We start from the raw sequence: 57,671 nt of genomic DNA on the forward strand, positions 1-57,671 counted from the left end.
TGATTGCTATACTTATATTTTGGGAAAAATTGGATTTGCTTTAGGCCTAAATGAAAATGATAAAAGAGTACAACTTCCAGAATATGATGAGTTAATTTTTGAAGGACCAGAAGGAGTCGAAATTATAATGACTATATCTAATAAAAATGGTTTAAATTTTCATTTTCCTGCAAATTCAAAGTTTGATAATTACAGAAATAATTTCCTTAATATATTCACGATTTTATGCAAGACTTTAAAGGAACAAATTGATAATGAGAATTTTGAAAAAGATAATCAAATCGTTACCACAGAATGGCTCGAAAGGCTTAAATCTGAAGTTATTGCTGATGAAAAGCTGAGTTTTATTAGCTTAATAAGAAGTGACTCTTTTCATCCAAATTTAAATTAAAAAAACTATTATAAACTATTTATTTGCCAAATGACAAATCCCCACTAAAAACTTATGCCTAACTTTCGCACATGAAAGAATTAGTAAATTTTATATTGCAATACGGCAATTTAAACCAACAGCAAATCGATTTAATTTTAGGAAAAGCAAAAGAAATAGAACTTCCTAAAGACGAATATTTCTCTGAAGCCGGAAAAATCTCCACTCAGGTAGGTTTTGTTTTAGAAGGTGTAATGCGTGTTTGCTATTACGACAACAAAGGCGAGGAAATCACTAAATATTTTATTGATGAAAATAATCTGGTGGTCGATTTAGAAAGTTTTCAAAATAGTATCTGTTCTTCGGCTTATGTTCAAGCGGTTACAGATTGTAAACTTATCGTATTCTCCAAACCTGATTGGGACGAGCTTCTTAATACCATTATAGTTTGGGATGCTATTGTGCACAAAATTATTGCGCGTTCTTTGATGCAGAAAATAGAAAGAAGAAGTCCATTGGTTTCAGAAGATGCTACAACGCGCTATTTGTCTTTTATGGAAAAATACCCGAAAATTCTCAATAGAATTCCGCTTTCGTATTTGGCTTCTTATTTGGGGATTACTCAATCTTCTTTAAGCCGAATTAGAAAAAATATTCGCTAAAATCGCTTTTTGCCAAATGGCAAATGATTTTGTTTTTTATCGACGCAACTTTGCATCAACAATTTAAAACAACAACAAATGAAATCAGTATTAATTACAGGAGCAAATAGGAGCATAGGTTTAGAAACAGCAAAACAACTTTCTCAAAAAGGATTTTTTGTTTATTTGGGCGCCCGCGATCTTGCAAAAGGTGAAGAAACAGTAAAAGAATTAACTCAAAACGGATTTAGCAATATCAAAGCCATTCAGATTGATGTTACAGATTCTGAAAGTATTTTGGCAGCCAAAAACATTGTAGAAAAGGAGCAAGGCAAATTAGATATTTTAATCAATAATGCCGGAGTTTTAGGTAATTTGCCACAAGATGCATCAACAGCAGATTTTCAGGACATTAAAAAGACATTTGACATTAACTTTTTCGGAGTAATCAATGTAACACAGACTTTTATAGAATTGCTTAAAAAATCTGAAAGTCCAAGAATCAGTAATATTACTTCTGGTCTGGGTTCGCTGACTTTACACAGCGATCCAAATTGGAAATATTATCCATTTAAAGCCGTTTCTTATGTTTCGTCCAAAGCAGCTCTAAATGCTTTTACGATTACATTGGCGTACGAATTGAGAGATTTACCATTTAAAGTAAATTCGATAGATCCTGGTTACACTGCAACAGATTTTAACAATTTTAGCGGTCCTGCAACTGTACAAACAGCAGCAAGTTTTATTGTAAAACACACTGATACAGACGAAAATGGCCCAACAGGAAAATTCTTTAGTCCAGATATTGAAAATGAAAGCGAAGAAAGTCCTTGGTAAAAAGAGGTATTTTGTAGATAAAATTCAAACCCGATAGATTGTAGAAACCTGTCGGGTTTTCTATTGTTAAAACATATTTTCTGTTTTCGTCAGGAAGTTTTCTACCGCTTCTTCAATATCAATATTCATTCTTTCAGCCAAAACAACCAGCCACCAAATAGATTCTCCTAGCTTGTGTTTGAGTTCTTCGTCTGTATTGGCTTTTGGCCATCTTCCTTGCTGTGACATCGTTAATCTTCCCACCAAACCGGCATCCGTCAGAAAAGCTAAAGCATCTTCTTCAACCGTCCATTTGCTGCCGTGGTGACTCAATTCTAATTCGTGATATTGTTTTCTGATTTCTAAAGAACGCTGTTTCAGTTCTTCAATATTTAATTTTGACATTGTTTTAATTTTTATGAAAAGATTGTTGAAACTCTATAGGCGTAGAATTTGTCTTTTTCTTGAATAATTTATTGAAAGACTGCGGATGTTCAAATCCTAATTTATAAGCAATTTCAGAAATCGAAAATGTTCCTTTCATGATATATTCTTTGGCTTTTTCGATCAATTTATCATGAATAAACTGTTGTGTATTTTGTCCGCATAAATTTCGCAGTAAATCACTTAAATACCTTGGCGAAAGATTTAATTCTTCTGCAACAAAAGCTACTGTTGGTATGCCATTTAATAATGCTTTTTCATCATTAAAATAAGTATTGAGCAGTATTTCTAATTTTGCCAAAACATCATTGTTTACGGCCTTTCGGGTAATAAACTGACGGTTGTAAAATCGGTTGCTGTAATTCAGTAAAAGCTCTATTTGAGAAATAATCACATCCTGACTAAAATTATCAATTCGTTCCTTTAATTCCTCCTGAATACTGGCGAAAACTCCCAAAATCGTTTCTTTCTCTTTTTCTGATAAATACAAACCTTCTGAAGCGGTATAATTGAAAAAACCGTATTGTTTTATATTCGCATTTAAAGAATATGGACGAATAAAATCGGGATGAATATTCAACGAAAGTCCACTGTAATCAGCTTCTTCTTCCTGCATTTTCAAAAGCTGGCCGGGCGAAACAAAAGACATGCCGCCTTCTTCAAAATCGTAAAAACCGTGTCCGTATTTTATTTTTCCGTTGAAATTGGTTTTAAAAGAAATCTTGTAAAAATCCAGCATAATTCCCTGTTCAAAATCTTTTGCATCAAAAACCGCTTCGCCATAATTGATAATACTAATAAGCGGATGAAACGGTTTTGGCTGTCCCATAGCTTTATGAAGCTCAGAAAGCGTATGGAATATTTTTGGCTGATTTTTCATAGCTGTAACTGCAGTTATTTTACAAATTTAAGAAATGTTCTATTGTGGCAATATTCCAGCTTACAGTACTCTGATCGATCATGTCGTGTACTAGAGAATCGCTTAGTTCGCTCATCAGTAAATGCATAGCATCAGTTCCGTCTTCGGTGCTGTCCCACAAAAGCATGTCATAAATAATTCCTTTTTTTAATTCGAAAATGGTTCTGGTACGAAAACCTTTCTGACGTTTTAGAAAAGCATCAATTTCTGTATTCGCATCTATAAATTGCTGTATGGTAAAACCTTTCAGCTTAAAGGTAGTAAGTTCTATCGCTAAATTTTTCATATTTCGAGAATTTAAAAAGTAAACATTGCTTTTATGTTTTCAACTTGTGCTTCGGCTCCCGATTTAATTCTTTCATTATATAAAGCATTCGCATCATTTCCGGCAACATAACGCATTTGGTTTTTATGATCAGTTGCGGCTTCGTAAACAATTTGAGCAACATCTTCGACTTTGGTATAGTTTGCCAGTTGTTCCGGACTGTAGCCTTTGCTAACTTCAGCCGTTAATTGCTGATAAGCATCGTGCTGCCCAACTTCCATAGAACGAATGGCAAAATCAGTCTGCATGCCGCCGGGAGCAATTACTTTAACCTGAATTCCGAATTGCACTAATTCTGACGCCAGACTTTCTGAAAAACCATCAACAGCAAATTTTGTCGCGCTGTAAACCGAACAAGTCGGAAATCCCATTAATCCAAATGTGGAAGTTATGTTTAAGAAAGTGCCGTTTCTTTTTTCACGAAAGTGCGGTGTAAAGGCTTTAGAAACTCTAATAACGCCCATTAAATTGGTTTCGATCTGGCGAAAAATCTGCTCGTCGCTCAAAGATTCTAATGCACCGATTAATCCGTAACCTGCATTGTTTAAAACCACATCTACCGAATATTTTTGAGTAACATTTTTTATAGTTTCGTTGATTTGATCTGCATTTGTTACGTCTAGCGGTAACAGAACCACATTTTCTAATTGATTTAATTCGGTTTCTTTTTCCGGATTGCGCATTGTAGCGATTACCTGCCAGCCATTTTGGTGAAATAATTTTGCTGATGCTTTTCCTAAACCTGTTGAAGCTCCTGTAATAAAGATTGTCTTTTGCATTTTTTTATTGTTTTAAAATTATAATGCAAAGTTGCCGCAAACAGGGAAGAGGGAAGTAGCCAATCTGGTAGTTGTATTAGCCAAAATGACGAAAGTATTTTTTTTCACCATATAAGTGATATAAGTTCATTTAAATACATGCTAAAATATATTAACTTAAATGATATAGTTCATTTAAAATAATACACTCAAAGTTTATATTAACTTATATCACTTATATGGTGAAAAATTTTTCTACTTAAAACAGTACTTGTTAATATGTTCTAAATTTCCTTACATTCGTCCTCGAATTTGCCTCACCAGCTAGTTTATTTTTTAAAATTTAACCCAAAAATCAAAACCAATGATCTTATACGGAGTAGCCAGTAAGGGTAACGCAAGGGAAATAGAATGTTTCTGCCCAAAATGCGACCAACGCGAGAAGCTTGTTTTTCAATCGCTTATTAAATCTTTTCATCTTTTTTGGCTGAAATGTTTTCCTTTATTCAAAGAAATTAATGTACAATGCACCAAATGTGCTACCAAATACAAAGGCAGTCAGTTTACGCCGGAAATGTTTAGTATTTCGTTGCGATTAAGAAATGAACTAAAATATTCGATTTGGAATTTTACAGGTTTGTTTGTTATTGCGGGGCTTATTATTTGGGCGAAATTGCCAGCAAGCGAAAGCGAACAAAAAAGAATTAAAGAGCTTAATGAGAAAGCATATAAAGAATTTGCAGGGAAACTAGCAGATCCTAAATATAATGATGTTTATTATCTGGATAAAAAAGATACTGTAATAGGCAGCGATACTTATGCACCAACAGCCTTTTTGATTGTAAAAAATGTAACGAAAGATTCCATACAATTTAGCGTGTGCAATTTTGAAGAATTGAGTAAAAAAAGTGGCCACACTATTATTAGAAGTGGTTTTAAGAAAGAATATTACGGCGATGCTTACCAAATGCCCAATAAAATTCAAATTGCCAAAAATCAGATTACAAAAGATACTTTGATTTTTAATTCTAAAATTTATCAAATCGACAGAGAAAAAATTTAATTTTTTAAACTTTTAAATACTTTAATCTGCTCCATCTGCTAAATCTGCGAGAAAATTTTTCTTTTGTTTTTGATGGATGAAGTTGATTCTTTTATATAAAAAAACTATCTTAGAGTATAACTTGATAATCCAAAAAGTATAAAAATGAAAATAACGACTATCGTACTATCTTTTCTATTATTAATAAGCTGTGCTTCAGAAAAACCGCCAGTTGATTTTGAAAAAATTATATTTTTTACATCGCCTTGTTTCGGAAATTGTCCGCTTTTAAATTTACAAGTAAATAAAGATAAAAGTATTTTGTTTTATAAAAAAAGCGGTTTGATTAATCCGAAAATGTATCCTGAAAAAATGGATGCTCAGGAAAATGAATATTATAAAGGAACTATTAACGACAAGCTTTACAATGAGTTATTGGTTGAAATTGCCAAAACCGATACGATAACTTACAAAGGTCAAAATTGCTGTGATGCTCCAATAATAACTATGATTTCTTATTATAACGGAAAACGAAAATACAACGAAACCATGTTTCCTCCAGAAGGCGCACAAAAGTTAATTGCTATTTTATATAAAATTACGGAGTCTAAAGATTTGGTTAAAACCACAAAATTTGAAATTGAAGAATCTGAACCTGAAAAGTCTGAAGGAAAATAAAAAAATCCCTCTAAAATAATTTTAGAGGGATTTTTTTTAATGTTTATAGTAATTAAACTCGTAGCAAACCACGAAATCCTCTGGCAGCATAATACGAATCTGCACCGTTATGATATACAAAAACAGTATTATAACGGAAATCTGAAAAAATAGCGCCGCCCAATTTTCTTATTTCGGCCGGAGTTTTTATCCATGTTGAAGTTTTGGTATCAAATTTTCCTATTTTTTGTAAATCACGATATTGTTCTTCATTTAGAATTTCAATTCCCATTTCTTCGGCCATATTTATGGCGCTATTTAGTGGTTTGTGTTCTTTTCTTTTTTCGAGTGCTTCATGATCGTAACACACGCTGCGACGGCCTTTTGGACTTTCTGCAACGCAATCTACAAAAAGATATTCGTCGGTTTTTTTGTCATAACCAATAACGTCTGGTTCGCCTTCCGTTCTTTCCATTTCATCAAGCGACCATAATTTGTTGGGATTTGCCTTTAGTTTTGCTTCAATTTTATTCCAGTCCAAATCTTTATGACGCTGCATGTTTTTCTCAAACCGAATTTCTAATACTTTTAGTAATTCTTCCTGCTGTTCTATTGTCAGTTCTTTTTTCATTTTGTTTGTTTTTTAATTAACAGAAACAACTTTTCTACTTTCGGGTCTAAAATACCAGGACAAAATAGTAAGTACTAATAATAATGTTGGTCCAAAAAACGTTATTCCAGCGTCTCCACAAGCCAAATGCGAGATTATAGCGCCAGACATTGCAAAGAAAAATCCCGCATACGCCCATTCTTTCAGCAATCCAAATTTAGGAATAAGTACGGCGATAACACCTAATAATTTCCAAACTCCCAAAAGAGGCAGAAAATAAAGCGGATAACGTAAATGGCTCATCATATCCACTTCTTCTTTCACTTGCAGCACTTGTACAATTCCTGTGGCAGTCATTCCCAGAGCTAGCCAAAGCGTGGCGCCCCAATAGATAATTTTGTTTCTTTTAGACATAGCGGTTTATTTTAAGTTTTTTATAATTTCTTCTAATCGGTTATGCGCCATATTAATACCTTGCGCAAACGGTAATTTAAGCATCTCATTTCTATCGTAAACCGATTTGTAAATGATATGCATGTTTAATTCGCTGGTATCTTCGGTTATTTTTTTAAATTCCAAAAACTCAAGCTGAATCGGGAAGGGCGTATTTTCCATTTCAAAAGTGCGGACAATTTTTTCATTTGGAATAAAATCATGAATAGTTCCGTTTGCTTTAAAAACCACATTTCCGTTGGCATCACTTGTTTCAAACTGCCAGCTGCCGTGCTTTTTGTTTTCAAGTTTAACTACTTTGGTATTCATCCATTGCGCAACAATTTCGGCATCTTCATAAGCTTTAAACAATAATTCTAACGGAAGATCAAATTCTCTTGTAATAAGCAAATCCTGTTTACCGTCTTCTGCTTTGATTTTAGTCTTTTTCTCCATGTTTTTATTTTTTATAATTTTTCATGATTGCTTCTAATTTATCAAATCGTTCGTCCCACATTTTTCTGAATGGTTCAATAAAATTGTCAATTTCTTTCATTTTTTGAGGATTTAAATGATAATAAATTTCACGCCCGTTTTGGGCTTGACTCAACAATTCGCATTCGTTAAGGATTTGAATATGTTTTGAAATCGTTTGTCTTGACGAATCAAAATTGGCGGCAATTGCCCCAGGCGTCATCGCTTGTATGGCAACTAAACTTAAAATAGCCCGACGGGTTGGATCGGCTATAGCTTGAAAAACATCTCTTCTAATTTCCATTGTGCAGTTATTTGACTGCAAATATAATGAAGTCATTTGACTGCGCAAAATATTTTAGCGTTTTTCTTATAAAATATAATAATAGGAGTATTTTTAAATTAGTGTATTTAAAAATATTCTGTGAATTATTGCTTACATTAGTAAAACAGAAGAAACTTTATAAAATGAAAATTACTTCAATACTTACGGGAATTTTAATTTTACTTATTAGTTGTAATTCTAAAACAACAGAGAAGGAAAACAGTAAAATTATCTCAAAGGAAACCATTAAGGAAAAAGAGTTGGTAAAAGATGCTGGCCAAAAAACAGATGCAGTAATAGAAATCTTTGAAGACAGCACCAAAATCGCTCAAAAGGGCAGCTATAAAATAAAAATAATTCAGGAAACGATTGACACCACTACAAATGTTAAGTTTGAGCTTTTTGAGAAACTTAAAAATAACTGGAAAAAAGTTCAATCTTATGCCTTACATAAAGATGCTTCCATTCCGTTGCTTACAGAAATAGAAGACTTTAATAATGATGGATACAATGATTTTACGATTCATTATTCTACAGCTGCCAGAGGGGCAAATGACATTAGAAAGCTGTTTATTTTTGCTAAGAAAGAAAATAAATTCATTGAAATTAAAAACTCAGATTATTACTCTAATTTGTCTTTTAATAAGAAATTAAACTGCATTAATTCATTAGAAGTGTATCGCGGTACTACAACCGGCTTTTTCAGAATTAAAAAAGACAGTTTAGTTGAATTTGCAAGAGTTGATTTTATAGACGATACTGTTCACAGTTATTTAATAAAAAACGGAAAAGAAATTAAATTGGAATCTAAACTGTATGATGGTGATAATGATGAAATGATAAGCTTTATCAATTATAAACCTATAGAAGAAGGATATAATAAGTAATAGTTAAACCTAAAAATAAAAAAACTGCATTGTAAAAAATGCAGTTTTTTATTAGAAATTAATATACTAAGAAAGCAGAATTGTCTTTTGAATATCAATCTGTTCTAAAAAATAATTATCGTGCGAAACCACAATTAAAGTTCCCTGATATTCATTAATCGCGGCCGTTACAATCTCAATATTCTGAATGTCCAGATTGTTTGTAGGCTCATCCAAAATAATTATATCCGGCGCTTCATTGTCGATCGTAAAACAGCAGAGTAGGAGACGCATTTTTTCGCCGCCACTCAGCGTATCACAAGGTTTATCCCAATAGTGTTGTGAAAACAAAAAGCGGTTTAACCTCATTTTTATTTCATGTTCTTCTAAACCAGAACTATTAAAAAGCTGTGCCTGTTCGTATACTTTTAGAGTTCCATTAATCAAAGAATAATCCTGATCAATATAAATGGATTTATGTGTCGATGAATAAATACTTCCTGTTTTCGGAGATAATTTTTGAAGGATAATTTTAATTAAAGTCGTTTTTCCTGAACCGTTTAAGCCTTTTAAAGCAATTCTTTCGCCACTGAGAATTTCAAAATTTAAATTTTCTTTCCAAAGTAAATCTTGATTAAAACCAAAATTGATTTCTTCTGCCTTAAAAAGTATTTTTCCTTTATGAAGTGACGCATTATCAAAACCAAATTTAATCTGATCAAAGTCTGGCAAAGCCGAACGCAGCTCTCGCAATTCTGATGAAATACTGCCGATCTTTTCGGCGTGAACACCTTTTAGTTTTGAACTGCTGTTTTCGGCGTTATTGCGTAAAGTATTCATCATAATTCTGGCAACTCCGGATTTTTCTTGCTTCTTTTTGCCGCGCGCATCCAGTTTCTGCTGGCGTTCCAGCGTTTCCCGTTCTTTTTCTTTGGCTTTTCGTAACGCTTTCTCTTTACTTTGCAGATCCTGGTCTAAAGCGTTATTTTCAATTTGTTTTTGTGTGGCATAAAAATCATAATTACCGCCGTAAACTGTAATTCCGTTTTTACTTAATTCGTAAACCGTATTTAAAAGATTAAGCAATTTTCTGTCGTGGCTCACAATGAGAATTGTACTTTGCGAGGCTTCAATAAAATGATATAACAATTGTCTTCCGGCATCGTCCAGATGATTGCTAGGTTCGTCAAGCAGGATTATTTCCGGCTGATGAATCGAAATTCCGGCGAGAAAAACTTTCGTTTTCTGGCCTCCGCTCAAGGTTTCCAGTTTTTGATTTAAGTCTAAATCCTGCAGCTGCCAATATTGCAGCGCATTTGTACAGCGATCTTCAATCGTCCAGTCGTCATTTAATGTATTTAGGTTTTCTTCGGTAACATTACCGTCTAAAATCTCTTTTAAAGCATTAATCTTTTCTGCAACGCGCAAAACCTCTGCAACAGTAAAATCATTGTACTGCCCAAAGATTTGAGGAATATAATAAGGTTTTGAAGAAGTAATGATTTCGCCGCTAAAAGCCTGTAATTCGCCAGCAATAACTTTAAGTAAAGTCGATTTTCCTATGCCGTTATTGCCAATTAAGGCTGTTTTTTCTTGATTGTTTACCGTAAAGCCGATGTGCTCCAATAAAAAACTCTTGTTATGGTGTTTATATGAAATGTTTTGTAAAATAAGCATAATTTCTTTCTCTATAAATGAATAAATTGAGCAGCCAGCAGATTGCTGGTTACTCTCTAAATTGCCTGAAAGAAATTATTTTTCACATAAACGATTAGTTCAATTTTATAAATACAAAGGTATAATTTTTAGTTTTATTTCAAATCCAAAAAAAATAAAAAACCATTCTTTACAGGGAGTAGAGAATGGTTTTATTGATATTATCTGGTTATGAATGCTTAATAAATTGTAAGTTTATATTTTGTCCAATGTTAACTTCATTTCTTTGATGTCCAAAATTAGTTTGTCGCTTGTTATTGTGCTTTCACACGGATAAGGCGTGCCAACTTCGTCTTTTATTATTAAATTTTTTCCACCATTGCTCAAAATATAAGTTCCATCTGTTATTTCATGAAGTAAAAAGCCTGTTACATGTCCGTCTGATGTAAACGTCAAAGTTCCGTTTTTTAAAATTTCACTTTTAGCAGAATCAGAAAGTGGCATTTTGGCTTCAACTGCGGTAATTTTCCACGAATTAACAAGTTTATTTCTCCCCTTATGACATGAAATCATTACTATTGTCAATAAGGTAACTCCGAAAATAAATAATTTAGATTTTCCCATGATTATATATGATTAAAAGTTAAACAGGAAAAGTTACAAAAAAAAGAAATACTAAATTATTACGTATCAAATATTTATTCACTTATTATTAAGAAAATATTTAGGAAAAAAGTTATGAATTAAGAGTTATGAGTTGTTAGTTATTAGTCCTTAGTCATAAGTGGTTGAAACCTGAAACCTGAAACCTGAAACCTGAAACTTGAAACCTCAAACTACAAACCTGAAACAAAAAACCTAATTAAGCGTCAAAGCTCCTAAGATTTCTTCATAGAGAAAAGGACCGCCGGGGTATTTGGCAGTATAATCAAGATTCATCCAGACTTGTCCGCGCTCGTCTATGTGGTAGTGGATTTTTTTACCGTAACTTTCTTTTTGAAATAGGACATTTTTAATCAGGTAATTTACTTTTTCAAGGTCTGCAGTAGAACCTATTAAAATTTCCGGATAAATATGTCCTTTTGTATGAATAAGACGCGGTGTACCGCCAATAGAACGAACTGCTGCGGCCATTAAAATAGAATGATCGTCGCAATCGCCAGAAAAATATTCTAAAGATTCGCTGGCTGTGGCAATATAATCGCCATCTTTTGGATCATTAACATAATTCCAGCGGCCGTTAATTTCTTTAAATACTGCAAAACACTGAATTATTGTTCTGTAGTTTGAATATCCTTTTATTCCTTTAAAGTTTTTGGTTGTTGCCATAATAGCAAAATTTCTAACTTTTGGATTCTGGTACTCTATAGCGCTTATAATCTTTGATTTATTTGGAAACGGAAGCAGTTTTGCCACAACAATATCCTGCGGAAAAGGATTGTCTGACATGGTGTAAATCATCGAGTTATAGTCTTCAGAAATTTCGCTGAAACCATAATTGCCGATTACACTTCCGTAAAATAAAACCAATAAATACAACGCGATACATAAAATGATGATCGTACGCAGTAACATTAAAAGAAAAAAAACAGCAGCAAAAACTAAAATAAATATAATAACGCGGTCTAAATTGAAAGCCCACTCTAAATCGATTAGGTTTTGATGCAGTATGATGAAAATCGGAATTGTAATTAAAAGACTCAACAGCATAATAATGATCCTGTCCCAAGGCGATTTTACCTGTAGTTTGGATTTTAATTGCGGAAAGTCAATTTTAGGGAATTTCATCATAAGAATCAAAAAGCAGTTTTTACAGCGCTTTTACCGTTTCTACAAAAGTACTTTTTTTATCGATAATTCCCAGATCGAATAATTGATTTTGAAGTTTTGCAAAGGCTTTTTCAGTAAGATTTTTCTGAGACCACTGTGTAAGCTTTAACCAGTCTTTAATATCTTCTCTTTTTTGGTTGAATAATTCTGCTAAAGTTTTATCAATATTAGGAATCTGAGCAAAATCATGCGTTGTTCCGTTGATGATTTCAAGGATTTTTTCAATTACTTTCGGATTTTTTTTAAGGAATTCATCGCGAACAGCAATTACAAAAGAAGGCCAGGGAGTAGGGCAGTCGCCAACACGTCTAAAAATACCTTGATCTACAAGTGGTTTTGTCATAAAACGTTCCCACATAAAATAATCAGCAGTTCCTTTTGTTAAGGCTTCTACAGCACCGTCGATTGTATTTATAATTTCAAATTCTAAATCGTCTGTTTCCCAGCCTTGCTCGCTGGCATTTACATACGCCATTAACTGAGAACCAGAACCTAATCTCGAGATCGCAACTTTTTTATTTTTAAGGTCTTTTACGGTGTGAAAATCTGATTTTTCAGCCACGTGAATTCCCCAGATTAAAGGAGACTGCACATAAATCTGAACAATTTTACTCGGATTTCCGGCTGCAATATCTTTTACAATTCCTTCTGTAAGGATAACAGCAATATCAGCTTCTCCATCACGAAGCATCTGACACATTTTACCTGTACCTTCAGGAATATTTTTCCATTGCAAATCAATGTTTTCAGCTTCAAATTCGCCATTTTCAATGCATAGATGCCATGGCAAATTGAAGTGTTCGGGAACACCTACAATTTTTACAGTTTTCATTATAGTTTAAGTTTAAGTTAAGTTTGGTATGCGTAATCTAGTTTGATATATCTAAGTTAAGTTAATTTTTCAATAAATCCGCCCTGTGTTTCTCAGAAAGACAAGGCTCTGCAAATTCAATAATTTCCTGAGCTTCATATTGGCTCAAAATGGTTTTTACATGCGAATAATCAACGCTGTTTAATACTTCAACAGCAAATAAAGTTTCATTTAAACCTTCTGATTCACAATTAATTGCTTTTAATTCTTCTCTGATTATTTCCTTATCAAAACCTTTTTCTAAAATTACAACCTGAAGAATCGAATTTCCAAAGCTTTCAATTGTTTTTCTGTAAACCAATTTTTCTTCAGCTTCATCATATTCAGCAAAAAAGATATCTTCGGTAGCAATCAAAGGCCCAAAAAACGGAATATTATCCAATTTAAAAAGTCCTTTTTCCAAATCAATAATTTCTGCCCACATGGTTTCTACAACCGTATCTTCTAGTAAATCACTATAATATCTAAATAATATTTTTTTATGTGTGTCACTCATTATTCAATCTCATTTATTTCTGCTTTCAACGGCGATATTACAATTCGATAACCATCAGGATCCTGAAACATTTTTCCATTTTCGTTCCAAAAAGGATTTTGCGCAGTTATTATTGAAATATTGTGATGCAAAACATTATTTATTAATTCATTATATTCTAAAATAGTTTTTGGATAAAGCACAATAACATCATCTTCATCAAAAATATGATTCGCTTTTATGTCGGATTCGGTAAATTCAAAATGCCAGTCTAAATTAGACTTCCCAATAAAAATACCATTATACTTATTATGGTTTTGAAAATTACCCAGAAGTTCAAATCTAAGAACATCGATATAGAAAGCTTCAATTTTTTCTAAATTATTAGTATGTCGCGCCACTCGTAAAAACATAATATTAAATTTTAAAAAATTATCAAATTGACTAACATACTAATGCTCTAAGCTGACTAATTACTTCTCAGCTAATTTATTTAATGTATAACCAATCAATTCATCTACAGCTTTGTACGGGTCTTCACTAAAAGTTCCGGATGCACGATTTGCAATGATCGCATTCAGCGATAAAGCGTTGTGTCCAAGAAGCGCAGAAAGCCCATAAATAGCTGCTGTTTCCATTTCTAAGTTAGTAATTCTATTGTCATTAAAATTAAAAATATCCATTTTATTATTTAATTCTTCATCCTGAATATTCAACCTTAAAACGCGTCCCTGCGGGCCATAAAAACCACCAGCAGTTGCTGTAATTCCTTTAAATATTTTATCCGATTCTATAATTTTTTCTAATTTTTCTGAACACGCAATTGCATAAGGTCTTCCTTTTCTAATATCCCAATTGGTATGCGCGATAAAAGCGTCTTCGATTGCAGGATGCGAAACTTCGTCAATCAAATAGGAGCGGAGCATATTGTCTAATCCTAAACCAAATTTAGACATTACAAAACTGTCAACCGGAATATCTGCCTGCAAAGATCCCGAAGTTCCAATTCTAATAATATTTAAAGAAGTCAGGGTTTCTTTTGGTTCGCGGGTTTTTAGATCAATATTGACTAAAGCATCTAATTCGTTTAAAACAATATCAATATTATCAGGGCCAATTCCTGTAGAAATTACAGAAATTCGTTTTCCTTTATAAATTCCGGTTTGTGTTTTAAACTCTCTTTTTTGAGTTGAATATTCTATAGAATCAAAAAACTGCGTAATTTTTTCTACTCGATTCTGATCGCCGACAAATATAATATCGTGCGCAATATGTTCTGGACGAAGGTTTAAGTGGTATACACTTCCGTCTGGGTTAAGTATTAATTCTGATGATTGGATCATTTTTTTTAAGGTGCTAAGTTACTAAGGTTCTGAGTTTTTTGTTTCGGGTTTCAGGTTTCAAGTTGCTATAGAGAACTTGAAACTTTAAACTTGAAACATGAAACTTTCTCACCCTCCAACTCGTTTTGTTTTAAAGCCTTTTTCTTTTAAGATTGCCATTATTTTGTCGCGATAATCTCCTTGTATGATAATAGAATCATCTTTGAAGGTACCGCCAACACTCAGTTTTGTTTTAATTTCTTTGGCCAGGATTTTAAAATCTTCGTCAGATCCTTCGTAGCCTTCGATTATTGTGGTTGCTTTCCCTTTTCGTTTTTCAAATTTGCAGATCATAGGTTCTTTTTGAACATAAAGTATATGTTCTTGTTCCTGAACTTCTTCTGGCTCGTTTGATTCGACATGATCGGGAAATAAGTTTTTTAGTTGATCTTGTAAATCCATAAAATTTTATTCTAAAATAAATTCCAATACTTTAAATTTTAAAAATTAAATTCCAAATCCCAAATTTAAATAGTTTTTGGAATTTGGAATTTATAAGAATTGAAACTTAAAAGTTTATTTTTTAATTAACCCTAAATCTACCAAGCGTTCGTATAGATAATCTCCCGCAGTAATGTCTTCGAATTTCTTAGGATTCTCAGCATCAATACAGTTTTCTAAACAATCTAAACGCATATCACTTACAGGATGCATAAAAAACGGAATAGAATAACGAGAAGTTCCCCATAATTCTCTTGGAGGATTTACTACCTGATGAATCGTTGATTTTAATTTGTTATTGGTATGTCTAGACAACATATCACCAACATTAATCACCAATTCGTCATCTTGTGCAATAGCGTCAATCCATTCTCCGTCATGGTTTTGCACCTGAAGTCCTTTACCTTGAGCACCCATCAAAAGAGTAATCAAATTGATATCACCGTGAGCAGCTGCACGAATTGCGTTTTCTGGCTCAGAAGTAATTGGCGGGTAATGAATTGGTCTTAAAATAGAGTTTCCTTCTTTTGCATAATTATCAAAATAAAACTCATCTAAACCTAAATGCAAAGCCAAAGCTCTTAAAACGTAAACACCAGTTTTTTCTAGTTTTTGATACGCTTCTTTACCTACAGCATTAAATCTTGGTAATTCTTTAACTTCAACATTGTCTGGATATTCCGAAGCATATTTTGAATCTTTGTCAACATACTGACCAAAATGCCAAAACTCTTTCAAATCGCCTTCTTTGCGTCCTTTAGCATGTTCTTTTCCAAAAGAAACATAACCTCTTTGACCGCCAATTCCGGGAATTTCATAATTATGCTTGGTTTCTACTGGCAAAGCGAAAAATTTTCGAATTTCGCTATAAAGTTCGTCTACCAATTGGTCGTCAAGAAAGTGACCTTTTAGGGCTACGAAGCCAATGTTTTCAAATGCACTGCCGATTTCATTTACAAATTTTTGTTTACGTTCCGGGTTGTCCGAAAGGAAATCACGTAAGTCTACACTAGGAATGTTTTGCATACTTTACATTTTTTATTAAAGAAAAAAGGTTTCATAAAAACCTTTGGATAACAAAGGTAGAGAATATTTTATATTTGAATTTTAAAAGTTATTATAAAATTGATTAATCTTACGTGATTTATACAATAAACTGCAAATTCTATTTTTGTGTCTGATTTAAATCTCAAAAAATTATTAAAAAACGCTATTTTAGAGGCTCAAAATATTTTATTAGAAATTTTATAAATAAATAAGAAATCTCTTATATCTTCGCCGAAATTTTGAATTCAAATTGGTTTGCACATATATTTTTATTTACATTTATTGAGTTAAAACCAAAAAACATTCTGATTTTATTTTTATAACAATTAATGTTAAAATTGTTATATTTTTATATATTTGAAAACAATAAAAAACAACCTAATGATCTTTTACAGACAAAACCTGACCGATGATAAATTACTGGATTTATACAAGAAAATTCTAAAACCCCGCCTGATCGAAGAGAAAATGCTTATTTTGATTCGACAGGGAAAAGTTTCTAAATGGTTCTCCGGAATCGGGCAGGAGGCTATTTCTGTAGGGGTTACAGCAGCTTTAGATGAATTTGAATACATCTTGCCAATGCATAGAAATCTGGGTGTTTTTACAACCAGACAAATTCCGTTGCACCGATTGTTTTCGCAATGGCAGGGAAAAGCAAGCGGTTTTACAAAAGGAAGAGACCGAAGTTTTCATTTTGGAACTCAAAAATATAATATTATCGGAATGATTTCGCATCTGGGTCCGCAATTAGGGATTGCAGACGGAATTGCTTTGGCTGATAAACTGAAAAATAACAGAAAAGTTACAGCAGTTTTTACCGGAGAAGGCGCAACGAGCGAAGGAGATTTTCACGAAGCATTAAATATAGCGGCGGTTTGGCAGTTACCTGTAATGTTTATTATAGAAAATAATGGTTACGGACTTTCTACCCCAACTAATGAACAATATTTATGCGAAAATTTAGCCGATAAAGGAATTGGTTACGGTATAGAAAGCTATATTTTGGATGGAAATAACATTCTTGAAGTTTATAATAAAATTGTGCAGCTAAAACAGCAGATGAAGGAAAATCCGCATCCGGTTTTGCTAGAATTTAAGACTTTTAGAATGCGTGGCCACGAAGAAGCCAGCGGTACAAAATATGTTCCGGAAGAATTAATGAAAGAATGGATTATTAAAGATCCTGTTGATAATTACAGAATGTTTTTGCTTAATGAAGGAATTCTAAGCGAAGATCACGATGCCGAATTAAGAGAGCAGATTAAACAGGAAATCGACGATAATTTACTCATTGCAAATGCGGAGCCTGAAATTGTTCCTACTTATAGCGGAGAATTAGACGATGTGTATAAACCATTTGAACATGAAGAAGTTAACCCAAGCGAAGAAGTTAAAAATATTCGTTTTATTGATGCTATTAGTGATGGTCTGAAACAATCTATGGAGCGTCATCAGAACCTTGTAATTATGGGACAGGATATTGCCGAATACGGCGGTGCTTTTAAAATTACAGACGGCTTTGTAAACTTGTTCGGAAAAGAGCGTGTACGCAATACACCAATCTGCGAAAGTGCGGTTGTTTCTGCCGGAATGGGATTATCTATAAACGGTTATAAAGCAATTGTAGAAATGCAATTTGCAGATTTTGTATCTACAGGTTTTAACCCGATTGTAAATTTATTGGCAAAATCTCATTATCGCTGGAGCGAAAAAGCCGATGTTGTTGTTCGTATGCCTTGTGGCGGCGGTACGCAGGCAGGGCCTTTTCACTCACAGACCAATGAAGCATGGTTTACTAAAACTCCGGGTTTAAAAGTAGTTTATCCTGCATTTCCTTACGATGCAAAAGGATTATTAAATACTTCGATTAATGACCCTAATCCGGTTTTATTTTTTGAGCACAAACAATTGTATCGCAGCGTTTATCAAGATGTTCCTGCAGATTATTATACAATTCCTTTAGGAAAAGCAGCTTTATTAAAAGAAGGAAACGCAATAACAATTATTGCTTTTGGAGCGGCTGTGCATTGGGCTTTGGAAACTTTGGGCAATAATCCTGAAATTGATGCTGACTTAATAGATTTGAGAACATTGCAGCCTCTTGATACCGAAACTATTTTTGCATCCGTTAGAAAAACCGGAAAAGCTATTATTTATCAAGAAGATACTTTGTTTGGCGGCATTGCCAGCGATATTTCGGCATTGATTATGGAAGAATGTTTTGAACATTTGGATGCTCCGGTAAAAAGAGTAGCAAGTTTAGATTCTCCAATTCCGTTTACAAAAGCGTTAGAAGATCAGTTTTTGCCTAAAAATCGCTTCGAGAGCGCTTTGCTAGATTTAATAAAGTATTAAATTTACCTGATAATCATAATACCCTAAATACCATAACAAATATGAAAAAACTGTTTATTTCCATTTGTACTGCCACATTGCTGTTTTCCTGCAATAAAAGCACTAAAACTCCGGAATCTTTAGACAAAAAATTTGAACAATATAAAGATGGTTTCGTGACTGCTTTATGGAAAGTTAACCCAGGCTGGGCTTCTGGTGCAGGTTATCATAAATTTGATGATGTCTTAGTAATTCCAGATGCTGCTGCAGATAAAATACAACTTGATTTTGTAAATGCGCAATTGGATTCTTTGAAACAATACAATATCGATGAATTATCAGATAAGAATAAAACTGATTTTCAGATGATAAAAAACCAACTGGAAAGTACTATTTTCAGTATTAAAGAATTAAAATCTGGAGAATGGAATCCTGCAGAATATAATGTTTGTGGTGCTTTCGCCGAAATTTTAAATGGAAATTACGACAGCTTAGAAGTTCGTTTACGCGCTTTTAATACCAAAATGAACGGTATTACTGCTTATTATGAAGCTGCAAAAAAGAATATCAAAAATCCAACTGTAGAACATACAGATCTTGCAATTGCTCAAAACTTAGGCGGATCTACAGTTTTTCAGGGTGATTTAACTACTGCATTAGAAAAAAGTAAATTAACTGATGCAGAGAAAAAAGAAATAACTGAAAAAGCTACAACTGCAGTAAAAGCAATTACAGCTTATGCAGACTGGCTTAAAAATTTACCAAACAAAACACCTCGTTCTTTTAGATTAGGAAGTGCTTTGTACGCTAAAAAATTCAATTTTGATATTCAGTCTGGTTATACGGCAGATGAAATCTACAAAATTGCAGTAGATCACAAAAAAGACTTACACGACAAAATGTTTGTTCTTGCTGATAAACTTTGGACAAAATACAAAGGAACTGAGCCGAAACCAGCTGATAAATTAGAATTGATCAAACAAGTTATTGATAAAATTTCGTTACAGCATACTACGCCGGAAAAGTTTCAATCTGAAATTGAAAAACAAATTCCGGAATTGACAGCGTATGTAAAAGCAAAAGACTTATTGTACATCGATCCGTCTAAACCGCTTGTAGTTCGTAAAGAACCTGCTTATATGGCAGGAGTTGCAGGAGCTTCTATTTCTGCGCCAGGACCTTACGATAAAAATGCAAACACGTATTATAACGTTGGAAGTATGGCTGGATGGACAGCAGAAAACTCAGAAAGTTATTTACGTGAATACAACGATTATATTCTTCAGATCTTAAACATTCACGAAGCAATTCCTGGACATTATACACAATTGGTGTACAGCAACCAATCGCCAAGTATTATTAAATCTATTTTAGGAAATGGTGCAATGGTAGAAGGATGGGCTGTTTATGCTGAAAAAATGATGTTGGAAAGCGGTTATAAAAATTCTGACGAAATGTGGTTGATGTATTACAAATGGAATTTAAGAACGACTTGCAACACGATTTTAGATATCAGCGTGCATACTAAAAATATGTCTAAAGAAGCAGCGTTGGATTTGCTTACAAAAGAAGCATTTCAACAACAAGCAGAAGCTGACGGAAAATGGAAACGCGTAACTTTATCTCAAGTTCAATTGTGTTCTTATTTTACAGGTTATACTGAAATCTATAATTTAAGAGAAGAACTTAAAAAGAAAGAAAGTAAGGACTTTGATTTGAAAAAGTTTCATGAAAAGTTCTTAAGTTTTGGCAGCGCTCCTGTAAAATATATTAAGGAGTTGATGTTGTCTAAAGAGTAGACTTTAAGATGATAAAATAAAAAGGGGTTTGATAAAATTAATTATCAAACCCCTTTTTATTTATCTTTTTTTGAAGTGTAATTTGGAGGATTCTAGCAATTTGTCATTTCGAGGAACGAGAAATCCCCACAAGTTGCTCGAGACAATCTAAATCAAACTTTACGGAGTTTCTTGCGAAGATTTCTCGTTTCTCGAAATGACAATACTTTGGTTGTATTTATTTATACTAAAAGTATATTTCATTACTTAGAATTTGATTCCAATTCAAACAATTGAATCTGACTTTTCAATCGTTCAATTAATAAATTCATCATTCTTTTGTTTAAGCTGGAAGAATTCTGAATATATGTATCGTATTCTTCGATAGTAAAAAGTGCAATGACCATTCCCTTTAATGAATTTCTGAATTTTATATCTTTCTGGATAGAATTTTCGATGGTCTGCATTTTCTTTTCAACCGTGTACGAATAAAAATCGGCTTTGCTTTTATTTACATAATTAACAAATACTGCAATAAACAGATCGTTTTGGAGTTTTAAAATTGGCCTAATTGTCTGATTTTGAAATAGCTCATCGGGAGAAGATTGAGCACTAACAGTTCCTAAAGTCTCGCCTCTGAATTCTTTTAAAAAAGTGTCTCTATCTTCCATGGGTTTTTATTTAAATTTAAGGAAAAATAAAACACTAAAAGTTTATTTTTGTTTTAATTAATTCAAAATTTATACACAATTAGATTTTCAATCGTTACTAAAGATCCAAATTTAAAACCTGTCTCATTTATGAATTTAAAATTTCTTCTTCCGATTCTTTTGATATTTGTATTAGTTGTTTCTTGTAATTCTAATAATTCTAAAGAAGATAAAAAAGTTTATAAACCCGTTTTTTATCGCGCCGTAAACGGAAAAGATACTGCCATTTTAGCTTTAAACATAAATGATAAACGTTTTTACGGACGTTATGAAATATTGTATCACAGAATAGGAAAAGATTCCGGAGACGTTAGGGGAGATCTAAGAGGTGATACTTTGAGAGGAGATTATCATTATATCTCTAACGGTGGCAGCTGGAAAAGAATACCATTAGCGTTATTAAAAAAAGATAATAATCTCTATTTAGGAAAAGGAGTTATAGGAACTATTTTTAATCTTCCGTGCTTTGTGCCAGAAGTTCCTATAGAATACAACAACTCAGATTTTATATTCGAAGAAGTTAAGGAGTAGTTTTTTTGTTTCAGGTTTCAGGTTTCAGGTTTCAGGTTTCAGGTTTCAGGTTTCAGGTTTCAAGTTTCAGGTTTCAGGTTTCAGGTTTCAGGTTTCAGGTTTCAGGTTTCAGGTTTCAGGTTTCAGGTTTCAGGTTTCACTGTGCGGGGCTTCGACTTCGCTCAGCCTGACAAAACGATTGTCATCCTGAGCGAAGTCGAAAGATAAGCTCATTTCAAACTTGAAACCTGAAACTTGAAACTTGAAACTTGAAACCTGAAACTTGAAACCTGAAACTTGAAACCTGAAACCTGAAACTTGAAACCTGAAACAAAAAACCTAACTCAATGGCCCAATCTGCGATGGCAATTCAAATATTTCAAGGTCGAAATAAATTACAGAAGCCATAACGTGATCAAAAATATCGGCCATAATATATTCGTAATTCGCCCAGCGTTTATCGCTCGAAAAAACATAAATCTCTAACGGAACTCCATGCGCTGTAGATTGCAGCTGACGGCACATAATGTGCATATTTTTATTCAAACCCGGATGATCCAGAAGATATTGTATAATGTATTTTCTAAACAAACCCAGATTGGTCATGTTTCTGCCGTTGAGCGCCAGACTTTTATCAATACCACGAAGATCATTGTATTTTTCAATTTCTGCTTGCCTGCTGTCTATATAATTACTTATAAGCTGTACGTTTTTCATGTGATTCAGATCATCATTATTCAGAAATCGAATACTGCTGCTCTTAATCAAAATATGTCTTTTTATACGGCGCCCATCTGATTTTTGCATGCCACGCCAGTTCTGAAACGAATCTGAACTCAAAGCATAAGTTGGAATTGTGGTAATGGTATTATCAAAATTTCGAACTTTTACAGTCGTTAAGTTAATTTCGATAACATCGCCATCGGCACCAAATTTGTCCATCGTAATCCAGTCTCCAATACGAACCATATCGTTTATCGCAACCTGAACACTGGAAACAAATCCTAAAATAGTATCCCTGAAAATCAAGATAATAATAGCAGAAAGTGTTCCTAAAATGGTTAATAGTTCGCCTTGTTTAATTCCAAATAATTTTGAAATGATAATGGCAACGCCAAAAATCCAAAGAATAATCATAATTACCTGAACAAAACTATCGATAGGTTTATCGCTGTATTCCGGCTTTTGTTTTAGATAATCGCGTAAAGAATTAAAAATAGTACGAACGATCCATAAACCTAACAAAACGATATAAACACCAACAATTTTTCCGAAAATCAATTCCCAGTATTCGTATTTATCTAAAATTATGGGAACTGCTTTATAAATAAAGAAAAACGGAATTAAATAAGCAGTATAACGAGTGGTTTTATTCTGAATTAAATAATCGTCAAATTTAGTTTTGGTACGCTGTGCAAAAACAGCTGTAACGGTAACTAAAAGAAATTTGGCAATGTAATAGATAACATACGCCAGTGCCACCATAATGGCAATATTAAAAACAAGACTGGTGTAAGACGCAAAGTTGCGGCTCATTCCCCAATCCCTAAAAATCGGATATAAAAAGTTAAATATTTTATACAAAAGCTTATGCATTAGTCTCTAAATATTTTTTCTCAATATAAAACGTTCCAAACGGAACAAGGGAAGCAATCAAAATGATTCCGAAAGTTTTTAAATCCCAGTTTTGCGGTTTTCTAAGCAAAAATGCCAATATAATGTATCCAATAAACAAAACTCCGTGCGCCATTCCTAACGGACGTAATAAAGTATGATAAAGTTCTGGATTGTTGGTTTTAATAATCAGCATGTTAGCAAATAATACTAAATACGAAATTCCTTCTAAAATTGCTGTAACTTTGAAAATCTTGAGCATGTATGTATTTTTTGAGTTTATACGAGCAAAATTAGGCATTATGGATTGATTTTTCGAATTTAAAAATTGAAAAATAAATTGTTTTTAAGTTGTCAGACTTATAAAGATTGCGTAATTTAAATTAAGCGTTTCAAAGACGTTTTTGTCATTTTGAAGATACATTGTGTCTTCAGCTTTGTCAAAGTTTTAAACTTTAACAAAGCTTGATTTTGATTGTAGAGCTTCTTACGGAGATTTCTCGTTCCTCGAAATGACAAAATTGAAGCAAACCATATTCAATTATGATTTGAATTTGGAATTTAAAATTTGAAATTTAACTGAAAGTTTATTTATGAGCAAAAGAGATTTAAAAAAATATTTAGGACAATTAACCAAAGAACAGCTCGAAGAACAAATTGTAGAACTCTACGAAAAATTTGCTCCTGTAAAAGTGTATTATGATTTTGTTTTTAATCCAAAAGAAGACAAATTACTGCAGGAATCGAAGGTTAAAATCTCTCACGAATACTTTCCGATAAAAAAGCCCAATGCAAAATGGCGTCCGAAAGCAAAAATGCGCCGTTCGGTTGCCCAGAAAATTATCAAACATTTTATAATGCTGGGTGTTGACTCTTTTGTAATTGCAGATATTATGCTTTATAATATTGAAATTGCCCAGACATTTTCTTCAAACAACTTCATAAAACAAGAATTATTCTATAAAAGTATTTTCAATTCTTTTGAGCAGGCAGTCAATTTTTCCATTTCAAATGGAATTTTTGCTGAATTTAAAGCAAGAATAATTGCAATTCAGGAAGAAACAGTACGTCAAAAATGGAAAAATAAGTACGATTTTGAAGCTATTTTAGACAAAATATAGCAATAAAGACATTTCCTATAAAAAATTTTATTTAAAAAAATCATTTATTTTACGTTAAAATAAGATGAATAACTGTTTTTTAGGTGTATTTTTGCAAAAATCCAAAAATAAACAATGTCTCAAAACACTTTAGAAATAGAAAGAGAAGAGAAGAAAGAACTTTATGCATACCAAAAAGGCGACATTGACGCCATTTTTGAACGTTTAGACAATGCTCCTCAAAAACATCATTTACTGTATCAACTGCCTACAGGGGGCGGTAAAACAGTAATTTTTTCTGAAATCGTTCGCCGTTATTTATCGAATAATGATAAAAAAGTGGTTGTTTTAACACACCGTATCGAACTTTGTAAACAAACTTCAAAAATGTTGAAAGGTTTTGGTGTAACAAACAAAATAATCAACAGTAAAGTAAAAGAATTGCCCGACCAGAATGAATATTCTTGTTTTGTGGCGATGGTTGAAACTTTAAAAAACCGTATCAATGATGAAAAATTACATCTTGATAATATTGGTTTGGTTATTATTGATGAGGCACATTACAATTCATTTAGAAAATTATTAAACTCATTTAAAAATGCTTTTATTCTTGGAGTAACAGCAACGCCTTTGAGTTCTAATATAAAACTGCCAATGCACCAAAGTTATGATGAATTAATCGTAGGAGACACTATTGGTTCGTTAATCGACAAAGGATTTTTGGCAAAAGCTACTACATATAGTTATGATGTTGGTTTAACTTCATTAAAAGTAGGTATTAACGGAGATTATACCGTAAAATCATCTGATGATTTGTATACCAACACGATAATGCAGGAAAAATTACTTCATGCTTACACAGAGCGTTCGTTAGGTAAAAAGACTTTGATTTTCAACAATGGTATTCATACTTCATTATATGTATATGAAACTTTTAGAGAAGCAGGTTACGACATCAGACACCTTGATAATACAAGCAGTTCTGAAGAACGTAAAGATATTTTGCAATGGTTTAAGAAAACTCCAGATGCGATTTTAACTTCGGTTGGAATTTTAACAACTGGTTTTGATGAGCCTACTGTTGAGACTATTATCTTAAACAGAGCAACTAAATCGTTGACTTTATACTACCAAATGATTGGTCGTGGTTCTCGTAAATTACCTGGTAAAGACGAGTTTACAGTAATCGATTTAGGAAATAATGCCGCGCGTTTCGGTTTATGGAGCGAGCCGGTAAACTGGCAGCATATCTTTAAATCTCCAGAATTTTACTTGGAAAATCTTCGTGATGATACCGAAATCGAAATGTTTTTTAAATACAGCATGCCGCCAGAATTGCGTGCTAAATTTGCTAAAACTGCTGATGTTACTTTTGATGTTGATGAAGAACATAAATTGATCATTAAACAAAATTTGCGTTCTAAAGTTGTATTAGACAAGTCATTAGAGCAACACGCTTCTATGTGTGTTGATAATACAGAGACATTGCAAGAAGCAAAATCTTTGGGCAAAGAACTAGACGACGACATCGAATGCCGTATCAAACGCTACGCTAAATGTTTGAGCCAATGCAGTAAAAACTACCGCGAATGGCTGGTTGAAGATTACAAAAAGAACATGACCTTATTAATAGGTAAAAAATATCGTGAGAAAATCATGAACGAACCGGATTGATTATAAAAGTTTAAATTTGTTTCAGGTTTCATGTTTCAAGTTGTTGAAATCTAAAACAATATTATTTAAAAGGAGAAATCGTATTTCAAGTAATTTAAATGTGATTTTCTCCTTTTAAACTTTTTAGTTTCCTCAGAAACTTGAAACCTTAAACTTAAAACTTGAAACAAAATTAAAATTTACAATATGTCTAAACCATTCTCAGAATTAGGGATTTCAGCGCCCATTTTAAAAGCTTTAAGCGAATTGAACATTGTTGAACCAACAGAAATTCAACAAAAAACGATTCCGCTTTTATTGGCTGAAAATCACGATTTAGTAGGTTTAGCAAAAACCGGAACAGGAAAAACTGCAGCATTTGGATTGCCTTTATTGCAATTGGTTGATACAAATTCTACTATTGTTCAAGCCGTTATTTTGGTTCCAACCAGAGAATTAGGACAGCAGATTTTTAGAAATTTAGAAGATTTTGGAAAACATATTCCAAATATCTCTATCGCTTCTACTTGTGGCGGAATCCCAATAAAACCTCAAATTGAGCGTCTTACGCAACCAACACATATTGTTGTAGCAACTCTGGGACGTTTAATAGATTTGATTCAGCGTAAAGCAATTGATTTAAAAGAAACTCAATATTTAGTTTTAGATGAAGCCGACGAAATGGTTTCTATTCTTAAAGAAAGTCTGGACGAAATTATTGCTGAACTTCCTAAAAAACACCGCACTTTATTGTTTTCTGCAACTTTACCGGGAACAATCAAACAACTGATTCAGAATTATTTAAATAAGAATGTAATACAAGTTAGCGCCAGCATGGAAACTGTTGGTAACCAAGGAATTGACCACGAATTTATTGTTGTTGATCCAATTGAAAAACTGGACGTTTTAATGCATTTTTTGAATTCTAAGGAAGGCGAACGCGGGATTATTTTCTGCAAAACAAAAGCTGCAGTAAATAAACTGGCTAAAAATCTGGCTATTAATCGTTTTTCTTCTGGAGCACTTCATGGAAGTTTGTCTCAGGGAATTCGTGACAGAATTATGGAGCAGTTTCGCGAAGGTCATATTAATATTCTTGTCGCTACAGATTTGGCAGCGAGAGGGATAGATGTAAAAGAAATTTCGTATGTGGTTAATTATCACTTACCAGACACGTACGAAAATTATGTACACAGAAGCGGTAGAACGGCAAGGGCAGGGGCAAAAGGGCTTTCTCTGACTGTTTTACAGCAAGAAGAAGTTGTTGAAATTGTAGATTTTGAAAAAGAATTAGGAATTAAATTTCATGAATTTAAAAAACCTTCTGCTGTTAGTTTAGAAGAAAATAATACGCTTTTATGGGCGAAACAAATCTTTAAAACGAAACCAAATCACGATATTTCTGCGGAATTAAAAACGAAAGTGAAAACCGTTTTTCATCACCTTACTAAAGATGAATTAATAGAAAAATTAATGGCGAATTATGTTTTGCAGAACAAAAACGATGTAGTTGAAAAACCTGTTAAAAAATTCAAAAAGTAAGCTGTACAGACTTTGTAACTGTTAAATTTTGTTGTACATTTAAGGTAATTTAAAAGATCAAATAATCTTATTCGTAAAACAACATATATGAAAATAGTCATTATTGGAGGTGGTTTTGCAGGTATAAATCTAGCAAAAGAACTTGTAAATCATCCTCAAATACAAGTTACACTTGTCGACAAGAATAATTATAATTTTTTCCCTCCACTTATATATCAGGTTGCAACCGCTTTTTTAGAACCATCGAGCATTAGTTATCCTTTCAGAAAATTTTTTGCAGGCAAAAAGAATCTTGAATTTCGTTTGGGCGAATTAGTTTCTGTAGTTCCAGCAGAAAATAAAATAATCCTAAATAATGGAGAATTAGAGTATGATAAATTGGTATTTGCCACAGGTGCAGAAACCAGTTATTTTGGTATGGAAAACGTTATGAAAAACGCCATTCCGATGAAAACCTTAAATGATGCCATCGAAATGAGAAATACGCTGCTAAAAAATCTTGAAAAAGCAGCCATTACCAAAGACATGCGCAAACGTCGTAAATTATTAACAATTGTTGTGGCCGGAGGAGGCCCAACAGGAGTTGAAGTTTCTGGAATGTTTGCCGAAATGCGTAAAAATATTTTATTAAAAGAATATCCGGAATTAGAAACCTCTGCCAGCAATGTTTATTTGGTTGATGGAGGAGATGCACTTCTGGCTCCTATGAGCAAAGAATCTCAACAAGATACTTTAAAAGCTTTAACAAATCTTGGTGTTGTTGTAAAGCTGCACACCCGAGTTACAGATTATGTTGATGATACGGTATATTTTGAAAACGGAGAAACCATCAAAACTAAAAACTTAATCTGGGCTGCCGGAGTTTCTGCTAAAATCTTTGACGGAATTCCGCAAGAAAGTTACGGACGCGGCCGACGTATGGCAACAGATCAATATAATAAGGTAAATGGTCTTGAAAATGTTTATGCCATTGGTGATACTGCAATTTTATCTGGTGATAAAAATTTCCCAGACGGACACCCGCAGGTTGCACAAGTAGCTATTCAGCAAGGAATTAACCTGGCTAAGAATTTCATGAAAATGGTAACAAACAAGCCATTAAAACCTTTTATGTATAATGATAAAGGTTCAATGGCAATTATCGGAAAAAATAAAGCTGTTGTGGATTTACCAAGTCCAAAATGGCATTTTAATGGATTTTTTGCCTGGATTATTTGGTTATTCATTCACTTGATTTCATTAATAACCTACAGAAACCGATTAAACACATTCTGGAACTGGATGGTTGCATATTTTGCTAGAGACCAATCTCTTAGAATGATTATTCGACCTGATAAAAGACAATAGTTTTTAAATAAATTTCAAATTTTTTAAATTCCAAATTCCAATAAAAAGCCAGAACATAACGTTTCTGGCTTTTTTTATTTTAGAATTTAGATTGTAGAGTTTAGATTGTCTTGGAATTTGGAATTTGGGATTTAAAAAATTGGAATTTAATCCTTTAATCCCTTAGTGTCCAACAATAACATCGTCATCTGCAGAAACTTCAACTTGTTGTTTTATAAAACGTTTGCCGATATTTAAAACAATAAAAGCAATAATTGTAGTGGATGTCATAATAAAAACCATTGGTGCGATAGAATCTTTAACAAAAATTCCAACAGCAAATGATGCCAAAGCTCCTAAACCTAACTGTATAGCGCCCATTAAAGCCGAGGCACTTCCTGCGTTTTTAGCAAAAGGCGCCATGGTAAGTCCTGCGGTATTTGGATTTGAAATTCCTAAACAACCTAAGAATAAAAACAACATTGCAATCGTTTCATACAATCCTAATAGATTATTTAGCGAAAGTAAGAGAAAAACAATACTGATTAAAGATTGCAGAATTAATGCCGCAAAAATCATTTGTTCGCTAGTGAATTTCTTCAATAAAACTGAATTTAACTGACTGGAACCGATAAAACTAACAGACATAAAGGCAAAAATCCATCCGTATGTTTTGGCATCAACATGATAAATATCCATAAAAATTATAGGAGAGGCCGCAACGTATGTAAATAAGCCCGAAAAAGCAATTGATCCGGTAAAAGCGTAGGTAAAGAATTGAGGTTCTTTAAGCACTTTTAAAAAGTTAGAAATAATTGGTTTTGGTTTTAAAGAAATCGAAGTATCTGGTTTATAACTATTTGGAAGACCTAATTGTGAAGCCGTTAAAATAGCAATTCCCATGCACATTAGAATTAAAAACACGGTATGCCAGCCAAAATCTTCGGTTACGTAACCTCCAATTGTAGGCGCCAGCATCGGCGAAAGCCCTAAAACTAGCATTAAAAGAGAAAATACCTTTGGAATATCTTTTACGGGAAACAAATCTCTAACCATCGCAACAGAAGCAACTGTTGCAGCACAACTTCCTACAGCTTGAATGAATCTTAAAAAAATAAATCCATCAATATCAGTTACATACACACAGCCTAAAGAAGCCAGAATATAAACCATTAAACCGATAAACAAAGGTTTTTTACGTCCGAAACGGTCTAATAATGGTCCATAAAGTAATTGTCCAGCAGAGATTCCGATAAAATAACTCGATAAACTCATCGAAACTTTTGCGACAGTAGTGTGCAGATCTTTTGCAATGCTTGAAAAACCAGGCAGATACATATCAATAGAAAAAGGCCCAAGAGCAGTTAAAGATCCTAAAATAAGGATGAGTTGAATATATTTTTTTGTTGTCATTTTCTTAAAATATGGCTTATAATTTTCAGCAAAGGTAAAGATTTCATACCTTGTTGTATAATCAAATGCATTCTTAAATAAAAAGATTGCTATTTATTAATCTAAATTTAAAAATTATGAAAAAGTATCTTTTACTATTATCTGTTTTATTTACGTCGTTTTCTTTTGCACAAAATATAGAATCTAAAAAAGAAGATGTCACTACAGCACAATATGAACTGCTGCAAAAAGTGAATCAATATTATCCTGATATCACGTTAAACAAATCTATTACCAATTTTTATGCTGGATCTACAATTATAGATTCTCAACAGGAATTTGATATTAAAGGAACAAAATTTTCAAGTTATAAAATCGGTATTGAACCAGATAACAAAAAATTAGTTTTTGAATATGTGTCAGACGAAACTGGAAAAGTTTATGGAGATGTTACGATTTTTAAAGGACACGCTTTAAGAACAACTTTTAATGAGAAGAACAATCAAATTGAAGTTTCACTTGACGGAAAATCCGTTTATTTGAAAAAAATAAAATAAATTTTCATTTAAAGGAAATATGAAGCATCACACACGTGATGCTTTTTTAGTTTATATTTGATAAAATTTACTTTTAATGAAAAAGATTATTGTTTTACTGTTTTTGATTTCTTTTCAGGGATACTCTCAAGCCAATCGATTTACAGGAACCTGGAGCAGCGAAAATTGCAAAGACTGCAAAAAAGATTATATTTTAACTTTAAATATAGCACAGTCAAATTCTAAGATTTACGGAACTGCAGAAGTTACGAGCAGTTTTGCAGAATTGAATTCTGGAGTTTTAGAAATTTCCGGTTACGTGTATACTATGGGCGAACGTGCACAGATTACTTTAAAAGGAAAAAATGGAATTGGTGCAAGCGCAGTACTTTTTGAACAAGATGGAAAATTACAGTTTAATAAACGTGGCGGGGACGATATTGTACCAAAAGAAGTGATTATGAGTAAAATAAACTAAAAGGCGCTATTTTTAGCGCTATACAATTTGACCTATAATTTATATTATGTAAAATAGAATATTTAGAAAATCACTCCTGTATATTCCTTATATAAATCACTTTTAGATATTAATACGATTTATATATACTCTGTATCAACAACTTACTTCTTTTAAAAAACAATAAGCAGAAAAATAAATAGTAAAAACCTGCGATAACTTAGATTATAAACTTAAAAAAAGATTTTAAAGCCTGTAAATCACAGATTATTAGCTTTTCCTTAAAATGACTAGATTATCACAAAGTTGCTTCATTGTAAGAGTTTATTTTATTATTTTTACATTCGATACTTTAAAGATAAATATCAACCGATGAATACAATTGCAGAGCATATTGCTGACTTTTTAAAAGAATATCCGCCATTTAATAATTTGACTTTTCAAGAATTGTCAGATATCGCTACGAATATTCGTGTCCTAAATTTAGAAAAACACGCAGTATTGTTTCAAAATAACGATCTGCTTCACGACAGCTTTTATGTTGTAGCTTCTGGTATCATAAATTTAACGACGATTGCAGATGCCGAAGAAACGATAATCAACAAATGCCACGAAGGTGATATTTTTGGTTTACGCCCGTTTTTTGCCAAAAATAACTATATGATGACGGCAAAAGCCCGTGAGGAAAGTATTATTTATGCTATTCCGATCGCGGTTTTTAGACCATTTGTTGCCAATAATTCAGACGTTTTAAACTTTTTATTAGAAAGTTTTGCTGTAAATTCAAGACATACGAAAGACAGCGTTAGCTCTAACGGAAAATTAATTTCTGAAAATGGCTATATCGATCAGCAGTCAGAAATGCAATACATACAATCGCTTACTTATAATACTTCACCCTTAAAAACGGAAAGTCATCATATTGTCAAAGATGTTGCAATTCTTATGACGGAAGCCATGGTTGATAATATTGTGGTATGCGAAAAAAATAATCCGATTGGTATTGTTACTGATGGAGATTTAGCTTCAAAAATTGCTACAGGCCGTTATCCTATCACAGAAACGATAGATAAGATTATGTCTTCGCCGGTTGTTACTGTAATTGAAAATGTGTCTTTAGCCGAAGCACAGTTGTTGATGCTAAAACATAACGTTTCGCACCTTTGCGTTACTAAAGACGGTACAAGTAAATCTGCTGTAAAAGGAATTATTTCTGAGCACGATCTTATTGTAGCACAAGCCAGTAACCCTGGTGTATTAATCAAAGAGATTAAGCGCTCGCAGTTACCAAAAGACTTAAAACAAATACGTGATCGTTTGTCTGATTTGATTCAAAACTCAATTCAGAAAAACATTCCAATCTCGCATATTAGTAATATTGCCAGCGAAATCAACTTGGCAATAATCAAACGTGCGGTAGAGCTTTCTATTTTAGATTTAGGCTCCCCTCCTGCACGTTTTGCATGGTTAAGCATTGGAAGTCAAGGTCGTAAAGAACAACTTTTACTAACTGATCAGGATAGTATTTTGATTTTTGAAGATGTTACGCCAGAAAAATACAGAGAAGTAAAAGATTACTTTTTGAGATTAGCTAAAAGAGCTACTGCTGTCTTAGAAAAAGTAGGTTATGAATATTGCCCAAACGGACATATGGGAAGTAATATGTTATGGTGTAAATCATTGACTGACTGGACAAAACAATACAACAGCTGGATGAATACTCCAGGTGAAAACAGCAACGATTTGAGTAGTATTTTCTTTGATTATGAAATTGTTTTTGGTGAAGCAAAAATTGAAGAAGTGATCGAAAATGTTATTTTCAAAAATGCTGTAAACAATACTTTATTCTTTGACTTTTTAGGAAATGATGCTTTAAAAAGAAATTCACCTTTAAGCTTTTTCAAAAAATTTATAGTTGAAGAAGAAGGTCCGCAAAAAGGAAAATTTGATATTAAAACCCGTGCTTTAATGCCTTTAATAGACTCTGCACGTTTATTAATTTTGAATGCCAATATTAAAGGAATTAAAAATACTTATTTAAGATTCAAACAATTAGCGATAACAGATTCTAAAAACGCCGAAATATATTTAAGCTGTGCCGAGGCTTTTCAGACGCTTTCAAAATTCAGAACCGTTGAAGGTTTAAAAAACGATGATTCTGGACAATACATCAATTTGAGAGAGATGTCTAAAACAGATAAGGAGAAGTTAAAAAATGCCCTAACCCCAATGAAAGACCTTGAGGAACTAATTAAGAGTAAATTTCAACTGACACAATTCTCGTAAAATATGCTAGACTGGCTTAAAAACATTAATAAAGATTATCCTGACTTCTGGAAGGATTACTTAATTAAATTCGAAACTAAACCCAACAGGTTTGTAGTTTTATCTACAGAAACTTCTGGGCTAAACCCGGATAAAGATGTTATTTTATCTGTGGGTGCTTTTTCTGTGGTTGACGATGGTATTGTTATTAAAGAAAGTTTTGAAACGGTTTTGCTTCAATATAAATTTTTGCAGGATAATGGTCTTTCAAATGAATTTATTATTGAAAGTAAAATGATAAAGATGCCGGAGCCAGAAGCTTTAGAAGCTCTTATCAATTTTATTGGCAATGCTGTTCTTGTGGGACATCATATCAATTTTGACATTGAAATGCTGAACGCGGCGCTGGAACGTCTGGATTGCGGCAGAATAAAAAATGAAGCTCTAGATGTTGATGTGATGTACAGAAAACTAACTGATATTAACGACAAACAATTTTCGCTTGACGATTTATGCGAAATTTATAAAATTCCAAAAAGTGATAGAAATTCTTCTTCTGAAGATGCTTATAAAATTGCTCTTGTATTTTTGAAATTAAAATCTCGATTGGGGATTAAGTAAAAATAAATTCCAAATTTTTAAAATTCCAAATTCCAATATACTTTGCTTTGACTTTGCTCAGCAGGACAAAAAAAAAACAAAAATGCCTCTTAATATTTTAAGAGGCATTTTTTTATTATTATAAATTTTAAAAATTTAGTTTTTGAAATCCAAATGCTGCGCTTCGACTTCGCTCAGCGTGACAACCTGAAACTTCAAACCTGAAACTTCAAACCTGAAACTTCAAACCTGAAACTTCAAACCTAAAACAAAAAACTTCTTTAAGAAATTCTTTCTTTCATAATTTCTTCTACAACTTCCGGATTTAATAATGTTGTTGTATCTCCAAAATTAGAAAAATCTCCTTCGGCTATTTTACGTAAAATTCTACGCATGATTTTTCCAGAACGTGTTTTTGGCAACCCAGACACAAACTGAATTTTATCTAGTTTTGCGATTGGTCCAATATGATCCGAAATATATTGATTGATTTCTTTAGATAAATTTTCTTTATTTCTATCTTCTCCAGTTTCTTTTAGAATTACGTAACCGTATAAAGCATTTCCTTTGATGTCATGCGGGAATCCAACAATAGCAGATTCTGCAACAGCTGGGTGCTCGTTGATAGCATCTTCTATAGGAGCAGTTCCTAAATTATGTCCAGAAACAATTACAACATCATCTACTCTACCTGTAATTCTGTAATATCCAACTTCATCTCTTAATGCACCGTCTCCTGTAAAATATTTTCCAGGGAAAGCAGAGAAATAAGTGTCTTTGTAACGATCATGATCTCCCCAGATAGTTCTCGCGATTCCAGGCCACGGGAATTTAATACACAAACTTCCAACAACTTGATTTCCTTCAATTTCGTTACGTTTTTCATCCATTAAAACAGGCTGAATTCCTGGTAATGGAAGTGTTGCGTAAGTTGGTTTTGTAGGCGTTACAAATGCAATTGGCGAAATCATGATTCCTCCAGTTTCTGTCTGCCACCAAGTATCTACAACTGGACATCTTTTATCTCCAACGTGGTCATTAAACCAGTGCCAAGCTTCTTCGTTGATTGGTTCTCCAACAGACCCAATAACTTTTAAAGATTTTAGAGGATATTTTTGAATATAATCTAAACTTTCTTTTGCAAGCGAACGAATTGCAGTTGGTGCTGTATAGAATTGTGTAATTTTATGTTTTTCAATAATGTCCCAGAAACGGCTAAAGTCTGGATAAGAAGGAACTCCTTCAAAAATTACTGTTGTTCCTCCATTTAATAAAGGTCCGTATAATATATAAGAGTGACCTGTAATCCAACCGATATCTGCTGTACACCAGAAAATATCATTTTCTTCGTGACTGAAAACATTTTTGAATGTATAAGCTGTATAAACCATGTAACCAGCAGTGGTATGAACCATTCCTTTTGGTTTTCCTGTTGATCCTGAAGTATATAAAATAAATAACGGATCTTCTGCATCCATAATTTCGGCTACGCTGTTATCTAATGCTTCGTCTAATAAAGGTTGTAAATAAACATCACGGCCTTCTTTCATTTTGATAGCGGTATTGGTTCTTTTTACAACCAAAACTTTAGAAACAGACGGGCAAGTATCTAATGCTTCGTCTACAATTCCTTTTAAATCAATTGTTTTGTTTCCTCTGTAACCTCCATCAGAAGTAATTACCATTTTACACTCACAGTCGTTGATTCTCGCAGAAACTGCAGAAGCAGAAAATCCAGCAAAAATAACAGAGTGAATAGCTCCAATTCTGGCACAAGCCAATACTGTAACAGCCAATTCCGGAATCATCGGAAGGTAGATACAAACTCTGTCTCCTTTGCGTACGCCTTGCTCACGCAAAACATTTGACATTTTAGAAACACGTTCGTATAATTCGTTATAAGTTATATGTAAAGCTTCTTCAGAAGGATCATTCGGTTCAAAAATGATAGCCGTTTTTTCTCCTCTTTTGCTTAAGTGTCTGTCGATACAGTTTTTGGTAATATTTACTTTTGCTTCTGTAAACCATTTTACTTCGGCGTCGGCCATATTAAAATCAACAACTTTGTCCCATTGCTGATACCACGTAAAATTCTCTTCCGCTATTTTTCCCCAAAATTTTCTTGGTTCTCTTATTGACTTATTGTAATGTTTAAAATATTGTTCTAAATTTTCAATTTTATAATAGCTCATAGTTCGTGGAAATTTTTTTTATAAATGTATTAAATATAGCCGTATTCTTAAAATTATTTAATCTATAAATTTTAACTAAAAAAAACATATATCAAAAAAAATATATCTTTTTTATGAATTAATTGTAAAAAAATAGTTTTTTACCGAAAATTGTAAATTGCAAAAAAGGCATAATACGTGAATATTATGCCTTTTTTATTTAACAAATTTCAATAACAATTAATTTTGTAATTCTGCATTGCTTATTTCTTTTATTCCGAAAATAGCAGCATCTGTATTAATTAAAACAGAATCTTAGCAAGTATATTTTACTATACCCCATTCAAGGGAATCGCTTCACTTAACTTACAATTTCCGAAGTTAAGTGAATGCAATTTGCATCTATATCCATTTTCTTAATAAGTGCTTACTAATTCAAAATATTATATAAAACAGTGATACAGTGCAGATCCCACAATCATACTCGCATGTGTGGTACTCCCAATTATATTATCCAATTTTTTTCATTGCAGTCATAGATTCTCTCAACCAAGCTCCTACTTCTTCGATAGGGTGCTGACGGATTTCTTTGTTTACTGCAATTAGAACTGCATTATCAACTGCATTTGATGTTGAAAATGGTTTTCCTATTATATTAGTTTCTACTTTTTTCATAAACTCAGTCAATAACGGTTTACAAGCATGGTCAAATAAATAACAACCATATTCTGCTGTATCCGAGATAACGCGGTTCATTTCAAATAATTTTTTTCTTGCAATTGTATTTGCGATCAATGGCAATTCGTGTAATGATTCGTAGTAAGCCGATTCTTCGATGATTCCAGCTTCTGTCATCGTTTCAAAAGCCAATTCTACACCAGCTTTTACCATAGCGATCATTAAAACTCCATTGTCAAAATATTCTTGTTCTGGAATTGCAGCTTCTTGTGGTGCTGTTTTCTCGAAGTTAGTTTCTCCTGTTGCAGCTCTCCATTTTAATAAGTTTACATCATTGTTAGCCCAGTCAATCATCATAGTTCTAGAGAATTCTCCAGAAATGATATCGTCTTGGTGTTTTTGGAATAACGGACGCATAATGTCTTTTAATTCTTCAGCAATTTCGTAAGCTTCGATTTTTGCAGGATTAGAAAGACGATCCATCATATTTGTAATACCACCGTGTTTCAAAGCTTCTGTGATAGTTTCCCATCCGTACTGAATTAATTTTGAAGCGTATGCAGCATCAATTCCTTTTTCTACCATTTTATCAAAACATAAAATAGATCCTGTTTGCAACAAACCACAAAGGATAGTTTGCTCTCCCATTAAATCTGATTTTACTTCGGCAACAAAAGATGATTTTAAAACTCCCGCTCTGTGTCCTCCAGTTCCTACTGCGTAAGCTTTTGCCTGATCTAAACCAAAACCGTTTGGATCGTTTTCTGGGTGAACAGCGATAAGTGTTGGTACACCAAATCCTCTTTTGTACTCTTCACGTACTTCAGATCCAGGACATTTTGGAGCACACATAATTACAGTGATATCTTTACGAATCTGCATTCCTTCTTCAACAATGTTGAATCCGTGAGAATATGCTAGAGTCGAATCTTTTTTCATTAATGGCATAATTGCAGTTACAACAGCTGTGTGCTGTTTGTCTGGTGTAAGATTACAAACTAAATCTGCAGTTGGAATTAATTCTTCATATGTACCAACAGTAAAACCATTTTCAGTAGCATTTTTATAAGAAGCTCTTTTCTCAGCGATTGCATCTGCACGTAATGCATATGAAATATCTAATCCAGAATCTCTCATGTTTAAACCTTGATTCAAACCTTGTGCACCACAACCTACAATAACAACTTTTTTTCCTGCTAATGCTGAAATTCCGTCTGCAAATTGAGATTGGTCCATAAATTCGCAAACTCCTAATTGCTCTAATTGTAATCTAAGTGGTAGTGTGTTGAAATAATTTGCCATTTTTTTTAAAAATATTTAATGAATGTGTAAACTTAATAATTGATTAATATATAACTATTTACAGCCTAAACTGCTTTGTAAAATGATACTATTCGAATGTTTCTAATAAGGAAGAAATTTCCATTTTTTCTTTAGAAACTGATATTCTGCCAGAACGTACAAACTGCATAATTCCGTAAGGTTTAAACTTTGCGTACAATTCTTCAATTTCAGAACGTCTTCCTGATTTTGAGATTACAAAGAAATCACGGGAAACCGTTACAATTGTAGACTGGCTTTCTTTGATGATATTCTGAATTTGTTTTTCATCGAATAACAAACTAGAAGCAATTTTAAACAAAGCATTTTCTAAGAAAATTGTTTCTTCGTCTGTATGATAAAATGCTTTTATAACTTCGATTTGTTTTTCAATCTGTCCAACAATATTCTGAACCCATTTCTCTGTAGTTTCTACTACAATAATAAATCTAGAAACATTCTCTATTTCTGATTCTGAAACGTTTAAACTTAATATATTAATGTGACGCTTTAAGAATATTCCTGATATTCTATTTAATAAGCCAACATTATTTTCTGAATATACCGATATGGTAAATGTTTTATCTTCCATTGTTTTTTAGTTTTTTTTTGTTTCAGGTTTCAGGTTTCAAGTTCTGTTGCGAACGTGAAACCTGAAACTTAAAACTTGAAACTTTTTTTTAGCTTAATCTAATTGCAGAAACACAGGCTCCTGTTGGAATCATTGGAAATACGTTATTTTCTTTTTCGACCATAACTTCTAAGAAATAAGAATCTTTTGATGCCATCATTTCGGCAACAGCAGCGTCTAAATCTTCGCGTTCTGTAACTCTCTTAGATTTAATATGATATCCTTCTGCAATTGCAACAAAATTTGGATTGATCATTTTTGTTGAAGCATATCTGTTGTCAAAAAACAATTCTTGCCACTGACGTACCATTCCTAAAAATTCATTGTTTAATACCACAATTTTTACCGGAACTTGAGTCTGAAAAATGGTTCCTAATTCCTGAATTGTCATCTGGAAACCTCCATCTCCAATAATCGCAACTACTTCGCGGTCCGGTCTTCCCATTTTGGCTCCAATTGCAGCCGGAAGAGCAAATCCCATAGTTCCTAATCCTCCAGAAGTAATATTACTTTTGGTTGAATTAAATTTAGCATAACGACAAGCAAACATTTGATGTTGTCCAACATCTGAAACCATAATCGCATCACCTTTTGAGTGCTTGTTGATCATTTCTATGGTTTCTCCCATCGAAATTCCTTTATTATTTGTTGGATTTAATTCTTCGCCAATAACCGAATCAAATTCAATTTTATATTTTTCTTTAAATTCATTGTGCCAAGCTTCATGCGCTTTTCCGTCGATTAAAGGCAACAAAGCAGTTAATGCTTCTTTTACATCACCTAAAACAGCAACTTCTGTTTTTACGTTTTTATCAACTTCAGCAGGATCAATTTCAAAATGAATCACTTTTGCCTGTTTTGCGTATGTTTTTAAATCTCCAGTTACACGGTCGTCAAAACGCATTCCTAATGCAATAAGAACATCACATTCATTAGTCAATAAATTTGGTCCGTAATTTCCGTGCATTCCAAGCATTCCTACGTTTAACGGATGAGAAGTTGGCAAAGCAGAAAGTCCTAAAATTGTCCATCCCGCAGGAATTCCAGATTTTTCGATAAACGCTTTCAATTGTTCTTCGGCTTGACCAAGAATAATTCCCTGACCAAAAACAATAAAAGGTTTTTTTGCACTATTGATTATCGCTGCAGCTTCGGCAACTTTGTCTAATTTTAATTTCGGAACCGGAACATAACTTCTAATTGCCGTACATTTTTCATAACTAAAATCAAACTCATCAAACTGAGCGTTTTTAGTAATATCAATCAATACAGGCCCTGGACGTCCAGAACGTGCAATATAAAATGCTTTTGCAATAATTTCAGGAATCTGAGAAGCTTCAGTAATTTGAAAATTCCATTTTGTTACCGGAGTCGAAATTCCGATAATATCTGTTTCCTGAAATGCATCAGAACCTAAAAGGTGTCTTCCTACTTGTCCTGTAATACAAACTAACGGCGTAGAATCGATCTGTGCATCTGCAATTCCCGTAACTAAATTTGTAGCTCCCGGTCCAGAAGTTGCAATCGCAACTCCAACTTTTCCTGTAGCTCTTGCGTACCCTTGAGCCGCATGTGTCGCACCTTGTTCGTGACGTACCAAAACGTGGTGTAACTGATCTTGAAATTTATATAATTCGTCGTAAACCGGCATTATCGCTCCACCTGGGTAACCATAAATTAAATCTACTCCTTCTGCTAACAAACATCTTATAACGGCTTCTGCCCCTGATATTCTCATAGTATATTTTTTTTATCAATGTCAATTTCAAAAATCAATATCAATGTCAATTGCAAAAATCAATTTCAAATTTCCCTGTATTGATATTGCAATTGTATTTTGTTATTATTTTTTTGATATTGTTATTGCCATTGATATTGATTTTTGATATTTAAAATTTATTTATCGGTAACGCATCCTGTAGAAGCGCTTGATACCGATCTTGCGTATTTAAGCAAAACTCCTCTGTCTACTTTTAAAGGAGGCTGAACCCAACTTGCTTTTCTTGCAGCAAATTCTTCGTCAGATATCTTCAGATCAATAGTGTTTTTTACTGCATCAATAGCAATTATATCGCCATCTTTAACCAGTGCAATTCCACCACCATCATAAGCCTCTGGTGTTACGTGTCCTACCACAAAGCCATGCGAACCTCCAGAGAATCTACCGTCTGTGATTAGGGCACAACTGCTTCCTAATCCAGCTCCAATAATAGCAGATGTAGGTTTCAGCATTTCAGGCATCCCTGGACCACCTTTTGGTCCGCAATACCTGATGACGACTACATTACCTGGTTTAATTTTTCCGGCTTGAAGACCTGGAATTACTTCAAATTCTCCTTCAAAAACTACAGCAGGACCTTCAAAATATTCTCCTTCTTTTCCGCTGATTTTTGCAACAGCTCCTTCAGAAGCAAGGTTTCCGTATAAAACCTGAATATTTCCTGTTGGTTTTAATGCTTTTTGTATTTCGTGGATTACTTCTTGTCCATCTTGTAAATCTGGAGTAGAAGCTAAATTTTCTGCTACTGTTTTTCCTGTTACTGTCAAACAATCTCCGTGGATCAATCCTACTTTCAATAAATATTTCATTACAGAAGGAATTCCTCCCACTTCATGAATATCTTCCATCATGTATTTTCCACTAGGTTTCATGTCGGCAAGAACTGGAGTTTTGTCGTTAATTGCCTGAAAATCATCTAAAGTGATTTCAATACCAACTGAATGCGCCATTGCGATTAAGTGCATAACTGCATTTGTAGAACCTCCTAAAACCGCTACAATTGTAATAGCGTTTTCAAAAGCCTTGCGTGTCATGATATCTCTCGGCTTAATATCTTTTTCTAATAAAATTTTGATTGCAGCTCCTGCAGCCAAACATTCGTCTCTTTTTTCCTGACTCAAAGCCGGGTTAGAAGAACTGTATGGCAAACTCATTCCTAATGCTTCAATTGCAGAAGACATTGTATTTGCTGTGTACATACCACCGCACGCACCAGCTCCCGGACAAGCATTTTGAATAACTCCTTTAAAATCTTCCGGAGTAATTTCGCCTTTTACTCTTTTTCCTAAAGCTTCAAAAGCAGAAACAATATTCAAAGATTCACCTTTCCATTTTCCAGAGTGAATAGATCCACCGTAAACCATCATCGATGGGCGGTTTAATCTTCCCATTGCGATTAAGGCTCCAGGCATATTTTTATCACAGCCGGGAATTGCAATAATACCATCGTAAAATTGTGCTCCAGCAACTGTTTCTATAGAATCTGCAATTACATCTCTGGAAACCAAAGAATAACGCATTCCTTCTGTACCGTTTGAAATTCCGTCACTAACACCAATGGTATTAAAAATAAGTCCGACCAGATCTACATCCCAAACACCTTTTTTAACATCTTTTGCTAAATCATTTAAGTGCATGTTGCAAGTGTTACCATCGTAACCCATGCTCACAATACCTACTTGTGCTTTTTTTAAATCTTCTTCAGTTAAACCAATCCCGTACAACATAGCTTGCGCCGCAGGTTGTGTTTGATCTTGAGTGATGGTTTTGCTGTACTTATTTAATTCCATTATGTATTATTTAATTTAATTTTTATTCAAAAAAAAACCTTCCAGTATTTGGAAGGTTTGTAATATAGTTTTTCAATTATATTTATACCATTCCCGATGCAGATGTGCTAAACACATTGACAACAACGACAGAAGTAATAATAATTGAGATTTGCATCTTTTCTATTTTTTAGTGTTACAAAAGTAAGCAAACTTATAGAACTAAAAAAATAAAATCTCAACATTTACAGTACTTCTTGTTATTTATTTCATTATTTTAATAAAAACTTTAAACTATTGTCGATTGTCCGATAGTAACGTTATCATTATTAAAATAAAGTAAATCGTCTTTACTAAAAATGAAGTTAGAAACAAACTCCCCTACTTCATTTGTACCAAATTTTGAATCTGGTTTTAAGTCAACCGTAACTACCTTGTGTTCAATTGCTTTTTTAACAGCCAGAAAAACTACATTCGCTTCTTTAGTTAATCCAAAATGCTCTAACAACATTCCTGCAGCTAAAATCGAAGCAATCGGATTGGCAATATTTTTTCCTTTTGCCTGCGGATAAGATCCGTGAATTGGTTCAAACAATGCATTTTTCTCTCCTAAAGATGCTGATGGCAACAAACCAATAGATCCTGTAATTACGCTGGCTTCATCCGATAAAATATCTCCGAACAAATTCTCAGTCAAAATCACATCAAATTGTTTTGGATTTAAAATCAATTGCATTGCTGCATTATCCACAAATAAAAAGTCTAACGCTACATCCTGATAATTTTCACTCACTTTCTGAACTACTTTTCTCCATAATCTAGACGTTTCCAAAACATTTGCTTTGTCTACAAGAGTTAACTTTTTACGACGATTTTGTGCCGATTTAAAAGCCAGATGTGCAATTCTTGTAATTTCTTCTTCTGAATATTCACATAAATCTGAAGCATGTGTTCCTTCTTCGTTTAATGTTTTAGTTCCAAAATAAGCTCCGCCCGTTAATTCTCTGAAAATTGTAAAATCTGCTCCTTCAATAATTTCTCTTTTTAATGGAGAAGAATCAATTAAAGCTTTGTAAGGTTTGATTGGACGAATATTGGCAAACAATCCTAATTCTTTTCGCAATTTTAATAAACCTTGCTCTGGACGAACTTTTGCATTAGGATTATTATCATATTTAGGATCTCCTATCGCGCCAAGCAAAACCGCGTCTGTATTCAGACAAAGATTTAAAGTTTGTTCCGGCAATGGACTTCCTGTTTTATCAATCGCAACAGCTCCCATGAGTGCGTCTTCAAAAACAAATTCATGATTATAAACCTCCGCAATAGCGTACAATGCTTTTTTAGCTTGTAAAATAACCTCAGGTCCAATTCCATCTCCCGGTAATACTGCAATTTTCAAATTCATAACGTCTCGTTCTTTATGTATTTAAATCCTTATTGTTCCTAATTTTTGTTTAATTAACTTCTAATTAAATCACCTTCAATTTTAGAAGCTTCAATAATTTGGTGAATATCTGCATCAACCACTTCTTTTTTGATATCTGCAAATTTCAAAAACTCAATATATACAATGTCTAATTGTACTTTTGTAAGTTCGTAACCCACTTTTTTAGCACGGTAAGCCAATGCTGCTCTTCCGCTTCTTGCTGTTAATATGATTGACGATTCATTTACACCCACATCAAGCGGATCCATGATTTCGTAAGTTGCTCTGTTTTTGATAACGCCATCCTGGTGAATTCCAGAACTATGAGCAAATGCATTTGCACCAACAATTGCTTTGTTTGGCTGCACGATCATTCCCATACTTTCAGAAACCAAACGGCTCATTTCGTTTAATTCTCTTGTATTGATATTAGTATCAAGATTTAAGTAAGGATGTTGTTTAAAGATCATTACCACTTCTTCAAGCGCTGTATTTCCAGCTCTTTCGCCAATACCATTAATAGTACATTCTATTTGTCTCGCTCCGTTTATAGCACCCGAAATTGAGTTTGCAGTTGCCATTCCTAAATCATTATGACAGTGACATGAAAGGATTACGTTTTCGATTCCTTTTACGTTTTCTTTTAAGTATTTAATTTTTGCACCATATTCTTCTGGCAAACAGTAGCCTGTAGTATCTGGAATATTAAGTACCGTTGCACCAGATTTAATAACCTCTTCGCAAACTCTAGCCAAGAAAGCATTATCTGTTCTACCAGCATCTTCTGCGTAAAACTCAACATCTTCTACATACGATTTTGCGTGAGCTACTGCAAATTTTGCTCTTGCAATAATATCTTCTGGTGTAGTTTGTAATTTATGGAGGATATGAGATTCTGAGGTTCCGATTCCGGTATGGATTCTAGGTTTTTTAGCATGCTTTAACGCAGCTGCCGCAACATCAATGTCGTTTTTTACGGCTCTTGTCAATCCGCAGACGGTTGCATTTTCTACAATTTTACAAATCTCAGAGACTGATAAAAAATCGCCCGGACTAGACACAGGAAAACCTGCTTCGATAATGTCAACTCCCATTTTGTCTAGTCGTTCTGCGATAACTAATTTTTGCTTAGTATCTAACTTACATCCTGGAACTTGTTCACCATCGCGCAAAGTGGTGTCAAAAATTTGAACTTTCTCTCTATTCATATTCATTTATTTAATGTAATTTCACATCTTGATAACAAATATATATTGTAGTTCTACAGTATGAAATTCATTTTAATGAAATTATACTGTTCATAAAACAATTTTAACGCTATTAAATTACTAAAAACCAATAAGTTACATTATTATATTTTACAATGGCTAACCATCAAAAAGATTTCTTATTTGTTCTGATCAAATCGCTTACAAAATCTGAAAAAAGGCAGTTTAAAATTTTTGCAAGCCGCTTAGAAACGAGTTCTAACACAAAATTTATCGAATTGTTTAATATTCTCGATAAATCCGAAAACTATGATGAAAAGCTTATTCTTAAAAGCGGCGTAATACAAAAAGTTCAGCTATCTAATTTAAAATCATATTTATACAAGCAAATATTAGTCAGCATTAGGTTGAATATTCCGAGCCAGAATATTCGTTATCAATTGCGCGAACAAATGGATTTTGCTGTTATTCTTTATAATAAAGGATTGTACAAACAGAGTTTAAAGATTTTAGACAAGACCAAACAACAAGCGCTGGAAAATGATGAAAAATATATGGCGTATGAGATTGTTGAGTTCGAAAAACTTATAGAATCGCAATATATTACACGAAGTATTCAGGGCCGCGCAGACGAATTGGTTGTTCAGGCCAAAGAATTAAATTACAGAAATACCATTTCGAGCAAATTATCTAATTTATCGCTGCAGTTGTACGGAATCATGCTGAAAACCGGTTACGTAAAAAGTGATGAAGAATATAAATATATAGACGATTATTTTAACCGTCATGTTGCCAAATTAGACGAAAGCAAATTTGGTTTCCGCGAAAAATATTGGTTTTACAATGCCAGTCTTTGGCGTAGTTTTCTGGTTCAGGACTTTTTGGCCAGTTATAAATTTGCGTACAAATGGGTAACGCTTTTTTATGATAATCCAAGCATGATTTATCTAAATCCGGTATTCTTTCTTAAAGGAAATCATTACTTTTTAGAATCGCTTTATATGTTAAAGTATAAATCTAATTTCAAAAAATACCTGACTCTTTTAGAAGAAACGATTGCAGATCCAAAATTTCCCGTCAATGATAACATTGCATCGCTATCATTTCTATACGTTTATAATAACAAACTGAATTTACACATTCTGGAAGGTACTTTTGCTGAAAGCGAATATCTTATTCCGGAAATTTTAAATAAATTGAAAGTTCACAGCGAGCATCTTGATGAACACCACGAAATGTTGTTCTTTTATAAAATTGCTTCTATTTATTTCGGAACCGAAAAATACAATGAATGTATTTTTTATTTAGATAAAATCATCAACAACAAGAACTTAACGATGCGCGAAGATTTAATGTGTTTTGCAAGACTTTTATCGTTGATTGCACATTATGAATTAGGAAAAGATTATTACTTAGAAAATCACCTTAAAAACACGTATAAGTTTTTATTGAAAATGAATGACTTACACGAAGTCCAAAAGGAAATTATTAAATTCCTGAAAAACCTGAATAACTTTTATCCTGCTGATATCAAAAAAGAATTCATTAAAATGCGCCTTCGTTTTATTGAATTAGAAAAGAACACTTACGAGAAAAGAGCTTTCCTTTATTTAGATATTATTTCGTGGCTTGAAAGTAAAATCGAAAACCGCAAAATTGCTGATATTATAAGAGAAAAAGCAAAATTGAATAGTCGATAAGTTTTAAATTTCAATTTTTTAAAATTTCAAATTCCAATCTATAAAAAACCCGACAAGTTTTAAAAACCTGTCGGGTTTGTGTTTTTTTGGTCATTTCGACCGAAATGACAAACTCTGAGAATAAAAAAATTCCAAATCCCAACAAAATTGGAATTTGGAATTTTTTAAAATATTGGAATTTTATAAACTCCTACTCTATAATATTAGAAGTCGTAACATAGAAGTTTTTGTCAACTTCTAAAGTTCTGTTTTCATTAGTTGTTTTTTCAGACTGCCATTCCGTAGTAGGTTTTAACCAAGTTTCAACACCATTTATTTTAACTTTAACCGGCATATCAAATTTAGTAACACAATTTGTCCAGTGATATCCTAAAGTTCCATTTTTAAACATATATTCAAAAACCGGAATCTGAGTTGTAGTCAAATATTGTGCGTAAACTCTATTAAAATTAACTCCAGATTGTTCGTTAATATAATCTTCAATTTGTTTAGAAGTAACCGTTTGATGGTAAAACGTTTTATTTAAACCGCGTAAAATCGATTTCCATTTTGCATCATCATTTACAATCTGACGAATTGTGTGCAGCATGTTTGCTCCTTTTGGATACATATCTCCTGATCCTTCATTATTTACATCATAATGGCCGATAATTGGTTTATCATTCTGAATCCCTTTTCTACATCCAATAACATATTCAGCACCAGCTTCTTTTCCATAATAATATTCCAAAAACAAACTCTCAGAATAATTGGTAAAACTCTCGTGAATCCACATATCTGCAATATCCTTATACGTAATATTGTTTGCAAACCATTCGTGCCCAGATTCGTGAATAATGATAAAATCAAATTTCAAACCCCAGCCTGTTCCGCTTAAATCACGTCCTAAATATCCTTTTTTATATTGATTTCCGTAAGTCACAGAACTTTGATGTTCCATTCCTAGATAAGGCACTTCTACTAATTTGTAACTGTCTTCGTAAAACGGATAAGGTCCAAACCATTCTTCAAAAGCTTTCAGCATTTTTGGAGCATCTTTAAAATGTTCTTTTGCCAAAGCCAAATTATCTTTCAAAACGTAATAATTACAATCTAAATCTCCTTTTTCACCTTTAAATACTTCAGAGAAATTCGCATAATCTCCGATATTAATGTTTACACCATAATTGTTAATTGGGTTTGCAACATACCAATTAAACGTTTTGGTTCCGTCTTTCTCTTTTTTAACGCTTTTTAATCTTCCGTTAGAAACTTCGGTCAAATCCCCGGGAACATTTACAGTGATCAGCATGTTTTCAACTTCATCGTACATGTGATCTTTGCAAGGCCACCAAACGCTCGCCCCTAAACCCTGACAAGAAGTAGCAATAAAATCTTTTCCGTTTTTATCTTTACTCCAGGAGAATCCGCCATCCCAGGGTGCTCTCACGGCTTCTTTAGGTTTACCTCCAAATGAAATTATAATTTCTTTATTATCACCAACTTTTTGTTTTTCATTTAAAGTAATAAAGAAAGCATTTCCGTCTCTTTCAAACTTCAAATCTTTACCATTTTGAGTGACTTTAGTAATATTCATAGGTTCCTGCAGATCAATCTGCATTTTATTACTTTCTGTCAGAACAGAATAACGAACCGTATTTGATCCCGTTATCGTTTTTTCTTTTGGATTTACTTTTACATCAAGGTGATAATATTTTAAATCCCACCAAACTCTTTCTTTTGTAATGCTGCCACGCAAAGAATCCTGATGTGTAAAGACTGTTTCTGATTTGTTTAAAAGTCCCTGCGCATTTGCAGTAAAGCCAACTAAAAAGGCAATTAAAACGCCGCCGAAGTATTTTTTCATTATTTAATAATTTGAAATAAATAGTGTATTTATACGAACTGAATCTATAACAAATGTAAACATTCGAATCAAATTTTTAATAATTTTATAAATTCTATTAAAAAGATTTAGTGTTAAAATTGAATATTCTTCTCTATTTTAGCTTTTTAAAAACATTCGTCTTTTTATGAAATTCAGTTCTCTTCTATATACCTTATTTTTAGCAGTTTCTATTACAGGTTATTCTCAATCCATTCCGATTTATAAAACAAATGAAAATATTATAATTGATGGCGATTTATCTGATTGGAAAACACCATTTTTAGGTCCTTTTGTAATACATAATTCTGGAGAAAAAGCCACACAAAACACCTTTGTTTCACTTTCGTGGAATGACAAAAACCTATATATCGCTTATCGCTCTGAAGATTCAAAAATTATTGGATCACAGCAAAAGAAAGATTCACCAATTTTCAACACAGACGATTTGGTAGAAATTTTTCTGGATCCCGACGGAAATGGACTGAATTATGCAGAAATTGGAGTAAATGCTTTTTCTACAAATTATGATATGCTGATTGAGTGTATTTCGCCAGTTTGTGGCGGCTGGAAAACCTCTAAAACATTTACTATTTTAGGAATGGAAACAATAAGTAAAATAACTCCAGAAGGTTTTTGCACCGAAATAAAAATCCCGTTTGCAAGTTTAGAAAGCATAAAAAATGACAATTTCATCAAACCAAAAACTGGAACAAAATGGAAAGGAAATACTTTTAGAATTGATTACGGTAACACAACCGAATATCTTGCATTACAACCTTATAAAAGCAAAAAATATGGTTTTCATCAACCAGAAGAGTTTGCTGTTTTTGAGTTTTTAGAATAGTTTGAGGTTTCGGGTTTCAAGTTTCAAGTTCTTTGTGTGGGCTTCGACTTCGCTCAGCCAGACAAAAATGACTATCATCCTGAGCGAAGTCGAAGGATAACCTCATTTCAAACTTGAAACTTGAAACTTGAAACTTGAAACTTGAAACAAAAAACCTTACTTCTGACGTTTCTTCAAAACATCAACAACATCATTCAGTTTAAAACCTTTTGCTTCTAATAAAATCAAATAGTGAAAAAGCAAATCAGCGCTTTCGCTAAGGAACAAATCGTCATTATCATCTTTTGCTTCAATAACTACTTCTACAGCTTCTTCACCTACTTTTTGCGCAATTTTATTAATTCCTTTTGCAAATAAAGATGCTACATAACTTTGCTCAGAATCTGCATTGTCTCTGCGGGTTTTAATCGTATTTCCTAAAGTAGACAGAAAACCATAACTTTCTTTGTTTTCTTCCTGCCAGCAGGTGTCAGCGCCTGTGTGACAAGTTGGCCCAGACGGTCTTGCCTGAATTAAAAAAGTATCGCCGTCACAGTCGTTTTTAATATCAATTAAATTCAAAAAATGACCGCTTTCCTCGCCTTTTGTCCAAAGCCTTTGTTTTGAACGGCTGAAAAAAGTTACTTTTTGAGTTTCTAATGTTTTTTGAAGCGCTTCTTCGTTCATATATCCCAACATCAGAACGTTTTTAGTTTCTGAATCCTGAATTATCGCCGGAATTAATCCGTGTGCGCTTTTTGTAAAATCTGCAGTCATTGTATATTTTAGATTTTAGAGTTCAGATATTAGAGTTCTGAAATCTTGTTATTTTTTATTTTAGATTCGAAAATTGTTATTTTGATTGAAATTGACTTTTGATATTGGAATTTGGAATTTAAAAAATTGAAAATTAAATCCTTACTTCAATATCGTTATTCTTAAGTTCTTGTTTCAACGCTTTGATTTCAATTTCTTTAAAGTGAAAAACGCTTGCTGCCAAAGCCGCATCCGCTTTTCCTTCTTTAAACGAATCTACGAAATGTTGTATATTTCCCGCGCCGCCAGAAGCAATTATCGGAATATTGATTAAAGTTGATAATTTAGCCAAAGCTTCGTTTGCGAATCCGTTTTTAGTTCCGTCGTTGTCCATTGACGTGAAAAGAATTTCTCCCGCGCCGCGTTCTGCAACTTCTACAGCCCAATCGAAAAGATTTAATTCAGTTGGAACTTTTCCACCAACCAAATGTACAATCCATTGTCCGTCAATTTGTTTCGCATCAATTGCTACGACAACACATTGACTTCCGAATTTCTGCGCCAAATCATTGATTAACTGTGGATTTTTTACTGCTGATGAATTAATAGAAACTTTGTCTGCGCCATTATTTAAAAGGATTTCAACATCTTCTACAGACGAAATCCCACCGCCAACCGTAAACGGAATATTGATTTTTTCCGCAACACTTCGCACCATATTTACCAGCGTTTTTCTGCGTTCTTCCGTTGCCGAAATATCCAGAAAAACCAATTCGTCTGCACCCTCAGCCGAATATATTGCCGCCAATTCCACAGGATCTCCCGCATCACGTAAATCTACAAAATTTACGCCTTTTACAGTTCTTCCGTTTTTTATATCTAAACAAGGTATGATTCTTTTTGCTAACATCTTTTTAATGTGTTAATTGAGATAATTAGTTAATTAGATAATTTTCTGCATTTGCTAAATAATTATCTAATTTTCCAATTGACAAATTATCTAATTATAAAGTTTTCTAGTTGTTTTAGGGAAATTCTTCCTTCGTAAATTGCTTTTCCTATAATTGTTCCTTCACAACCTAATTCCGCTAATTTTGGTAATTCATCGAAAATTGAAATTCCACCCGAAGCAATAAGTTTTATGCCGCCCGCTTCCGCTAAAATCTTCGCATACAAATCAAAACTTGGACCTTCTAACATTCCATCTTTGGCAATATCAGTACAGATAACATATTGAATTCCTTTACTTTGATAATCCTGAATAAACGGAACTAAATCTTCATTTGAATCTTCTAACCAGCCTGAAACAGCCACTTTTTCATCTTTCGCGTCAGCGCCTAAAATAATTTTATCTGAACCGTATTCTGAAATCCATTTCTGGAAAATTTCTCTGTTTTTTACCGCAATACTACCGCCAGTTATTTGATTTGCACCGCTTTCAAAAGCAATTTTTAAATCAGAATCTGCTTTTAAGCCTCCGCCGAAATCAATTTTTAAACTCGTTTGCGTCGCAATTTGTTCTAAGATCTTATAATTGACAATTTTACTCGATTTTGCACCGTCTAAATCTACTAAATGTAAATATTCAATTCCGTGCGCTTCAAAAGATTTTGCCACTTCAAGCGGATTTTCGTTGTAAATTATTTTAGTATCGTAATCTCCTTTTGATAAACGAACGCATTTTCCGTCAATGATATCTATGGCTGGTATTATTCTCATGTTTTTTATTTTAGATTTTAGAGTTAAGATTTTAGATTTCTTGTAACTTTAAAATTGATATTTTGATTGTAATTGATTTTTGATATTGAATTGGAATTTGGAATTTAAAAATTTGGAATTTTTAAAAAATTACCCAAGATCTTTTCCCCAACATCCCCGCTTTTTTCCGGGTGAAATTGTGTTCCGTAAAAATTATTTTTATGCAAAGCCGAAGCATATTCAACGTCGTAATTGGTTGTCGCAATAGATTCTTCGCAATTTGGCGCGTAAAAACTGTGTACCAAATACATAAATTCATTTTCGGCAATTCCATTAAACAAATCCGATTTTAAATCATAAATCTGATTCCAGCCCATTTGTGGCACTTTTACGTTTTGAGTAAATTTAATTACATCAACATCAAAAATTCCTAAACCTTTTGTATTTCCTTCTTCAGACGATTTACACATCAATTGCATTCCGAGACAGATTCCTAAAACGGGTTGTTTTAGCGTTGGAATCAAACTATCTAAACCGCTTTCTATCAGTTTTTCCATTGCCGAACTTGCTTCGCCAACGCCAGGAAAAATCACTTTATCTGCCGATTGAATTTCTTCTGGATTATTACTCAAAACGGCTTTAAAACCCAGTCTTTCAATAGCAAACATAATGCTTTGAATATTTCCTGCGCCGTAATTTATGATAACTATTTTCATTTATTTTTTTGTTTGTTTTATTTTGTTTCAAGTTTCAGGTTTCAAGTTGCTGTAGAGAACTTGAAACCTGAAACCTGAAACTTGAAACAATTTCATAGATCCGTATAATGAGCAATCATTTTATTTACCAATCCGTTTTCGTTAAAAAACATCACTTCAACTGCTTTTTTATCCATGATCGATTTGTAATATAACGCTACAGAATTTACGCCCGAAGTCACATCGATTAATTCAAACTTCAAATCTGGAAATTTTGCTAATGCTTTTGCCCAATATTCTTTCACATTTTCTTTACCAGAAAGTGAACCGCTTTCAATTCCACCCGCTAATTTTATCATGGGCGTTGTAATTTCAAGATCATCAGTATAATGCTTCATGACATCTTCTAAATCATGCGAATTCCATGATTTTATCCATTCTTCTGCAAATTTATTGGCGTTCATAGATTTTTGTTTTTTTGTTTCAGATTTAAAGTTTTAAGTTTCAGGTAATACCAAATTCAATATAATATATCTGAATTTGAATTCAATAGTTGAATAAATTCCTCGAAAGTATTACAAATTTTATCCGATGTAATATCCATAATAATACCTTCTCCACTTTTCACATATCCAAATGTATAACAGCTTATTAAATAATCGCAAAATGGTACATAATCCTTGTTCTCTGCAATTAAATACTCCTTAGTGATTCTTTCTATTGGCCATAAAGAAAACATATCTTTATTCCACTCTCCTTCAACAAAACCATTAACCTTTTGATAAAAAGCTTTAAAATTTTCTGGAAATTTAAAATCTAACTTACTCTCAAATTCAGAAATTAAAGCTAAAGATATTCCTTCTTGTAGTTTTACATTTGTTTGAGACCAAATTGCAATAGTCAAATCATATAAATCCTCCATATTAATTTTATTTCAGGTTTCAAGTTTCAGGTTTCACGTTCTGTTGAGCAACTTGAAACTTGAAACCTGAAACTTGAAACTATTTTTTTTTAAAGCATTCCCTTCGTTGACGGTAAAATCATTTTTTCTGTATCACGTTTTACCGCTACTTTTATTGCTTTCGCGAAAGCTTTAAAAATTGCTTCAATTTTGTGATGCTCGTTTGTACCTTCTGCTTTTATGTTGATATTGGCTTTTGCACCGTCTGAGAAAGATTTAAAGAAGTGATAAAACATTTCTGTTGGCATTTTACCCACCATTTCACGTTTAAATTCCGTTTCCCAAACCAGCCAGTTTCTGCCGCCGAAATCAATCGCAACTTGCGCCAGACAATCGTCCATTGGAAGACAGAAACCGTAACGTTCGATTCCTAGTTTATTTCCTAACGCTTTCGCGAAAACTTCTCCAAGAGCAATCGCCGTGTCTTCGATTGTGTGGTGTTCATCGACTTCAAGATCACCTTTCACCAAAATTTCCAAATCCATTTGACCGTGACGTGAAATTTGATCTAACATATGATCAAAAAAGGCAATTCCAGTTTCAATTTTACTTTTTCCGGTTCCGTCAAGATTTAAATCGATGAAAATATCTGTTTCATTTGTTTTTCTTGTGATTGATGCCGAACGTGCTTCTAATTTTAAAAACTCATAAATCTCTTTCCAATCCATTGATTGTAAAATGATTGTTTCGTTTAATTCTTCTCTTTTAGACGAAATTTCATTACTCCCAATTCCGTCTGTATTGTTCATGAAAATGGCTTTTGCACCAAGATTTTTCGCCAACTCAACATCAGTTAAACGATCGCCTAAAACAAAAGAATTCTCCAAATCATATTCTGGATTGTTTAGATATTTAGTCAGCATTCCGGTTCTTGGTTTGCGTGTTGGCGCGTTATCTTCTGGAAAAGAACGGTCTACAAAAATATCATCAAACAAAACACCTTCATTTTCAAAAGCTCTTAAAATGAAATTTTGCGTTGGCCAAAACGTATCTTCCGGAAAACTATCTGTTCCTAAACCGTCCTGATTGGTTACCATTGCCAATTCGTAATCTAATTCTTTGGCAATTTTGGCCAAATATTGAAATGCTTTAGGATAAAACTCTAATTTATCTAAGCTGTCTAATTGATATCCTTCTGGTTCTAAAACAATCGTTCCGTCACGATCGATAAAAAGTACTTTTTTCATAATTTATCTTTTCTGCCACAGTTTTTTTGCCACGAATTTCACGAATTACACTAATTTTTTAAATCTGCTTAATCTGCAAAATCTGCGTGCTAAAAACTTGGCGGTCTTATATTTTTATTTTAATAACTTCAATTCTTTAATCAAAGCTGCATTTTCTTCTGGAATTCCAATAGTAAAACGAAGACAGTTTTCACATAAAGGCTGTGTTGTTCTGTTTCTGATTACGATTCCTTTTGCAATTAATTCATCATATCTTTTGTTAGCGTCATCTACTTTTACCAAAACAAAATTGGCTTCTGTTGGATAAATTTTCTCCACAAAAGGCACTTCTAGTAAAACTTTAAGTAATTCTTCTCTTTGTTCAATAATAGAAGCTATTTCTTGTTTTATTTTATCCGAATCTTTTAAACGTTCGATTGCTCTTAGCTGTGTTAATTCATTAACATTATAAGGCGGTTTAATTTTATTTAAAACCGAAATCACTGCTTCTGAACCGTAACAAATTCCTAATCGAATTCCGGCTAAACCATACGCTTTAGAAAGTGTTTGTGTAATCACCAAATTCGGATATTCATCAATTTCTGTCAGCCAGCTTTCTTTGTCTGAAAAGTCAATATAAGCTTCATCAATTACAACCAAACCTTTAAAATTTTGAAGCAATTTCACCACGCTTTCATCCGTAAAAGAATTTCCGGTTGGGTTATTTGGCGAGCATAAAAAGATGATTTTGGTATTATCGTCAACAGCATCTAAAATCTTCTCGACTTGTGGCTGAAAATCTGTAGAAAGCAAAATTTCTCTGTTTTCTACCGCGTTTATATTCGCTAAAACGCCGTACATTCCGTACGTTGGCGGTAACGAAATAATGTTATCTGTTTTTGGTTCGCAAAAAGCTCTAAAAAGTAAATCTAAAACTTCGTCACTTCCATTTCCTAATAAAATCTGACTTGATTTTACTTTATTATTTTTAGCCAAAATAGCTTTCACAGAACTTTGCTGTGGATCTGGATAACGATTTACACCGTTCTGAAACGGATTTTCATTGGCATCCAAAAAAATCATATTGGCAGTATTAAAATCTTCAAACTCATCGCGCGCAGACGAATATGGTTTTAACGATTTTACGTTTTCTCTGGTTATTGTATTTATATCGAAATTATTCATTTTCTTGTTTTTTTTTAGAATATAGAAAATAGAGTAAAGAGAATAGACTTTCATCTTGTTCTAAATCTATGTTCTATATTCTATTTTCTTTAATCTATACTCCTTAATCTAAGCGTTACAGCGTTTTTATGAGCTTGTAAACCTTCGGCTTCAGCCATAACTTCGATTGCTTTTCCGATGTTTTGAATTCCTTTTTCTGAAATTTTCTGAAATGTCATTGATTTCATAAAACTATCTAAGTTTACACCGCTGTAATTTTTAGCGTAACCGTTTGTTGGCAAAGTGTGATTGGTTCCAGAAGCATAATCTCCAGCGCTTTCCGGCGTATAATTTCCGATGAAAACAGAACCTGCGTTTAGAACTCCGTTACAGTAAAAATCATCATATTCAGAACAGATTATAAAGTGTTCCGGACCGTAATCGTTGATTAAATCTAACGCAATCTGATCATTTTCTACAAAAATCAATTTTGAATTTTCGATTGCTTTTTTTGCAATTTCTTTTCTCGGCAATTCTTCGATTTGTGTTTGAACTTCTTTTTCAACAGCATCGATTAATCTTTTTGAAGTCGAAACCAAAATCACCTGACTGTCTGTTCCGTGCTCTGCCTGTGACAATAAATCTGAAGCGACAAAAGCAGGAACTGCTGTATCATCGGCTACAATTAATAATTCTGAAGGTCCGGCCGGCATATCAATTGCCACTCCAAACTGCGTTGCTAATTGTTTTGCAACCGTTACAAATTGATTTCCAGGGCCGAAAATCTTATATACTTTTGGGATAGATTGTGTTCCGAATGTCATTCCGGCAATTGCCTGGATGCCGCCTACTTTTAATATTTTGGTTACACCGCAAAGATTTGCCGCGTACAAAATTGCTGGATTTATTTTTCCTGTTTTATCTGGTGGCGAACATAAAACAATTTCTTTACAGCCTGCAATTTCTGCGGGAACAGCGAGCATTAATACGGTTGAAAACAAAGGCGCTGTTCCGCCTGGAATGTACAATCCAATTTTCTGAATTGGTCTTTTTTCCTGCCAGCAGTTTACACCTTCTATCGTTTCTATCGAAATTCTCTCTGTTTTTTGAGCGCTGTGAAACTTATAAATATTGTCTTTTGCTAACTGAATAGCTTCTTTTAATTCACTTGAAATCAAACCAATTGCTTCCTGAATTTCTTCTTTAGTAACTTCGTAATTATCTAAAGCAATTCCGTCAAAGATTGAAGTGTATTTTGCTACGGCTTCGTCGCCTTTTTTCTGTACTTCTTTGAAGATTTCCTTAACCGTAACTTCAATATCGTCTATCGTTTTGGTTGGTCTTTTTAATATTTCAGACCAAGTATCTTGTTTTGGATTATCTATTTTATTCATAATATTTTATATTAAATTCCAAATTTTTTAAATTCCAAATTCCAATGTTTGGCTTAAAATTTTACCGCAAAGAGAGCTAAGTTTTTTATTCTCTTACTTTAAAAACGCAAAGTTCGCAAAGCTGTTGTTGAAGTTTGGAATTTGGAATTTTTTAATTGGAATTTCTTTTTTACAACACCATTTTCTCAATCGGACAAACTAAAATCCCTTCTGCTCCTACTTCTTTTAACTGATCGATTACGTCCCAAAAAGTATCTTTA

The 57,671-nt window shown here is 33.1% G+C and carries 58 protein-coding genes (2 of these 58 running past the window's edge); 19 read left to right on the forward strand and 39 right to left on the reverse strand.

Translation table 11 applies throughout. From position 1 onward, the window contains the following. From EV144_RS00540 to EV144_RS00550, 3 genes are all read left to right on the forward strand, one after another. Nucleotides 1–391, forward strand: the final stretch of a protein-coding gene (locus EV144_RS00540; protein WP_134145127.1) for a hypothetical protein. The gene continues 752 nt to the left of window position 1, outside the view; only the last 391 of its 1,143 coding nucleotides appear in the window; the start codon falls outside the window, past its left edge; the stop codon is at nucleotides 389–391. A 71-nt stretch (nucleotides 392–462) separates the two neighbouring features. Beyond that, a complete protein-coding gene (locus EV144_RS00545) occupies nucleotides 463–1,032 on the forward strand; it encodes a Crp/Fnr family transcriptional regulator (RefSeq protein ID WP_134145129.1) in 570 nt (189 codons plus the stop codon). 78 nt (nucleotides 1,033–1,110) lie between these two features. After that, nucleotides 1,111–1,848 (forward strand): SDR family oxidoreductase, encoded by a 738-nt coding sequence (locus tag EV144_RS00550; protein ID WP_134145131.1) that lies wholly within the window; start codon nucleotides 1,111–1,113, stop codon nucleotides 1,846–1,848. A gap of 66 nt (nucleotides 1,849–1,914) precedes the next feature. Here the strand turns inward: EV144_RS00550 and EV144_RS00555 are convergent, their stop codons facing one another. From EV144_RS00555 to EV144_RS00570, 4 genes are read right to left on the reverse strand one after another with little or no spacing between them, the layout of a single operon-like run. Continuing rightward, nucleotides 1,915–2,232 carry a MazG-like protein gene (locus EV144_RS00555; protein WP_134145132.1) on the reverse strand — a complete coding sequence of 106 codons (318 nt, stop codon included), beginning with the start codon at nucleotides 2,230–2,232 and terminating at the stop codon, nucleotides 1,915–1,917. 4 nt (nucleotides 2,233–2,236) lie between these two features. Continuing rightward, complete coding sequence (locus EV144_RS00560) at nucleotides 2,237–3,151, reverse strand: helix-turn-helix domain-containing protein (RefSeq protein WP_134145134.1); 915 nt, start codon at nucleotides 3,149–3,151, stop codon at nucleotides 2,237–2,239. Between the two features lie 19 nt (nucleotides 3,152–3,170). Then, complete coding sequence (locus EV144_RS00565; protein WP_134145136.1) at nucleotides 3,171–3,476, reverse strand: hypothetical protein; 306 nt, start codon at nucleotides 3,474–3,476, stop codon at nucleotides 3,171–3,173. A gap of 11 nt (nucleotides 3,477–3,487) precedes the next feature. Next, complete coding sequence (locus tag EV144_RS00570) at nucleotides 3,488–4,294, reverse strand: SDR family oxidoreductase (protein WP_134145138.1); 807 nt, start codon at nucleotides 4,292–4,294, stop codon at nucleotides 3,488–3,490. Nucleotides 4,295–4,637: 343 nt separating this feature from the next. On the opposite strand from EV144_RS00570, the gene EV144_RS00575 reads away from it, so the two are divergent. Both EV144_RS00575 and EV144_RS00580 read left to right on the forward strand, forming a co-directional pair. Next, nucleotides 4,638–5,336, forward strand: a complete 699-nt coding sequence (locus EV144_RS00575; RefSeq protein ID WP_134145139.1) for a hypothetical protein — start codon at nucleotides 4,638–4,640, stop codon at nucleotides 5,334–5,336. 144 nt (nucleotides 5,337–5,480) lie between these two features. Continuing rightward, nucleotides 5,481–5,993: a DUF6438 domain-containing protein gene (locus EV144_RS00580; protein WP_134145141.1), complete on the forward strand. Its 513-nt coding sequence runs from the start codon at nucleotides 5,481–5,483 to the stop codon at nucleotides 5,991–5,993. Nucleotides 5,994–6,045: 52 nt separating this feature from the next. Here EV144_RS00580 and EV144_RS00585 read toward each other — a convergent pair whose 3' ends face one another. Genes EV144_RS00585 through EV144_RS00600 form a run of 4 tightly spaced genes read right to left on the reverse strand, consistent with a single transcriptional unit; the run spans nucleotide 6,046 to nucleotide 7,792 of the window. Continuing rightward, nucleotides 6,046–6,603: a DUF4256 domain-containing protein gene (locus EV144_RS00585; protein ID WP_134145143.1), complete on the reverse strand. Its 558-nt coding sequence runs from the start codon at nucleotides 6,601–6,603 to the stop codon at nucleotides 6,046–6,048. A 12-nt stretch (nucleotides 6,604–6,615) separates the two neighbouring features. Further along, entirely contained in the window at nucleotides 6,616–6,996 is a 381-nt protein-coding gene (locus tag EV144_RS00590) for a DoxX family protein (protein ID WP_134145145.1), read from the reverse strand. Nucleotides 6,997–7,002: 6 nt separating this feature from the next. Beyond that, a complete protein-coding gene (locus tag EV144_RS00595; RefSeq protein WP_134145147.1) occupies nucleotides 7,003–7,470 on the reverse strand; it encodes an SRPBCC domain-containing protein in 468 nt (155 codons plus the stop codon). 4 nt (nucleotides 7,471–7,474) lie between these two features. Beyond that, nucleotides 7,475–7,792, reverse strand: coding sequence for an ArsR/SmtB family transcription factor (locus EV144_RS00600; RefSeq protein WP_134145149.1), 318 nt, complete (start codon nucleotides 7,790–7,792; stop codon nucleotides 7,475–7,477). Between the two features lie 164 nt (nucleotides 7,793–7,956). Between EV144_RS00600 and EV144_RS00605 the strand changes: the two genes are divergently transcribed. Beyond that, nucleotides 7,957–8,700: an XAC2610-related protein gene (locus tag EV144_RS00605; protein ID WP_134145151.1), complete on the forward strand. Its 744-nt coding sequence runs from the start codon at nucleotides 7,957–7,959 to the stop codon at nucleotides 8,698–8,700. A gap of 66 nt (nucleotides 8,701–8,766) precedes the next feature. On the opposite strand, the gene EV144_RS00610 is transcribed toward EV144_RS00605, so the two are convergent. From EV144_RS00610 to EV144_RS00650, 9 genes are all read right to left on the reverse strand, one after another. Next, nucleotides 8,767–10,356: an ABC-F family ATP-binding cassette domain-containing protein gene (locus EV144_RS00610; protein ID WP_134145153.1), complete on the reverse strand. Its 1,590-nt coding sequence runs from the start codon at nucleotides 10,354–10,356 to the stop codon at nucleotides 8,767–8,769. Between the two features lie 234 nt (nucleotides 10,357–10,590). Then, complete coding sequence (locus EV144_RS00615; protein ID WP_134145155.1) at nucleotides 10,591–10,959, reverse strand: hypothetical protein; 369 nt, start codon at nucleotides 10,957–10,959, stop codon at nucleotides 10,591–10,593. A 234-nt stretch (nucleotides 10,960–11,193) separates the two neighbouring features. Beyond that, complete coding sequence (locus EV144_RS00620; protein WP_134145156.1) at nucleotides 11,194–12,126, reverse strand: transglutaminase; 933 nt, start codon at nucleotides 12,124–12,126, stop codon at nucleotides 11,194–11,196. A 19-nt stretch (nucleotides 12,127–12,145) separates the two neighbouring features. Further along, complete coding sequence (locus EV144_RS00625) at nucleotides 12,146–12,997, reverse strand: substrate-binding domain-containing protein (RefSeq protein ID WP_134145158.1); 852 nt, start codon at nucleotides 12,995–12,997, stop codon at nucleotides 12,146–12,148. A gap of 61 nt (nucleotides 12,998–13,058) precedes the next feature. Beyond that, entirely contained in the window at nucleotides 13,059–13,532 is a 474-nt protein-coding gene (locus EV144_RS00630) for a DUF4265 domain-containing protein (protein ID WP_134145160.1), read from the reverse strand. Beyond that, complete coding sequence (locus tag EV144_RS00635; RefSeq protein WP_134145162.1) at nucleotides 13,532–13,924, reverse strand: VOC family protein; 393 nt, start codon at nucleotides 13,922–13,924, stop codon at nucleotides 13,532–13,534. The genes EV144_RS00630 and EV144_RS00635 overlap by 1 nt, the downstream gene beginning before the upstream one ends. A 60-nt stretch (nucleotides 13,925–13,984) precedes the next feature. After that, a complete protein-coding gene (locus EV144_RS00640) occupies nucleotides 13,985–14,854 on the reverse strand; it encodes a nucleoside phosphorylase (RefSeq protein WP_134145164.1) in 870 nt (289 codons plus the stop codon). A 108-nt stretch (nucleotides 14,855–14,962) separates the two neighbouring features. After that, nucleotides 14,963–15,295: a translation initiation factor gene (locus EV144_RS00645; RefSeq protein WP_007809227.1), complete on the reverse strand. Its 333-nt coding sequence runs from the start codon at nucleotides 15,293–15,295 to the stop codon at nucleotides 14,963–14,965. Nucleotides 15,296–15,409: 114 nt separating this feature from the next. Further along, the gene (locus tag EV144_RS00650) at nucleotides 15,410–16,360 is read right to left on the reverse strand and encodes an isopenicillin N synthase family dioxygenase (protein ID WP_134145166.1); all 951 of its coding nucleotides are present in this window, start codon (nucleotides 16,358–16,360) and stop codon (nucleotides 15,410–15,412) included. Between the two features lie 402 nt (nucleotides 16,361–16,762). On the opposite strand from EV144_RS00650, the gene EV144_RS00655 reads away from it, so the two are divergent. Together EV144_RS00655 and EV144_RS00660 are read left to right on the forward strand one after the other, a co-directional pair. Then, entirely contained in the window at nucleotides 16,763–18,739 is a 1,977-nt protein-coding gene (locus EV144_RS00655; RefSeq protein WP_134145168.1) for a thiamine pyrophosphate-dependent enzyme, read from the forward strand. Nucleotides 18,740–18,780: 41 nt separating this feature from the next. Continuing rightward, nucleotides 18,781–20,517, forward strand: coding sequence for a DUF885 domain-containing protein (locus EV144_RS00660; RefSeq protein ID WP_134145170.1), 1,737 nt, complete (start codon nucleotides 18,781–18,783; stop codon nucleotides 20,515–20,517). Between the two features lie 242 nt (nucleotides 20,518–20,759). Here EV144_RS00660 and EV144_RS00665 read toward each other — a convergent pair whose 3' ends face one another. Further along, on the reverse strand, nucleotides 20,760–21,167 hold the full coding sequence (locus tag EV144_RS00665; RefSeq protein ID WP_134145172.1) for a glyoxalase: 408 nt from the start codon (nucleotides 21,165–21,167) through the stop codon (nucleotides 20,760–20,762). 129 nt (nucleotides 21,168–21,296) lie between these two features. Here EV144_RS00665 and EV144_RS00670 point away from each other — a divergent pair, with 129 nt between their 5' ends. Beyond that, nucleotides 21,297–21,737, forward strand: coding sequence for a hypothetical protein (locus tag EV144_RS00670; protein ID WP_134145174.1), 441 nt, complete (start codon nucleotides 21,297–21,299; stop codon nucleotides 21,735–21,737). A gap of 318 nt (nucleotides 21,738–22,055) precedes the next feature. Here EV144_RS00670 and EV144_RS00675 read toward each other — a convergent pair whose 3' ends face one another. Both EV144_RS00675 and EV144_RS00680 read right to left on the reverse strand, forming a co-directional pair. Continuing rightward, nucleotides 22,056–23,312 (reverse strand): mechanosensitive ion channel family protein, encoded by a 1,257-nt coding sequence (locus EV144_RS00675; RefSeq protein WP_134145176.1) that lies wholly within the window; start codon nucleotides 23,310–23,312, stop codon nucleotides 22,056–22,058. Then, nucleotides 23,305–23,592 (reverse strand): DUF3817 domain-containing protein, encoded by a 288-nt coding sequence (locus EV144_RS00680; RefSeq protein WP_134145177.1) that lies wholly within the window; start codon nucleotides 23,590–23,592, stop codon nucleotides 23,305–23,307. Before EV144_RS00680 ends, EV144_RS00675 begins: the two co-directional genes overlap by 8 nt. A 331-nt stretch (nucleotides 23,593–23,923) precedes the next feature. On the opposite strand from EV144_RS00680, the gene EV144_RS00685 reads away from it, so the two are divergent. The 4 genes from EV144_RS00685 (at nucleotide 23,924) to EV144_RS00700 (ending at nucleotide 28,972) form a co-directional block, all read left to right on the forward strand. Further along, on the forward strand, nucleotides 23,924–24,451 hold the full coding sequence (locus EV144_RS00685) for a DUF6155 family protein (RefSeq protein WP_134145179.1): 528 nt from the start codon (nucleotides 23,924–23,926) through the stop codon (nucleotides 24,449–24,451). Between the two features lie 114 nt (nucleotides 24,452–24,565). Next, nucleotides 24,566–26,104 carry a DEAD/DEAH box helicase gene (locus EV144_RS00690; protein WP_134145181.1) on the forward strand — a complete coding sequence of 513 codons (1,539 nt, stop codon included), beginning with the start codon at nucleotides 24,566–24,568 and terminating at the stop codon, nucleotides 26,102–26,104. 186 nt (nucleotides 26,105–26,290) lie between these two features. Further along, a complete protein-coding gene (locus EV144_RS00695) occupies nucleotides 26,291–27,625 on the forward strand; it encodes a DEAD/DEAH box helicase (RefSeq protein ID WP_134145183.1) in 1,335 nt (444 codons plus the stop codon). 87 nt (nucleotides 27,626–27,712) lie between these two features. Continuing rightward, nucleotides 27,713–28,972 (forward strand): NAD(P)/FAD-dependent oxidoreductase, encoded by a 1,260-nt coding sequence (locus EV144_RS00700; protein WP_134145185.1) that lies wholly within the window; start codon nucleotides 27,713–27,715, stop codon nucleotides 28,970–28,972. 162 nt (nucleotides 28,973–29,134) lie between these two features. On the opposite strand, the gene EV144_RS00705 is transcribed toward EV144_RS00700, so the two are convergent. After that, the gene (locus tag EV144_RS00705) at nucleotides 29,135–30,364 is read right to left on the reverse strand and encodes a multidrug effflux MFS transporter (RefSeq protein WP_134145187.1); all 1,230 of its coding nucleotides are present in this window, start codon (nucleotides 30,362–30,364) and stop codon (nucleotides 29,135–29,137) included. A gap of 116 nt (nucleotides 30,365–30,480) precedes the next feature. On the opposite strand from EV144_RS00705, the gene EV144_RS00710 reads away from it, so the two are divergent. From EV144_RS00710 to EV144_RS00725, 4 genes are all read left to right on the forward strand, one after another. Then, complete coding sequence (locus EV144_RS00710; RefSeq protein ID WP_134145189.1) at nucleotides 30,481–30,900, forward strand: hypothetical protein; 420 nt, start codon at nucleotides 30,481–30,483, stop codon at nucleotides 30,898–30,900. A 76-nt stretch (nucleotides 30,901–30,976) separates the two neighbouring features. Beyond that, nucleotides 30,977–31,357, forward strand: coding sequence for a hypothetical protein (locus tag EV144_RS00715; RefSeq protein ID WP_134145190.1), 381 nt, complete (start codon nucleotides 30,977–30,979; stop codon nucleotides 31,355–31,357). A 351-nt stretch (nucleotides 31,358–31,708) separates the two neighbouring features. Continuing rightward, a complete protein-coding gene (locus tag EV144_RS00720; RefSeq protein WP_134145192.1) occupies nucleotides 31,709–33,622 on the forward strand; it encodes a DUF294 nucleotidyltransferase-like domain-containing protein in 1,914 nt (637 codons plus the stop codon). Nucleotides 33,623–33,625: 3 nt separating this feature from the next. Further along, entirely contained in the window at nucleotides 33,626–34,222 is a 597-nt protein-coding gene (locus EV144_RS00725; protein WP_134145194.1) for a 3'-5' exonuclease, read from the forward strand. A gap of 260 nt (nucleotides 34,223–34,482) precedes the next feature. On the opposite strand, the gene acs is transcribed toward EV144_RS00725, so the two are convergent. From acs to EV144_RS00760, 7 genes are all read right to left on the reverse strand, one after another. Further along, nucleotides 34,483–36,393: an acetate--CoA ligase gene (gene acs / locus EV144_RS00730; RefSeq protein ID WP_134145196.1), complete on the reverse strand. Its 1,911-nt coding sequence runs from the start codon at nucleotides 36,391–36,393 to the stop codon at nucleotides 34,483–34,485. A 489-nt stretch (nucleotides 36,394–36,882) separates the two neighbouring features. Beyond that, on the reverse strand, nucleotides 36,883–38,352 hold the full coding sequence (ilvC, locus tag EV144_RS00735; protein ID WP_134145198.1) for a ketol-acid reductoisomerase: 1,470 nt from the start codon (nucleotides 38,350–38,352) through the stop codon (nucleotides 36,883–36,885). Between the two features lie 88 nt (nucleotides 38,353–38,440). Continuing rightward, on the reverse strand, nucleotides 38,441–38,962 hold the full coding sequence (gene ilvN, locus EV144_RS00740) for an acetolactate synthase small subunit (protein WP_134145199.1): 522 nt from the start codon (nucleotides 38,960–38,962) through the stop codon (nucleotides 38,441–38,443). A gap of 88 nt (nucleotides 38,963–39,050) precedes the next feature. After that, nucleotides 39,051–40,739, reverse strand: coding sequence for a biosynthetic-type acetolactate synthase large subunit (gene ilvB, locus EV144_RS00745; protein WP_134145201.1), 1,689 nt, complete (start codon nucleotides 40,737–40,739; stop codon nucleotides 39,051–39,053). 158 nt (nucleotides 40,740–40,897) lie between these two features. Then, nucleotides 40,898–42,571, reverse strand: a complete 1,674-nt coding sequence (ilvD, locus tag EV144_RS00750; protein ID WP_134145203.1) for a dihydroxy-acid dehydratase — start codon at nucleotides 42,569–42,571, stop codon at nucleotides 40,898–40,900. Between the two features lie 268 nt (nucleotides 42,572–42,839). Next, on the reverse strand, nucleotides 42,840–43,958 hold the full coding sequence (gene leuB, locus EV144_RS00755; protein WP_134145205.1) for a 3-isopropylmalate dehydrogenase: 1,119 nt from the start codon (nucleotides 43,956–43,958) through the stop codon (nucleotides 42,840–42,842). 53 nt (nucleotides 43,959–44,011) lie between these two features. Beyond that, nucleotides 44,012–45,187, reverse strand: a complete 1,176-nt coding sequence (locus EV144_RS00760; RefSeq protein WP_134145207.1) for a 2-isopropylmalate synthase — start codon at nucleotides 45,185–45,187, stop codon at nucleotides 44,012–44,014. A gap of 155 nt (nucleotides 45,188–45,342) precedes the next feature. Between EV144_RS00760 and EV144_RS00765 the strand changes: the two genes are divergently transcribed. Beyond that, on the forward strand, nucleotides 45,343–46,887 hold the full coding sequence (locus EV144_RS00765; RefSeq protein WP_134145209.1) for a hypothetical protein: 1,545 nt from the start codon (nucleotides 45,343–45,345) through the stop codon (nucleotides 46,885–46,887). A 190-nt stretch (nucleotides 46,888–47,077) separates the two neighbouring features. Here the strand turns inward: EV144_RS00765 and EV144_RS00770 are convergent, their stop codons facing one another. After that, nucleotides 47,078–48,733, reverse strand: a complete 1,656-nt coding sequence (locus EV144_RS00770) for a M1 family metallopeptidase (protein ID WP_134145211.1) — start codon at nucleotides 48,731–48,733, stop codon at nucleotides 47,078–47,080. A gap of 166 nt (nucleotides 48,734–48,899) precedes the next feature. Between EV144_RS00770 and EV144_RS00775 the strand changes: the two genes are divergently transcribed. Continuing rightward, the gene (locus EV144_RS00775; RefSeq protein ID WP_134145213.1) at nucleotides 48,900–49,598 is read left to right on the forward strand and encodes a carbohydrate-binding family 9-like protein; all 699 of its coding nucleotides are present in this window, start codon (nucleotides 48,900–48,902) and stop codon (nucleotides 49,596–49,598) included. A gap of 156 nt (nucleotides 49,599–49,754) precedes the next feature. On the opposite strand, the gene hisIE is transcribed toward EV144_RS00775, so the two are convergent. From hisIE to hisG, 10 genes are all read right to left on the reverse strand, one after another. Further along, nucleotides 49,755–50,354, reverse strand: coding sequence for a bifunctional phosphoribosyl-AMP cyclohydrolase/phosphoribosyl-ATP diphosphatase HisIE (hisIE, locus tag EV144_RS00780; protein WP_134145215.1), 600 nt, complete (start codon nucleotides 50,352–50,354; stop codon nucleotides 49,755–49,757). A gap of 133 nt (nucleotides 50,355–50,487) precedes the next feature. Continuing rightward, entirely contained in the window at nucleotides 50,488–51,243 is a 756-nt protein-coding gene (gene hisF / locus EV144_RS00785) for an imidazole glycerol phosphate synthase subunit HisF (RefSeq protein WP_134145217.1), read from the reverse strand. A gap of 86 nt (nucleotides 51,244–51,329) precedes the next feature. Continuing rightward, entirely contained in the window at nucleotides 51,330–52,052 is a 723-nt protein-coding gene (gene hisA / locus EV144_RS00790; RefSeq protein WP_134145219.1) for a 1-(5-phosphoribosyl)-5-[(5-phosphoribosylamino)methylideneamino]imidazole-4-carboxamide isomerase, read from the reverse strand. A 104-nt stretch (nucleotides 52,053–52,156) separates the two neighbouring features. Then, entirely contained in the window at nucleotides 52,157–52,747 is a 591-nt protein-coding gene (gene hisH / locus EV144_RS00795; protein ID WP_134145221.1) for an imidazole glycerol phosphate synthase subunit HisH, read from the reverse strand. A gap of 92 nt (nucleotides 52,748–52,839) precedes the next feature. Continuing rightward, the gene (locus tag EV144_RS00800) at nucleotides 52,840–53,190 is read right to left on the reverse strand and encodes a nuclear transport factor 2 family protein (RefSeq protein ID WP_134145223.1); all 351 of its coding nucleotides are present in this window, start codon (nucleotides 53,188–53,190) and stop codon (nucleotides 52,840–52,842) included. A 56-nt stretch (nucleotides 53,191–53,246) separates the two neighbouring features. Then, nucleotides 53,247–53,648, reverse strand: a complete 402-nt coding sequence (locus EV144_RS00805; protein WP_134145225.1) for an SMI1/KNR4 family protein — start codon at nucleotides 53,646–53,648, stop codon at nucleotides 53,247–53,249. Between the two features lie 89 nt (nucleotides 53,649–53,737). Continuing rightward, the gene (gene hisB / locus EV144_RS00810; RefSeq protein ID WP_134145227.1) at nucleotides 53,738–54,874 is read right to left on the reverse strand and encodes a bifunctional histidinol-phosphatase/imidazoleglycerol-phosphate dehydratase HisB; all 1,137 of its coding nucleotides are present in this window, start codon (nucleotides 54,872–54,874) and stop codon (nucleotides 53,738–53,740) included. 114 nt (nucleotides 54,875–54,988) lie between these two features. Next, complete coding sequence (gene hisC / locus EV144_RS00815; RefSeq protein WP_134145229.1) at nucleotides 54,989–56,038, reverse strand: histidinol-phosphate transaminase; 1,050 nt, start codon at nucleotides 56,036–56,038, stop codon at nucleotides 54,989–54,991. A gap of 89 nt (nucleotides 56,039–56,127) precedes the next feature. Continuing rightward, nucleotides 56,128–57,411 carry a histidinol dehydrogenase gene (gene hisD / locus EV144_RS00820; RefSeq protein WP_134145231.1) on the reverse strand — a complete coding sequence of 428 codons (1,284 nt, stop codon included), beginning with the start codon at nucleotides 57,409–57,411 and terminating at the stop codon, nucleotides 56,128–56,130. A gap of 169 nt (nucleotides 57,412–57,580) precedes the next feature. After that, nucleotides 57,581–57,671 carry the 3' portion of an ATP phosphoribosyltransferase gene (hisG, locus tag EV144_RS00825; RefSeq protein ID WP_134145233.1) on the reverse strand. The gene runs 767 nt beyond the window's last position, so the window shows 91 of its 858 coding nt (coding positions 768–858); its start codon lies beyond the right edge, outside the window — the gene reads right to left on this strand; its stop codon occupies nucleotides 57,581–57,583.

It is taken from the genome of Flavobacterium sp. 270, from assembly GCF_004368785.1.
Lineage (GTDB): Bacteria > Bacteroidota > Bacteroidia > Flavobacteriales > Flavobacteriaceae > Flavobacterium.

Bases quoted from the DNA above. Each gene is read 5' to 3' on its own strand.
- EV144_RS00545 (WP_134145129.1), top strand. From the start codon at position 463: ATGAAAGAATTAGTAAATTTTATATTGCAATACGGCAATTTAAACCAA.
- EV144_RS00550 (WP_134145131.1), top strand. From the start codon at position 1,111: ATGAAATCAGTATTAATTACAGGAGCAAATAGGAGCATAGGTTTAGAA.
- EV144_RS00555 (WP_134145132.1), bottom strand. From the start codon at position 2,232: ATGTCAAAATTAAATATTGAAGAACTGAAACAGCGTTCTTTAGAAATC.
- EV144_RS00560 (WP_134145134.1), bottom strand. From the start codon at position 3,151: ATGAAAAATCAGCCAAAAATATTCCATACGCTTTCTGAGCTTCATAAA.
- EV144_RS00565 (WP_134145136.1), bottom strand. From the start codon at position 3,476: ATGAAAAATTTAGCGATAGAACTTACTACCTTTAAGCTGAAAGGTTTT.
- EV144_RS00570 (WP_134145138.1), bottom strand. From the start codon at position 4,294: ATGCAAAAGACAATCTTTATTACAGGAGCTTCAACAGGTTTAGGAAAA.
- EV144_RS00575 (WP_134145139.1), top strand. From the start codon at position 4,638: ATGATCTTATACGGAGTAGCCAGTAAGGGTAACGCAAGGGAAATAGAA.
- EV144_RS00580 (WP_134145141.1), top strand. From the start codon at position 5,481: ATGAAAATAACGACTATCGTACTATCTTTTCTATTATTAATAAGCTGT.
- EV144_RS00585 (WP_134145143.1), bottom strand. From the start codon at position 6,603: ATGAAAAAAGAACTGACAATAGAACAGCAGGAAGAATTACTAAAAGTA.
- EV144_RS00590 (WP_134145145.1), bottom strand. From the start codon at position 6,996: ATGTCTAAAAGAAACAAAATTATCTATTGGGGCGCCACGCTTTGGCTA.
- EV144_RS00595 (WP_134145147.1), bottom strand. From the start codon at position 7,470: ATGGAGAAAAAGACTAAAATCAAAGCAGAAGACGGTAAACAGGATTTG.
- EV144_RS00600 (WP_134145149.1), bottom strand. From the start codon at position 7,792: ATGGAAATTAGAAGAGATGTTTTTCAAGCTATAGCCGATCCAACCCGT.
- EV144_RS00605 (WP_134145151.1), top strand. From the start codon at position 7,957: ATGAAAATTACTTCAATACTTACGGGAATTTTAATTTTACTTATTAGT.
- EV144_RS00610 (WP_134145153.1), bottom strand. From the start codon at position 10,356: ATGCTTATTTTACAAAACATTTCATATAAACACCATAACAAGAGTTTT.
- EV144_RS00615 (WP_134145155.1), bottom strand. From the start codon at position 10,959: ATGGGAAAATCTAAATTATTTATTTTCGGAGTTACCTTATTGACAATA.
- EV144_RS00620 (WP_134145156.1), bottom strand. From the start codon at position 12,126: ATGATGAAATTCCCTAAAATTGACTTTCCGCAATTAAAATCCAAACTA.
- EV144_RS00625 (WP_134145158.1), bottom strand. From the start codon at position 12,997: ATGAAAACTGTAAAAATTGTAGGTGTTCCCGAACACTTCAATTTGCCA.
- EV144_RS00630 (WP_134145160.1), bottom strand. From the start codon at position 13,532: ATGAGTGACACACATAAAAAAATATTATTTAGATATTATAGTGATTTA.
- EV144_RS00635 (WP_134145162.1), bottom strand. From the start codon at position 13,924: ATGTTTTTACGAGTGGCGCGACATACTAATAATTTAGAAAAAATTGAA.
- EV144_RS00640 (WP_134145164.1), bottom strand. From the start codon at position 14,854: ATGATCCAATCATCAGAATTAATACTTAACCCAGACGGAAGTGTATAC.
- EV144_RS00645 (WP_007809227.1), bottom strand. From the start codon at position 15,295: ATGGATTTACAAGATCAACTAAAAAACTTATTTCCCGATCATGTCGAA.
- EV144_RS00650 (WP_134145166.1), bottom strand. From the start codon at position 16,360: ATGCAAAACATTCCTAGTGTAGACTTACGTGATTTCCTTTCGGACAAC.
- EV144_RS00655 (WP_134145168.1), top strand. From the start codon at position 16,763: ATGATCTTTTACAGACAAAACCTGACCGATGATAAATTACTGGATTTA.
- EV144_RS00660 (WP_134145170.1), top strand. From the start codon at position 18,781: ATGAAAAAACTGTTTATTTCCATTTGTACTGCCACATTGCTGTTTTCC.
- EV144_RS00665 (WP_134145172.1), bottom strand. From the start codon at position 21,167: ATGGAAGATAGAGACACTTTTTTAAAAGAATTCAGAGGCGAGACTTTA.
- EV144_RS00670 (WP_134145174.1), top strand. From the start codon at position 21,297: ATGAATTTAAAATTTCTTCTTCCGATTCTTTTGATATTTGTATTAGTT.
- EV144_RS00675 (WP_134145176.1), bottom strand. From the start codon at position 23,312: ATGCATAAGCTTTTGTATAAAATATTTAACTTTTTATATCCGATTTTT.
- EV144_RS00680 (WP_134145177.1), bottom strand. From the start codon at position 23,592: ATGCTCAAGATTTTCAAAGTTACAGCAATTTTAGAAGGAATTTCGTAT.
- EV144_RS00685 (WP_134145179.1), top strand. From the start codon at position 23,924: ATGAGCAAAAGAGATTTAAAAAAATATTTAGGACAATTAACCAAAGAA.
- EV144_RS00690 (WP_134145181.1), top strand. From the start codon at position 24,566: ATGTCTCAAAACACTTTAGAAATAGAAAGAGAAGAGAAGAAAGAACTT.
- EV144_RS00695 (WP_134145183.1), top strand. From the start codon at position 26,291: ATGTCTAAACCATTCTCAGAATTAGGGATTTCAGCGCCCATTTTAAAA.
- EV144_RS00700 (WP_134145185.1), top strand. From the start codon at position 27,713: ATGAAAATAGTCATTATTGGAGGTGGTTTTGCAGGTATAAATCTAGCA.
- EV144_RS00705 (WP_134145187.1), bottom strand. From the start codon at position 30,364: ATGACAACAAAAAAATATATTCAACTCATCCTTATTTTAGGATCTTTA.
- EV144_RS00710 (WP_134145189.1), top strand. From the start codon at position 30,481: ATGAAAAAGTATCTTTTACTATTATCTGTTTTATTTACGTCGTTTTCT.
- EV144_RS00715 (WP_134145190.1), top strand. From the start codon at position 30,977: ATGAAAAAGATTATTGTTTTACTGTTTTTGATTTCTTTTCAGGGATAC.
- EV144_RS00720 (WP_134145192.1), top strand. From the start codon at position 31,709: ATGAATACAATTGCAGAGCATATTGCTGACTTTTTAAAAGAATATCCG.
- EV144_RS00725 (WP_134145194.1), top strand. From the start codon at position 33,626: ATGCTAGACTGGCTTAAAAACATTAATAAAGATTATCCTGACTTCTGG.
- acs (WP_134145196.1), bottom strand. From the start codon at position 36,393: ATGAGCTATTATAAAATTGAAAATTTAGAACAATATTTTAAACATTAC.
- ilvC (WP_134145198.1), bottom strand. From the start codon at position 38,352: ATGGCAAATTATTTCAACACACTACCACTTAGATTACAATTAGAGCAA.
- ilvN (WP_134145199.1), bottom strand. From the start codon at position 38,962: ATGGAAGATAAAACATTTACCATATCGGTATATTCAGAAAATAATGTT.
- ilvB (WP_134145201.1), bottom strand. From the start codon at position 40,739: ATGAGAATATCAGGGGCAGAAGCCGTTATAAGATGTTTGTTAGCAGAA.
- ilvD (WP_134145203.1), bottom strand. From the start codon at position 42,571: ATGGAATTAAATAAGTACAGCAAAACCATCACTCAAGATCAAACACAA.
- leuB (WP_134145205.1), bottom strand. From the start codon at position 43,958: ATGAATTTGAAAATTGCAGTATTACCGGGAGATGGAATTGGACCTGAG.
- EV144_RS00760 (WP_134145207.1), bottom strand. From the start codon at position 45,187: ATGAATAGAGAGAAAGTTCAAATTTTTGACACCACTTTGCGCGATGGT.
- EV144_RS00765 (WP_134145209.1), top strand. From the start codon at position 45,343: ATGGCTAACCATCAAAAAGATTTCTTATTTGTTCTGATCAAATCGCTT.
- EV144_RS00770 (WP_134145211.1), bottom strand. From the start codon at position 48,733: ATGAAAAAATACTTCGGCGGCGTTTTAATTGCCTTTTTAGTTGGCTTT.
- EV144_RS00775 (WP_134145213.1), top strand. From the start codon at position 48,900: ATGAAATTCAGTTCTCTTCTATATACCTTATTTTTAGCAGTTTCTATT.
- hisIE (WP_134145215.1), bottom strand. From the start codon at position 50,354: ATGACTGCAGATTTTACAAAAAGCGCACACGGATTAATTCCGGCGATA.
- hisF (WP_134145217.1), bottom strand. From the start codon at position 51,243: ATGTTAGCAAAAAGAATCATACCTTGTTTAGATATAAAAAACGGAAGA.
- hisA (WP_134145219.1), bottom strand. From the start codon at position 52,052: ATGAGAATAATACCAGCCATAGATATCATTGACGGAAAATGCGTTCGT.
- hisH (WP_134145221.1), bottom strand. From the start codon at position 52,747: ATGAAAATAGTTATCATAAATTACGGCGCAGGAAATATTCAAAGCATT.
- EV144_RS00800 (WP_134145223.1), bottom strand. From the start codon at position 53,190: ATGAACGCCAATAAATTTGCAGAAGAATGGATAAAATCATGGAATTCG.
- EV144_RS00805 (WP_134145225.1), bottom strand. From the start codon at position 53,648: ATGGAGGATTTATATGATTTGACTATTGCAATTTGGTCTCAAACAAAT.
- hisB (WP_134145227.1), bottom strand. From the start codon at position 54,874: ATGAAAAAAGTACTTTTTATCGATCGTGACGGAACGATTGTTTTAGAA.
- hisC (WP_134145229.1), bottom strand. From the start codon at position 56,038: ATGAATAATTTCGATATAAATACAATAACCAGAGAAAACGTAAAATCG.
- hisD (WP_134145231.1), bottom strand. From the start codon at position 57,411: ATGAATAAAATAGATAATCCAAAACAAGATACTTGGTCTGAAATATTA.